At 71.6% G+C, this 57,335-nt stretch carries 50 protein-coding genes (1 of these 50 only partly in view); 27 read left to right on the top strand and 23 right to left on the bottom strand.

Annotated elements, in window-relative coordinates; all coding sequences use genetic code 11:
• From JIG36_RS28265 to JIG36_RS28230, 8 genes are all read left to right on the top strand, one after another.
• Window positions 1-470: the end of an ABC transporter ATP-binding protein gene (locus tag JIG36_RS28265; protein WP_203379443.1), read on the top strand. 1,324 nt of this gene lie to the left of the window's left edge; only the last 470 of its 1,794 coding nucleotides appear in the window; the start codon falls outside the window, past its left edge; its stop codon occupies window positions 468-470.
• Between the two features lie 61 nt (window positions 471-531).
• The gene (locus tag JIG36_RS28260) at window positions 532-2,496 is read left to right on the top strand and encodes an alpha-L-arabinofuranosidase family protein (RefSeq protein WP_203379442.1); all 1,965 of its coding nucleotides are present in this window, start codon (window positions 532-534) and stop codon (window positions 2,494-2,496) included.
• 75 nt (window positions 2,497-2,571) lie between these two features.
• Window positions 2,572-3,444, top strand: coding sequence for a helix-turn-helix domain-containing protein (locus JIG36_RS28255; RefSeq protein WP_203379441.1), 873 nt, complete (start codon window positions 2,572-2,574; stop codon window positions 3,442-3,444).
• A 106-nt stretch (window positions 3,445-3,550) separates the two neighbouring features.
• Window positions 3,551-4,312 (top strand): SDR family oxidoreductase, encoded by a 762-nt coding sequence (locus tag JIG36_RS28250; RefSeq protein ID WP_203379440.1) that lies wholly within the window; start codon window positions 3,551-3,553, stop codon window positions 4,310-4,312.
• 240 nt (window positions 4,313-4,552) lie between these two features.
• Window positions 4,553-5,911 carry a non-reducing end alpha-L-arabinofuranosidase family hydrolase gene (locus JIG36_RS28245; RefSeq protein WP_203379439.1) on the top strand — a complete coding sequence of 453 codons (1,359 nt, stop codon included), beginning with the start codon at window positions 4,553-4,555 and terminating at the stop codon, window positions 5,909-5,911.
• Between the two features lie 74 nt (window positions 5,912-5,985).
• Entirely contained in the window at window positions 5,986-6,585 is a 600-nt protein-coding gene (locus JIG36_RS28240) for a hypothetical protein (protein WP_203379438.1), read from the top strand.
• A 177-nt stretch (window positions 6,586-6,762) separates the two neighbouring features.
• Window positions 6,763-7,974 (top strand): pectate lyase, encoded by a 1,212-nt coding sequence (locus JIG36_RS28235; protein WP_203379437.1) that lies wholly within the window; start codon window positions 6,763-6,765, stop codon window positions 7,972-7,974.
• Between the two features lie 151 nt (window positions 7,975-8,125).
• Window positions 8,126-8,527: an ATP-binding protein gene (locus tag JIG36_RS28230; protein ID WP_203379436.1), complete on the top strand. Its 402-nt coding sequence runs from the start codon at window positions 8,126-8,128 to the stop codon at window positions 8,525-8,527.
• A 57-nt stretch (window positions 8,528-8,584) separates the two neighbouring features.
• On the opposite strand, the gene JIG36_RS28225 is transcribed toward JIG36_RS28230, so the two are convergent.
• The 6 genes from JIG36_RS28225 to JIG36_RS28200 are packed head-to-tail and all read right to left on the bottom strand — an operon-like array spanning window position 8,585 to window position 14,315.
• The gene (locus JIG36_RS28225; protein ID WP_203379435.1) at window positions 8,585-9,790 is read right to left on the bottom strand and encodes an ABC transporter permease; all 1,206 of its coding nucleotides are present in this window, start codon (window positions 9,788-9,790) and stop codon (window positions 8,585-8,587) included.
• Window positions 9,787-10,491 (bottom strand): ABC transporter ATP-binding protein, encoded by a 705-nt coding sequence (locus JIG36_RS28220; RefSeq protein ID WP_203379434.1) that lies wholly within the window; start codon window positions 10,489-10,491, stop codon window positions 9,787-9,789. Before JIG36_RS28220 ends, JIG36_RS28225 begins: the two co-directional genes overlap by 4 nt.
• Complete coding sequence (locus JIG36_RS28215; protein WP_203379433.1) at window positions 10,488-11,687, bottom strand: efflux RND transporter periplasmic adaptor subunit; 1,200 nt, start codon at window positions 11,685-11,687, stop codon at window positions 10,488-10,490. Before JIG36_RS28215 ends, JIG36_RS28220 begins: the two co-directional genes overlap by 4 nt.
• Before the next feature lie 2 nt (window positions 11,688-11,689).
• Window positions 11,690-12,523 carry a hypothetical protein gene (locus tag JIG36_RS28210; RefSeq protein ID WP_203379432.1) on the bottom strand — a complete coding sequence of 278 codons (834 nt, stop codon included), beginning with the start codon at window positions 12,521-12,523 and terminating at the stop codon, window positions 11,690-11,692.
• Window positions 12,524-12,582: 59 nt separating this feature from the next.
• Window positions 12,583-13,659: a sensor histidine kinase gene (locus JIG36_RS28205; protein WP_203379431.1), complete on the bottom strand. Its 1,077-nt coding sequence runs from the start codon at window positions 13,657-13,659 to the stop codon at window positions 12,583-12,585.
• Complete coding sequence (locus JIG36_RS28200) at window positions 13,656-14,315, bottom strand: response regulator transcription factor (protein ID WP_203379430.1); 660 nt, start codon at window positions 14,313-14,315, stop codon at window positions 13,656-13,658. Before JIG36_RS28200 ends, JIG36_RS28205 begins: the two co-directional genes overlap by 4 nt.
• A 125-nt stretch (window positions 14,316-14,440) precedes the next feature.
• Between JIG36_RS28200 and JIG36_RS28195 the strand changes: the two genes are divergently transcribed.
• Window positions 14,441-14,797, top strand: coding sequence for a hypothetical protein (locus JIG36_RS28195; protein ID WP_203379429.1), 357 nt, complete (start codon window positions 14,441-14,443; stop codon window positions 14,795-14,797).
• Here JIG36_RS28195 and JIG36_RS28190 read toward each other — a convergent pair.
• Complete coding sequence (locus JIG36_RS28190) at window positions 14,752-15,603, bottom strand: hypothetical protein (RefSeq protein WP_203379428.1); 852 nt, start codon at window positions 15,601-15,603, stop codon at window positions 14,752-14,754. The genes JIG36_RS28195 and JIG36_RS28190 overlap by 46 nt on opposite strands.
• A gap of 69 nt (window positions 15,604-15,672) precedes the next feature.
• Between JIG36_RS28190 and JIG36_RS28185 the strand changes: the two genes are divergently transcribed.
• Window positions 15,673-20,160, top strand: a complete 4,488-nt coding sequence (locus JIG36_RS28185) for an AAA family ATPase (protein ID WP_203379427.1) — start codon at window positions 15,673-15,675, stop codon at window positions 20,158-20,160.
• Window positions 20,138-21,958: an SCO2524 family protein gene (locus JIG36_RS28180; RefSeq protein ID WP_203379426.1), complete on the top strand. Its 1,821-nt coding sequence runs from the start codon at window positions 20,138-20,140 to the stop codon at window positions 21,956-21,958. The genes JIG36_RS28185 and JIG36_RS28180 overlap by 23 nt, the downstream gene beginning before the upstream one ends.
• A gap of 40 nt (window positions 21,959-21,998) precedes the next feature.
• Here JIG36_RS28180 and JIG36_RS28175 read toward each other — a convergent pair whose 3' ends face one another.
• Entirely contained in the window at window positions 21,999-22,733 is a 735-nt protein-coding gene (locus JIG36_RS28175; RefSeq protein ID WP_203379425.1) for an SDR family oxidoreductase, read from the bottom strand.
• Window positions 22,734-22,773: 40 nt separating this feature from the next.
• Between JIG36_RS28175 and JIG36_RS28170 the strand changes: the two genes are divergently transcribed.
• The 3 genes from JIG36_RS28170 (at window position 22,774) to JIG36_RS28160 (ending at window position 25,983) form a co-directional block, all read left to right on the top strand.
• Window positions 22,774-23,772 (top strand): AraC family transcriptional regulator, encoded by a 999-nt coding sequence (locus tag JIG36_RS28170; protein ID WP_203379424.1) that lies wholly within the window; start codon window positions 22,774-22,776, stop codon window positions 23,770-23,772.
• Between the two features lie 180 nt (window positions 23,773-23,952).
• On the top strand, window positions 23,953-24,423 hold the full coding sequence (locus JIG36_RS28165) for a hypothetical protein (protein WP_236048367.1): 471 nt from the start codon (window positions 23,953-23,955) through the stop codon (window positions 24,421-24,423).
• Window positions 24,424-24,537: 114 nt separating this feature from the next.
• Window positions 24,538-25,983 (top strand): tetratricopeptide repeat protein, encoded by a 1,446-nt coding sequence (locus JIG36_RS28160; RefSeq protein WP_203379422.1) that lies wholly within the window; start codon window positions 24,538-24,540, stop codon window positions 25,981-25,983.
• Here JIG36_RS28160 and JIG36_RS28155 read toward each other — a convergent pair.
• On the bottom strand, window positions 25,973-26,161 hold the full coding sequence (locus JIG36_RS28155; protein ID WP_203379421.1) for a hypothetical protein: 189 nt from the start codon (window positions 26,159-26,161) through the stop codon (window positions 25,973-25,975). The genes JIG36_RS28160 and JIG36_RS28155 overlap by 11 nt on opposite strands.
• Before the next feature lie 236 nt (window positions 26,162-26,397).
• Here JIG36_RS28155 and JIG36_RS28150 point away from each other — a divergent pair, with 236 nt between their 5' ends.
• Entirely contained in the window at window positions 26,398-27,891 is a 1,494-nt protein-coding gene (locus JIG36_RS28150) for an alpha/beta hydrolase (RefSeq protein ID WP_203379420.1), read from the top strand.
• A gap of 7 nt (window positions 27,892-27,898) precedes the next feature.
• Here JIG36_RS28150 and JIG36_RS28145 read toward each other — a convergent pair whose 3' ends face one another.
• The 4 genes from JIG36_RS28145 to JIG36_RS28130 form a co-directional block, all read right to left on the bottom strand.
• Window positions 27,899-28,810 (bottom strand): SdpI family protein, encoded by a 912-nt coding sequence (locus JIG36_RS28145; protein WP_203379419.1) that lies wholly within the window; start codon window positions 28,808-28,810, stop codon window positions 27,899-27,901.
• A complete protein-coding gene (locus JIG36_RS28140) occupies window positions 28,807-29,160 on the bottom strand; it encodes a GntR family transcriptional regulator (RefSeq protein WP_203379418.1) in 354 nt (117 codons plus the stop codon). The genes JIG36_RS28145 and JIG36_RS28140 overlap by 4 nt, the downstream gene beginning before the upstream one ends.
• A 32-nt stretch (window positions 29,161-29,192) precedes the next feature.
• Window positions 29,193-29,828, bottom strand: coding sequence for a hypothetical protein (locus tag JIG36_RS28135; RefSeq protein ID WP_203379417.1), 636 nt, complete (start codon window positions 29,826-29,828; stop codon window positions 29,193-29,195).
• Between the two features lie 174 nt (window positions 29,829-30,002).
• On the bottom strand, window positions 30,003-30,848 hold the full coding sequence (locus JIG36_RS28130; protein WP_203379416.1) for a LysR family transcriptional regulator: 846 nt from the start codon (window positions 30,846-30,848) through the stop codon (window positions 30,003-30,005).
• Window positions 30,849-30,930: 82 nt separating this feature from the next.
• On the opposite strand from JIG36_RS28130, the gene JIG36_RS28125 reads away from it, so the two are divergent.
• The gene (locus JIG36_RS28125; protein WP_203379415.1) at window positions 30,931-31,860 is read left to right on the top strand and encodes an EamA family transporter; all 930 of its coding nucleotides are present in this window, start codon (window positions 30,931-30,933) and stop codon (window positions 31,858-31,860) included.
• Here JIG36_RS28125 and JIG36_RS28120 read toward each other — a convergent pair.
• Both JIG36_RS28120 and JIG36_RS28115 read right to left on the bottom strand, forming a co-directional pair.
• On the bottom strand, window positions 31,790-33,892 hold the full coding sequence (locus tag JIG36_RS28120; RefSeq protein ID WP_203379414.1) for a sensor histidine kinase: 2,103 nt from the start codon (window positions 33,890-33,892) through the stop codon (window positions 31,790-31,792). The genes JIG36_RS28125 and JIG36_RS28120 overlap by 71 nt on opposite strands.
• A 70-nt stretch (window positions 33,893-33,962) precedes the next feature.
• Window positions 33,963-34,931, bottom strand: coding sequence for an AraC family transcriptional regulator (locus tag JIG36_RS28115; RefSeq protein WP_203379413.1), 969 nt, complete (start codon window positions 34,929-34,931; stop codon window positions 33,963-33,965).
• 240 nt (window positions 34,932-35,171) lie between these two features.
• Here JIG36_RS28115 and JIG36_RS28110 point away from each other — a divergent pair, with 240 nt between their 5' ends.
• Window positions 35,172-37,106, top strand: coding sequence for a sensor histidine kinase (locus JIG36_RS28110; RefSeq protein WP_203379412.1), 1,935 nt, complete (start codon window positions 35,172-35,174; stop codon window positions 37,104-37,106).
• A gap of 79 nt (window positions 37,107-37,185) precedes the next feature.
• Here the strand turns inward: JIG36_RS28110 and JIG36_RS28105 are convergent, their stop codons facing one another.
• On the bottom strand, window positions 37,186-38,394 hold the full coding sequence (locus JIG36_RS28105) for an alpha/beta hydrolase (RefSeq protein WP_203379411.1): 1,209 nt from the start codon (window positions 38,392-38,394) through the stop codon (window positions 37,186-37,188).
• 98 nt (window positions 38,395-38,492) lie between these two features.
• Here JIG36_RS28105 and JIG36_RS28100 point away from each other — a divergent pair, with 98 nt between their 5' ends.
• The gene (locus JIG36_RS28100; protein ID WP_203379410.1) at window positions 38,493-38,741 is read left to right on the top strand and encodes a hypothetical protein; all 249 of its coding nucleotides are present in this window, start codon (window positions 38,493-38,495) and stop codon (window positions 38,739-38,741) included.
• A gap of 6 nt (window positions 38,742-38,747) precedes the next feature.
• Here the strand turns inward: JIG36_RS28100 and JIG36_RS28095 are convergent, their stop codons facing one another.
• Together JIG36_RS28095 and JIG36_RS52285 are read right to left on the bottom strand one after the other, a co-directional pair.
• Window positions 38,748-39,857 carry a lactonase family protein gene (locus JIG36_RS28095; protein ID WP_203379409.1) on the bottom strand — a complete coding sequence of 370 codons (1,110 nt, stop codon included), beginning with the start codon at window positions 39,855-39,857 and terminating at the stop codon, window positions 38,748-38,750.
• Between the two features lie 39 nt (window positions 39,858-39,896).
• Window positions 39,897-40,796, bottom strand: a complete 900-nt coding sequence (locus JIG36_RS52285; RefSeq protein ID WP_203379408.1) for a carboxypeptidase-like regulatory domain-containing protein — start codon at window positions 40,794-40,796, stop codon at window positions 39,897-39,899.
• Between the two features lie 131 nt (window positions 40,797-40,927).
• On the opposite strand from JIG36_RS52285, the gene JIG36_RS28085 reads away from it, so the two are divergent.
• A complete protein-coding gene (locus tag JIG36_RS28085; RefSeq protein ID WP_203379407.1) occupies window positions 40,928-42,565 on the top strand; it encodes a PAS domain S-box protein in 1,638 nt (545 codons plus the stop codon).
• A gap of 49 nt (window positions 42,566-42,614) precedes the next feature.
• Window positions 42,615-43,787 (top strand): hypothetical protein, encoded by a 1,173-nt coding sequence (locus JIG36_RS28080; protein ID WP_203379406.1) that lies wholly within the window; start codon window positions 42,615-42,617, stop codon window positions 43,785-43,787.
• A gap of 51 nt (window positions 43,788-43,838) precedes the next feature.
• On the opposite strand, the gene JIG36_RS28075 is transcribed toward JIG36_RS28080, so the two are convergent.
• Together JIG36_RS28075 and JIG36_RS28070 are read right to left on the bottom strand one after the other, a co-directional pair.
• Window positions 43,839-44,915: a PQQ-dependent sugar dehydrogenase gene (locus tag JIG36_RS28075; protein ID WP_236048366.1), complete on the bottom strand. Its 1,077-nt coding sequence runs from the start codon at window positions 44,913-44,915 to the stop codon at window positions 43,839-43,841.
• A 158-nt stretch (window positions 44,916-45,073) separates the two neighbouring features.
• Entirely contained in the window at window positions 45,074-45,988 is a 915-nt protein-coding gene (locus JIG36_RS28070; RefSeq protein WP_203379404.1) for a LysR family transcriptional regulator, read from the bottom strand.
• Window positions 45,989-46,224: 236 nt separating this feature from the next.
• On the opposite strand from JIG36_RS28070, the gene JIG36_RS28065 reads away from it, so the two are divergent.
• From JIG36_RS28065 to JIG36_RS28050, 4 genes are all read left to right on the top strand, one after another.
• Window positions 46,225-46,674, top strand: coding sequence for a (2Fe-2S)-binding protein (locus JIG36_RS28065; RefSeq protein WP_203379530.1), 450 nt, complete (start codon window positions 46,225-46,227; stop codon window positions 46,672-46,674).
• Complete coding sequence (locus tag JIG36_RS28060; RefSeq protein ID WP_203379403.1) at window positions 46,674-47,651, top strand: FAD binding domain-containing protein; 978 nt, start codon at window positions 46,674-46,676, stop codon at window positions 47,649-47,651. The genes JIG36_RS28065 and JIG36_RS28060 overlap by 1 nt, the downstream gene beginning before the upstream one ends.
• A complete protein-coding gene (locus tag JIG36_RS28055) occupies window positions 47,648-49,834 on the top strand; it encodes a xanthine dehydrogenase family protein molybdopterin-binding subunit (RefSeq protein ID WP_203379402.1) in 2,187 nt (728 codons plus the stop codon). Before JIG36_RS28060 ends, JIG36_RS28055 begins: the two co-directional genes overlap by 4 nt.
• A gap of 93 nt (window positions 49,835-49,927) precedes the next feature.
• Window positions 49,928-50,308 (top strand): tyrosine-protein phosphatase, encoded by a 381-nt coding sequence (locus JIG36_RS28050; protein WP_203379401.1) that lies wholly within the window; start codon window positions 49,928-49,930, stop codon window positions 50,306-50,308.
• Here the strand turns inward: JIG36_RS28050 and JIG36_RS28045 are convergent.
• Window positions 50,292-51,386 (bottom strand): alpha/beta hydrolase family protein, encoded by a 1,095-nt coding sequence (locus JIG36_RS28045; protein ID WP_203379400.1) that lies wholly within the window; start codon window positions 51,384-51,386, stop codon window positions 50,292-50,294. The two genes, JIG36_RS28050 and JIG36_RS28045, sit on opposite strands and share 17 nt — an antisense overlap.
• Window positions 51,387-51,616: 230 nt before the next feature.
• Between JIG36_RS28045 and JIG36_RS28040 the strand changes: the two genes are divergently transcribed.
• Window positions 51,617-53,107, top strand: coding sequence for a hypothetical protein (locus JIG36_RS28040; protein WP_203379399.1), 1,491 nt, complete (start codon window positions 51,617-51,619; stop codon window positions 53,105-53,107).
• Window positions 53,108-53,248: 141 nt separating this feature from the next.
• A complete protein-coding gene (locus JIG36_RS28035; RefSeq protein WP_203379398.1) occupies window positions 53,249-53,608 on the top strand; it encodes a hypothetical protein in 360 nt (119 codons plus the stop codon).
• A gap of 41 nt (window positions 53,609-53,649) precedes the next feature.
• Here JIG36_RS28035 and JIG36_RS28030 read toward each other — a convergent pair whose 3' ends face one another.
• Together JIG36_RS28030 and JIG36_RS28025 are read right to left on the bottom strand one after the other, a co-directional pair.
• Window positions 53,650-56,436 (bottom strand): M48 family metalloprotease, encoded by a 2,787-nt coding sequence (locus JIG36_RS28030; RefSeq protein WP_203379397.1) that lies wholly within the window; start codon window positions 56,434-56,436, stop codon window positions 53,650-53,652.
• A 50-nt stretch (window positions 56,437-56,486) separates the two neighbouring features.
• The gene (locus JIG36_RS28025; RefSeq protein ID WP_203379396.1) at window positions 56,487-56,939 is read right to left on the bottom strand and encodes a hypothetical protein; all 453 of its coding nucleotides are present in this window, start codon (window positions 56,937-56,939) and stop codon (window positions 56,487-56,489) included.
• Between the two features lie 91 nt (window positions 56,940-57,030).
• On the opposite strand from JIG36_RS28025, the gene JIG36_RS54670 reads away from it, so the two are divergent.
• Complete coding sequence (locus JIG36_RS54670; RefSeq protein ID WP_203379395.1) at window positions 57,031-57,258, top strand: maleylpyruvate isomerase N-terminal domain-containing protein; 228 nt, start codon at window positions 57,031-57,033, stop codon at window positions 57,256-57,258.
• Window positions 57,259-57,335 lie beyond the last annotated feature (77 nt).

Raw genomic sequence — 57,335 nt, 5'->3', positions numbered from 1 at the left:
TGGCCGCGCTCGACGTGTCGTTGCAGGCGCAGATCATCGCCCTGCTGCGCGACCTGCAGTCCCGGCTCGGCCTGTCCTATCTGTTCATCGGGCACGACCTGGCGTCCGTACGCGATGTGTCGGCCCGCATGCTGGTGATGTATCTCGGCGAGATCGTCGAGAGCGGGCCGTCGGACGACGTGACGGCGGCGCCCCTGCACCCGTACGCGGCGAGCCTGCTCTCCTCCGTACCGGAACCTGATCCTCAGGTCGAGCGGGAGCGGGAACGCATCGTGCTGCGCGGCGAGGTGCCGACCCCGCTGAACCCGCCGCCCGGATGCCGGTTCCACACCCGCTGCCCGATCGGCCCGATCGCCCGCCCAAACCGCGCGATCTGCCGCACCGACAAGCCCCCGCTGCTCCAGGTCTCCCCCGGCCGGAGCGCGGCCTGCCATTTCCCCGGCGAGTTGAGCGCGATCGGAGGGAGGTAGAGCGACGATCCCCGGTCGTGACCCGCCCGGAGTCGCGGCCCGTCGACAAGTGGAGGAATCCATGCGCGTTTTGACCGGTACCGCCGTCGTGGCCGCCCTGCTGGCCACCTCGGTCCCCCAACCCGCCGCGGCCGCCGCCACCGTGCAGATCGCGGTGAGCCCGAACCGCTACGTCACCAACGACGGCGTGCCGGTGGGTGACATCCCGGCCGCGATGATCGGCTCCAACCAGCGCTGGCCCGACGACGGCAAGGGCGTCTGGAACAGCGCCGCCGGCCGCCCGGCCGACAACATCGTGTCGCTCAGCAAGAACGCCGGCCTCGACATGCTGCGCTATCCCGGCGGCACGGTGGCCAACCTGTTCGACTTCACCAAGGCGATCGGCCGGGCCGCCCAGCGCGGCTGCCAGACCTCGGGCGGCTTCGCCAACGGCCAGTTCTCCCCCACCGACAGCCGGTTCGGCCCCGACGAGAACGAGAAGATGGCCGACGCGATCGGCGGCCGGACCCAGATCATGGTCCCGACGATCAACCGGACCGCCGCCGACGCCGCCAACTACGTCGAATACATGAACTCGCCCGCCGACGGCGCGGCGACCAACCCCAACGGCGGCACCGACTGGGCCGAGGTCCGCGCGGCCAACGGGCACCCGGCGCCGTACGGGATCCACTACTGGGAATACGGCAACGAGCCCTACCACAACGACCAGATCTATTGGCGGTCCACCGATCCGGCCGTGCGCGTGCAGCAGTTCATCGAGGGCGGCTGGCAGCGGCAGACCGCGGCCAATGCGCCGTACGCCAACAACGACGGTCTTTTCAGCGGCTGCGACCTGGCCAACCGCAAGACCGCCAACGGGCAGCCGAACCAGAGTTACCGCGCACGGTTCGCGCCGATCGCCCTGCCCGGTGACGCGATCGGCAAACCGGGCGTCGGCGAGCCGATCCTCGAGCCGGTGCTGAAGGTCAACGGCGTGGTCTGGAAGCGGGTCAACGTCCTGACCAACCAGGCCGCGAACGCGCAGGTCTACCGCATCACCCGCGCCGACGGCGGCGTGCACTTCGGCGACGGCACGCACGGCGCGAAGCCGCCCGCCGGGGCCACCCTCTCGTTCGAATACGTCAGCGGCATCCACCAGGGCTTCCTGGCCTACCGCGACGCGATGAAGAAGGTCGACCCGTCGATCGAGGTCTGCTCCGGCTGGGGCCAGCCCCGGTTCATCGACGCCATGGGCACCCGCCCGTACGACTGCCTGGGCATCCACTCCTACAGCAGTCCCCCGGCCGACGGCACCCCCACCCGCTACAACAACCTGCAGTACGCCACGGTGAACCGCGACGCCGAGCTGCGCGACTTCCGCACCCGCCTGGCCGCCAAGTTCCCCGCCGCGGCGGCGCGACCCGAGCTGGTCGTGACCGAGTACGGCACCCTGATCTTCCCCGAGCCCGCCTATGAGGCCCGCCTGGCTCACGTGCTCTATCTGGGCGGGCAGTTCGCCGGGCAGATCGAGAACAACGTGCGCTTGTCCATCAACTCCAACACCGCCGATCTGCCCCTGGACAACGGCGGCTTCGACCCGGCCAACATGTTCGGCAGCGGGCCGCAGTTCCTCACCACCGGGCGGGCCGCGCTGTTCAGCCTGTACAAGTCGATGGTGGGCAGCCATGCGGTCAGCACCACGGTCACCGGCAACCCGTCGCTGACCTCCCCCAACGGCAACTACGGCGCGCTGCGGGTGGTCTCGGTCTGCGCCGGCAACCAGAACCGCCTGATGGTGCTCAACCGGGACCCGGCCAACCCGATCAGCGCCACCGTCACGCTGACCGGCCGTCAGGCCACCGGCTCGGCCACCGTGTCGACGCTGAACGCGGCGAGCGTCGAGTCGTACAACGCGCCGGAGCACCCCACGGACATCAGCATCCAGCGGTCCCAGGCGCCGACCAGCAACGGCACGTTGACGCACACGTTCCCCGCGCACAGCGCCACCCTGGTCGAGCTGACCGGCACCACCACCTGCGGCAGCTGAGAGGTGACCAGCGTCGCCCCGAACGTTCACGTTCGGGGCGACCGGCCTGGCGAAAACCGTGGTTACGGTAGATCGATGACGAGCCTCGGCGGTGGTCCGGGCCGGCCGATGCGCGACAGCGCCGGTCTGGGCTGGCGGCTGGCCGACGCCGCCAAGGTCGAGGACCCCCGGCAGCTCGACAGTTTCGCCGGCGCGCCCGCCACCCGCCTCACGATGGTGCTGGTGACCGCCGGCCGATACAGGATCGAGAGCCGCCACGGCCGCGGGTGGCGCCGGGCCGACTACGCGCCCGGTTCGGTCGGGCTGACCACCCCGGGCTGGAACAACGTTCTCCGGTGGCGGTCCAGCGGTCAGGAGCCGCTCGAGTCCCTGCATCTGCGGATCGGGCCGGCGGCGGTGCACGAGACGCTCGACGCGTTCGGGGTGCCGCACGACGACCTGGCCGGGCTCAACACCTTGACGGTCGACGACCCGTACGTGTCGGCGTCGCTGTCGGCCCTGGACCAGGCGCTCGACCAGAGAGCGCCCGGGTTGTACGCCGACGCCGTCGCCGAGTCGGTCGTCGTGCACCTCGTTCACCGCCGGCTGGCCGGCCCGGCCCAGCGCTCCCGCATCGTGCGGGACGCCGGCGCCCTGGGCGACCGCGACATGCGGCTGGTTCTCGACCACATGCAGGCCCACCTGGGCGACGACCTCGATCTGGAGACGCTGGCCGGCCTCGTCCACCTCAGCAAGCACCACTTCCTGCGGATGTTCACCCGGGCCAGCGGGCAGACCCCGCACCGCCGGCTGATCCAGATCCGGTTGCAGCACGCCGCCGCGCTGCTGCGCACCAGTCGGATGACCGTGCGGCAGGTCGCGATGGTGTGCGGTTACCGGAGCCCGAGCCAGTTCGCCGCGGCCTTCCAACGGCACTACGGTGTGTCGCCCTCGACCTATCGCCGCTGAGAACAGCAATTTTTGGTGATCTTGCCGCAATGGCGGGGCACGGCGGCTTCCGTACGGGGGCAACTCTCGGAGCGAAGCGACAACCGCTCGTACGGGAGGGAATCTCATGACAGGCAAGCTCACCGGCAAGGTCGCGATCGTCACCGGCGGAACGGCGAACCTGGGACGGCTCTTCGCCCAGGCCCTCGCCGACGACGGCGCGAACCTGGTCCTGCACTACAACAGCCCGCGCCGCGAGCAGGAGGCGCTCGAAGCGGTCAACGACATGAAGGCCCGCGGGGCCGAGGCGATCGCGGTGCAGGGCGACCTGACCGGCACCGCCACCGTGACCGGGCTCATCGACGCCACCCTGCAGCGGTTCGGGCAATGGGACATCCTGGTCAACACGTCCGGCATCATCGTGCGCAAGCCCCTGCAGGAAACCACCGAGCAGGAGTTCGACGCGTCGATCGCGATCAACACCAAGATCCCGTTCTTCCTCATGAAGGAGGCGGCCGGGCGGATGGCCGACAACGGGCGCATCATCAACATGGTCACCACCCAGGTCGCGGTCACCGCACCGACCTACTCCGCCTACGCGGGCAGCAAGGCGCCGGTCGAGCACTTCACGAAGGCCTTCGCCAAGGAGATCGGGCACCGCGGCATCACTGTCAACTGCATCGCCCCGGGGCCGCAGAAGACCAGCTTCCTCTACGGCGCGGAGACCGACGAGACGCTGGCGTGGCTGGCCGGCCAGACCATCAGCGGCGAGCTCGGCGACCCGGTCGACGTCGTGCCGGTGATGCGGTTCCTGGCGGCGCCGGAGACCCGGTGGGTGACCGCGCAGACGGTGTACGTCAACGGCGGCATGATCTCGCCGATCAACTGACCGCCCGCGCAGGATCTGGCGTACGAGGAACTGCTGCGTCCGGCCCGATAGGCGGCACCTGACCTTTTGACAGCGGGGCTCGGCCGGATCGTTCCGACCGAGCCCGCGTCCTGTTCCAGCTCGAGCGCGGTCGGCTGGAGCGCGCTCGTCCCTTGGCAATATGGGAGCGCTCCCGTACCGTGCTGTGAACGTTAACTGATTGATGTTCGTCAATGGTGGGCCAATGTCAGGAGGCCGGGTATGGCTAGGTTGGGCCTGGTATCGACCGGCGTCCTGGCATTGGTGTCGGCGGGCGCGTTCGTCGCGCTTCCCGCACGGGCCACCGCTGTCGGATGCTCCGTGAACTACGCCGTCTCGTCGCAGTGGCAGGGCGGGTTCGGCGCCAACGTGTCGATCACCAACCTCGGCGACCCGATGAGCGGCTGGACGCTGACGTGGTCGTACGGCGCCGGGCAGACGGTGACCCAGGCCTGGAACACGACGCTGACGCAGAACGGCGCGGCGGTGACCGCCCGGAACGTGAGCTACAACGGATCGCTGGCCACCAACGGCACGGTGTCGTTCGGCTTCAACGGGTCGTGGACGGGCACCAACCCGGCCCCGGCGAGCTTCGCCGTCAACGGCGTCACCTGCACCGGCGGCACCACACCGACAACTCCACCTACGACCCCGCCGACAACCACTCCGCCGGCCACGTGTGAACTGCCCACGTCGTACCGCTGGAGCTCAACGGGCCCCTTGGCGACCCCGAAACAGGGCTGGGTCGGGCTCAAGGACTTCACCAGCGTCATCCACAACGGCAAGCACCTGGTGTACGGATCCACGACCGACACCGGCCAGTCGTACGGCTCGATGGCCTTCGGCCCGTTCACCAACTGGTCCGACATGGCCTCGGCACCCCAGAACGCCATGTCGTCGTCCGCCGTCGCGCCCACGCTGTTCTACTTCGCTCCCAGGAGCATCTGGGTGCTGGCCGGCCAGTGGGGAGCGACCACGTTCTTCTACAAGACGTCGAGCGACCCCACCAACGCCAACGGCTGGTCGGCGAACCAGCCGCTGTTCAACGGCACCATCACCGATTCCTCGCCGCTGGACCAGACGCTGATCGCCGACGACACCACCATGTACCTGTTCTTCGCCGGCGACAACGGCAAGATCTACCGCGCGAGCATGCCGATCGGGAACTTCCCCGGCAACTTCGGCACGTCGTACACGACGATCATGAGCGACACCACGGCCAACCTCTTCGAGGGCGTTCAGGTCTACAAGGTCCAGGGCCGGAACCAGTACCTCATGCTGGTCGAGGCGATGGGCACCAACGGCCGCTACTTCCGGTCGTTCACCGCGACCAGCTTGGGCGGCACCTGGACCCCGCAAGCGGCGACCGAAAGCAACCCGTTCGCCGGCCAGGCCAACAGCGGCGCCACCTGGACCAACGACATCAGCCACGGCGACCTGGTGCGCGCCAACCCCGACCAGACGATGACCGTCGACCCGTGCGACCTCCAGCTGCTCTATCAGGGCCGCAGTCCCAGCTCGGACGGCACCCCCTACAACCTGCTCCCGTGGCGACCGGCCGTGCTCACCCGGCTGCGCTGACCCCGTACGGGGGAATTTGCCGGAAATTGCCCCCGATCCGCGTCATGGCATCCCGGCCGGCGCCTCTCATCACCATGGCAAGACTTCCGAAGTTCCTCCGTAACGCGGCGATGGTGAGCCTCGCCGTCTCCGCGCTCTCCCTTCCGGTCGCCGGCCCGGCCTCCGCGGCACCCGTGGCGCCGGCCGCCCCGCCCGCTCCCGTCGCGACCGTCAAGGCTCCCCTGCTGAGCCCCGCGGCCAAGATGCAGATGCGCCGCGACCGCAACGCCGTCTGCGTCAACGCCCACGTGCAGAACCTGGGCTGGCAGGGCTGGCGGTGCTCGACCAACCGCAAGGCCGCGATCGCCGGAACCGTCGGCCGCTCGCTGCGCCTCGAGGCCCTGGCGATCTCGACCATGCGTCTCGGCGGCGTGTGCGCCCAGGCCCACGTGCAGAACCAGGGCTGGCAGCGCACCAAGTGCACCGGCGCGGCCGGCAACGTGGCCATCGGCACCCAGGGCCGGTCGCTGCGCATGGAGGCGCTGCGGCTGAGCACCCGCACGCCGCTCTGCGCCCAGGCCCACGTGCAGAACACCGGCTGGCAGAAGTGGCAGTGCTCCCGCCGCGCCGGGCAGATCCAGGTCGGCACCGTCGGCCAGGCCCGGAGCATCGAGGCGCTGCGCGTCCTGGCCTGACCCCTGTCCCGAATCGCCGATGCCCCGCGGAGTCTCCGCGGGGCATCGGCGTCCGCAAATGCAAATCCTGCAACTCCTTGTCTTGATATCGATGGATGCCTATCGTCCGCAGGTAAGCGCTTTCCTGTCGTGGGAAGGGCGGCGCGACGCACTCCCGACGATGGAAGCGAGACAGGGATGAAACGATCAGTCGCCCTACGGTGGTCGGCCGGGGCCGCCACCGCGATCACGGCCGCCGCGATCATGCTGACGCTGCCGGCCACCCAGGCCCTGGCGGCCGACAACCTGAGCCTGGCCGGCGGCGCCGACGGTTCCAGCAAGGCCAGCGGCACCAGCTACGGCAACGTCAAGGACGGCAGCACCAGCACCTACTGGTCACCGGCGAGCGCGACCGGCTACGTCTCGGTCAAGTGGAGCAGCGCCACCACGGTGTCCTCGGCGATCATCCGGCAGGCCTCGGGCGGCGGCTCGATCAGCGCCTGGCGGCTGCTCAACGCCGACACCGGCGCCGTCCTGACCAGCGGCAGCGGCAGCCCGAGCACGATCTCGTTCAGCTCCACGTCGCTGAAGAAGCTGACCCTCGACATCACGAGTGCGTCGGCCGCGCCGCGAATCGCCGAGTTCGAGACGTACGCGAGTGGTGGCGGCTCGACCCCGACCACTCCGCCGACGACCACGCCGACCTCCCCGCCCCCGACCGGCGGCTCGGGCACGCCGACCGGCGCCTGGCCGTCCTCGGCGGGCTCGGTCAGCATCTCGAGCACGGTCAACGTCTCGGGCACCTTCGACGGCGGCATGAAGACGTACTGCTGCATCGGCGACGGCTCGCAGAGCGAGTCCCAGGACCCGATGTTCAAGATCGCCAACGGCGGCACCCTGCAGAACGTCATCCTCGGCTCCCCGGCCGGCGACGGCGTGCACTGCGAGGGCACCTGCACCATCCGCAACGTGTGGTGGAACGACATCGGCGAGGACGCCGCGACGTTCAAGGGCACCGGCGGCGGCACCAGCTACGTCATCGGCGGCGGAGCCCGCAACGGCAGCGACAAGACGTTCCAGCACAACGGCAACGGCACCGTCAGCATCTCCGGCTTCTACCTGAGCGGCTCCGGCAAGCTCTACCGCGGCTGCGGCAACTGCACCAACTCGTACACCCGGCATGTGAAGATCGACAACGTGCTGCTGAACGACATCGACATGGTCGCCGGCATCAACTCCAACTGGGGCGACACGGCCACCATCACCCGGGTCACCTTGAGCAACGCCTCGAGCGCCGTGGTCTGCGGCAAGTACCAGGGCGTCGCCAAGGGCAGTGAGCCCAAGTATCTGGGCGCCGGTTGGAACGACAGCAACTGCAAGGTCAGCCAGAGCGACATCACGTACCGCTAGCCCGTCCCCGGGTCACGGGAGCAGCACCCAGGCCCCCGTGACCCGGCGCTTGACCGTCACCGTCCGGGTGACATTGCGATATCCGGGCCTCCGCCTGCTTTCTCCGCCCCGTTACGGGTAAGGAATCACCACGAGCAGGGGGAGGCGTGCGATGAAGCTGCTCAGGACCCCCTTCGTCAATGGTGAGGCGGCCGGACCGATGCGGCAGGCCGCCGGTGACGTTCTACGCTCCGCCGGAGACGCTTCCGGGAACGTCGTCGACGATGCTCTTCTGGTGATCAGCGAACTCGTCCAGAACGTCAACCAGCACACCCGCTCCGACGGGGTGCTGAGCATCGACGTCGTCGGCAACGACGTCCTGATCCAGGTCACCGACCACGATCCGGCACCGCCACGACCCCAGGCACCGGACGGCCACCGAGCCGGCGGCCGGGGTCTGCTGCTGGTCGCGGCCGTCGCCACCGGCTGGGGCGTGCGACGCACCAGCCAGGGCAAGACCGTGTGGGCCCGTCTGCCCATCACCCTGCACGAGGACCTGCTGTCCTCGGCCTGACCGGGAACCGGCCGCCGGGTTAAGCCGGGCCACGCAGGGCGTCGACCGGCCGCCGGGTCAGGCCGGGCCGCGCAGGGCGTCGACCGGCTGCATGCGGGCGGCCCGCATCGCCGGGTAGAGGCCGGCCACCAGCCCGACCAGCGCGCCGACCAGGGGTGAGGTGGCGGCCAGCGTGCCGTCGACGACAGGGGTCCACTGCTGGGCCACGCTGATCGCGACCACCGCCAGGATGCCCGCGCTCGCGCCCACGATGCCGCCGAGCAGGCCGATGACGGTGGACTCGAGGAGAAACTGGACCGCGATGTGGTGGCGGCGGGCGCCCATCGCGCGGCGCAGGCCGATCTCGGCGGTGCGTTCCATGACCGTGACCAGGGTGACGTTGGCGATGCCGAGGGCGGCCACGATCAGCGAGACCAGGCCGAGGATCAGCAGCAGGCCGCTGACGTCGCCGGCGACGCCGTTGCGCAGCGTGGCCGGGTCGGGCGGCGCCTCCACCTCCAGGCCCGACGGGTCGTTCGGGGCGAGCGCGACCGGCGCCTGCCGGGCGATCAGCTGGGCGCCGCCCAGGTCGGTGGTGATCGCGACCGTGCTGATCGGGCCCAGGCCCAGGCCGTCGTCGGCCGCGGTCCACGGCAGGATCACCGCGGTGGCCGGCACCGGCTGGTCCGGACGGCCGGGCGGGCCGAGGATCCCGATCACCGTGTACGCCTTCCCGTCGACGAACACGGCGGGTTGGTTGTCGATGCGGGTCAGTCCCAGCTGCTCGGCGGCCAGCGGGCCGAGAACCGCCACCCGGTCGCGGCGGCAGACGTGCCCGGCGTCGAAGAACCGTCCGGCGGCGAGGGTGGACCGGGTCGCGGCCGGCACCGTGTCGGTCGAGCCGAGCACGGGCAGCAGCCGGTCCACGATGCGGGTCGGGTCGCGCACGGCGTTGGCCCGGACCGGAAGATCACGACCTTCGGGTGTACGGGACCAGGCCGCGACCGCCGTGACCCCGTTGAGCCGGGCGACGTTGTCGGGGGCGCTCCACGACACGGCCGGTGGGGCGTTCCTGCCGGTGGGCACCGGCACACGCACGGTGATCTCGGTGGCGGTGACCGCGTCGAACCGGCCGGCGATCTGGTTGCCCGCCGTGGCCGACACGCCCAACGTGGTGACCAGGGTGCCGATACCCACCACGACACCGGCGATCGTGAGGACCGTACGGGCCGGTCGGGCCCCGACCCCGCTGACCGCCTCGGTGATCAGGTCCCGCGCCTTCACGAGATCCGCCCGTCGGCGCGGGCCGCGGCGGGCGTGATCGAGATCCGACCGTCGGTGATGCGCACCTGGCGGTCGGCGCGCGCCGCCACCGTCGCGTCGTGCGTAATCACGAGCAGGGTGGCGCCGCCGGCCCGCAGGTCGTCGAACAGGTCGAGCACCGAGGCCGTGTTCGCGCTGTCCAGGTTGCCGGTCGGCTCGTCGCACAGCAGCAGGGCCGGGTCGCCGACCAGGGCACGGGCGATCGCCACCCGCTGCCGTTCGCCGCCGGAGAGCCGGCTGGGCAGGAACCGGTGCCGGTGCCCGAGGCCGACCCGGTCGAGCGCGGCCACCGCCCGGGTGCGGCGTTCGGCGAGCGGTACGCCGGTGTAGAGCCCGCCGAGCATCACGTTCTCCAGCACGCTGCGGTACATGAGCAGGTGAAAGGACTGGAACACGAACCCGATCCGGGAGCCGCGCAGCCCCGTACGGCGCCGGTCGCTCATCGTGGTCGTCTCGGCGCCCTCGAACCGGTAGCTGCCCGTGCTCGGCACGTCGAGCAGGCCGAGCACGTTGAGCAGCGTCGACTTGCCCGAGCCGGAGGGACCGACGATGGCCAGGTAGTCGCCCCGCCGTACGCGCAGATCCACCCCGGCCAGGGCGGTCACCGGCGGGTCGGCTGGGAAGACCCGGTGCACGGCGGCGAGTTCGAGGACGTCCGTCATGAGCCGCTCACGACGACCCGGTCCCCCTCCTCGAGGGCGGCACCGCCGACCGGGGTGACCTCGACGTCGCCGCCGGCGGCCAGTCCCGGTTCGACCGGCACGTCGCGGCGCGCGCCGGTCGCGTCGGCCACGGTCACACGGGCCTGGCCGTCGGAGGCGGTGAAGACCGCGGCCACCGGCACGGCGAGCACCTCTCCCCCGGTCCGGCCGACCTCGATCGACACCTGTACCGAGCGTCCGGTCAGAGCCGCCGCGCGGGCCCGGTCCTTCGGGGTCAGGACGATCGGCGTGCCCTCGTCCCCGGCGGACCGGATCGCCGTCACGGTGGCCGCCGACTCGCCACCGTTCTCGTCCCGCAGGGTCGCGGTGAGACCGGTCCGGAGCAGCTCGGCGTCCTCGGTGGCGACCGTCGCGTTCACCACCAGCGCCGGGTCGGCCACGGTGGCCACCGGGCCGGACGGTGAGGTGCCGGCCTGGGCGGTGACCGCGGTGACCCGTACGGGCAGTTGCGGCAGGAAGACGATCTCGCCGCTGGGGATGCTCACCCCGTACGTCTTCCGGTAGTCCGCCAGGTCGACCCGCGCGTCCTCGAGCGCCTGCCCCTCGGCGCCGGTCACCGCCCGTTCCAGCTCCCGGAGCCGGGTCCGTTGTTCGGTGGTCGGCTCGACGGCCGCATACCCGGCTTCCTTGTAGAGGGCCCGGACCGCATTCAGCACGCTGTCGTTCACCGCCCCCGAGGCCGCGAGCCGGCGTTTCGGCACCAGCCGCCGCAGCGCGGCCCGCACCTGGCGGACGTCGTCGCCCTCGCTGCCGCGGGTCAGCGTCCGGTACATCGGCACCTTCCCCTCGAGCACGAACACCGGCCGCCCGTTGATCTCCAGCAGGACGTCCCCCTCGCGCAGGGTGCGTCCGGAGGCGGACGACTTGGTGATCATTTGTGAGCCGTCGGCGGCCGCGACCGTGCCGGTAAGCGTGATCGGCCGCGCCCGGCCGTAGGTCACCGAGCCCTGGGTGACCACCTGGGAGGTGAGCGACCGCCGCTCGACCGGGACCGTGATCAGCGAGGCCTCGGGGGCCTGGCGGGCGGCCGCGGCGTCGGCGGGCGAACGGATCTGGCTCGCCGCGATCCAGCCCCCGGCGGCGGCGATCAGGGCGATCGACGTGGTGCCGGCCACCATGCGGAACGGGGTGAGCATGCTCAGCCTTCCCCGCCGCCCCGGGTGGCGACCGCGGCGTACCGGGTACGGGTGATCTCGGCGTACGCGCCCCGGCAGTCCAGATCGGCCAGCGCGGCCTCGACCTCGCGGGGCAGCTGCTTGCGGGCCTGCGCCACGGTGACGTCGCCGCCGTCCTGCAGCGGGTCGACGATCGAGTCGTACACGCCGTTCTCGACCCGGCCCGGCTCGGCCGAGGCGACCTTGTAGCCCTGGCCGGTCAGGCAGTCGGCGTACTGACGGGCGGCCTTCACGACCTCGGCGTCGGTCCGGTACTTCTCGTAGGCGCGCTTGGCCTGCTTGTTCTCGGCCGACGAGGGGTCGGTGGTGCCGAAGTGCTTCATGTAGGCGGCGGTGGCGCACCCGTCGTCCTGGGAGTCCTCGCCCAGGGCGGCGTCGTAGGCCTTCTGCCGGGCCGGGTCAAGCGCGGACCGGATCGCGTTGTTGGGGTTCGGGGCCGACTCCGGTTCCTTGACCATGGGGTCGTCCGGCCAGACGAGCTGGGCGAAGATCCCGAAGCCGTACTTCTTGCGGAACTCGCGCAGCTCGTCGTCGGTCTTGAGCAGGCTGGAGGTTCCCGAGAAGTCGCCGGCGGGCGCGTTGCCGGCCAGGGGCGGCGGGACCTCGTACTGGAAGCCCTTCGCCTTCATGCAGTCGGCGATCTCCTTCTCGGCGTTCTGCCGTTTGGTGGCGTCGTCCGTCGCCGTGCTGGTGCCGGCCTGGCCCGTGGTGGTGCTCTCCCCGGTCGAGGAGCCGCAGCCGGTGAGCAGCAGCCCGGTCGTGAGCACGGCGGCGGGAATCCACATGAGTCGTCGCATGCCGAGAACTATCGGAGAAGCGGGATTCGGCGACCGTAAGCCTCGTCCTTACAACTTCCTTATCCGATTTCGTACGGCATCATCACCGCGACCCGCAGCCCGTCGTGCCCGGTGGAGGTGGCCGCGATGGTGCCGTCGTGCGCGTGCACGATCGCGCGGGCGATGGTCAGGCCCAGCCCGACGCCGCCGCTGTGGTCGATCCGGACGCCGTTCAGGCGGTGGAACGGCTCGAACAGCCCCGCCACCGACTCGGCCGGCACGTCGTCGCCGGTGTTCGCCACGACCAGCGCCGGATCGTCGCCGACCCCGACGTGCACGGTGCCGCCGGGCCGGTTGTACTTGATCGCGTTCTGGACGAGGTTGGTGACGAGGCGTTCGAGCAGCACCTGCTCGCCGATCACGACCCGCGGCGCAAGCTGCGTGGTGACGGTCACCGAGGCTTCGGCCGCCGCGCTCCGGTGCTCGGACACCACCGCGGCCACGATCGTGTCCAGCCGCAGGGCGCTCTGCGATGCGAGCCCGCGTTCACTCTCGCTCAGCACGAGCAGGGCCTCGATCAGCCGTACGTTGCGCTCATTGGTCTCGAGAAGCTGCTCGGCCACCACGCGCAGCTTCTCCGGGCTGGGGTTGCGGGCCAGGCTGACCTCGATGAGCGTGCGCTGCACGGCCAGCGGGGTGCGCAGTTCGTGGGAGGCGTCGGCGGCGAACCGGCGTTGCGACTCGTAACCGACCGCGACCCGGCTGATCATGCCGTTGACCGCGCCGGCCAGCTCGGCCATCTCACCCCGGCGACGTGAACTCCGTACGCGATAGGCGAAGTTCTGCGGGCCGAGGGCGTCGAGCTGACCCGCGAGGTCACGGATCGGCCGGACCGCCCAGTTGAGCAGCGCAATCCCGGCCACGAGCACGACCGCCAGGTAGATGACCACGAAGGTGTCCCGGGTGTCCACCGGCTCATACATCCGGCGGCAGATCAGGGTGGTCGAGGTGCGGCCCGAGGGCAGGATGCAGCCGGCGTCGAGCAGGCTCCGCCACAGCGACGCCGCCTGTTCCGCGGCGCCCACGGTGAGCATTCCGGCGAGCAGCATCAGGACGCAGATCAGCCCGGCCCGCCACCGGGGAGAGCGCAGCGTCATGCGCCGAGCCGATATCCCGTACGGGGAATGGTGTGAATGACCGGCGGATCACCGAGCTTCTTGCGCAGCGTCATCACCGTGACCCGGACGGCGTTGGTGAACGGATCCGTGTGCTCGTCCCACACCTGTTCGAGCAGATCCTCGGCGCTGACCACCGCGCCTTCCGCCCGCAGAAGCACCCGCAGCACAGCGAATTCCTTCGGCGAAAGGCGCAACGTCAGCCCGTCCCGCGAGGCGGTGTGCCGCGATTCGTCGAGCACAATTCCGTCGCTTTCCAACACCGGATTCCGTACGGCGTTGGCCCGGCGCCCGAGTGCCTGCACCCGCGCGACCAGTTCGGCGAAGGCGAACGGCTTGACCAGATAGTCGTCCGCCCCCAACCCGAGCCCCTCAACCCGGTCCCGGATCCCGGCCGCCGCCGTGAGCAGCAGGACCCGGGTGTCGAGCCCGGCCGCGATGATCTCCCGGCACACCTCGTCCCCGGTGGCGCCCGGCATGTCCCGATCGAGCACGGCCACGTCATAGCGGTTGACGGTGACCCGTTCCAGGGCGGCGTCCCCGGCATAGACCACGTCGACGGCCATCGCGAAGTCCCGCAGCCCGTCGGCCACCGTGTCGGCCAGAATCCGCTCGTCGTCCGCCACCAGAACCCGCACCCCTGGAACCCCCTCATGCCATGGTCCGCAACTTTCGCAGCCGAGGCATAAGGAATCGATAAGGTCCCGCGGAGACAGGCGCTGGCGCTAGCCCTCGTTCGCCCGGTTCTGCCAATGTCGTCGGCGTGAACCGAGACTTCTACACGACGCTCGCGCAGGTGCTCCCGGTCCTGCTGCTGGCGATGATGTTCGATTCCGGTTATCTCAAGCGGCTGCGCGACCAGCCCCGGCGACTGCGCCACGACGTGATTTTCTGGAGCAAACCGCGCGTACGGGCGTACACCCTGCTCGTGGTCGTGGTGGCGGTGGGCAGCACCGCCCTCTCCCTGCTGGTGCTCGCCGGCGCCCTGCCCGACAGCGTGCCGTTGCGCACGGTGCTCAGCGCCGGCGCGTTGCTGGTGCTGGCCACGCTGCTCACCCGGATCGGCATCGACGTCTATCTGGCGACCACCAGCCCGTCCGAGGAACCGCCGGAGAGCTGATCGGTGATCGCCTGCCCGATGCGGGGCGAGGCCAGATAACGCGGCACGGTGTGGAAGTCGAACCGGTGGATGTGCGCGTCGTCCCAGTTCTCGTCCGGGTCGAAGCGCCGGGTGAACGGCCGTGGGATGGCCACGATGTCGCCCGGGTCGGCGATGTTGACCCACCGCACCACCCCGGGCGGCCGCGCGCCGCGCCCGTCACGCGGGGCCGGCCGCAGCCGATCGAAGACAATGTTCGCCAGGCCGAGCGGCGACCCCATCGTCGCCAGCAGGCCGACCCGTTGATCGGGGAGAGCGTGCAGCGCCTCGTACGCGACCACCGAGCCGAGCGAGTGGGCCAGCACCACATCCGGCCGGTGCCGCCGGATCGCTTCGACGACCAGCTCGGTCACCGCTGACCGTGGGCCGTCGGAGAAGTATCCGCGGACCTCGGTGAGGAACGTGAAGACCAGCGGTCGCACCACGGCGCGGCTCAGACCCGCGTGGTCGGCCATCCGGTCGGCCAGGGCCCGCGCCGGAATGCTCCAGCTCGCCTGCGGCACCGTCGCCGGCAGCGCGCCCAGCTGCCCGGCCCAGTCCGCCAACCAGTCGCGGCACTCGGGCGGCAGCGCGTCCAGCCCGTCGTCGCCGTCCTGCCGGGCCGGCACACGCAGCAGCGGCGCATAGTAGACGGCCGCGAGCTCCACGTCGGACCGATCACCGAGGCCGGCCTGCCAGACGCGGCAGATCTCCGCCTCGGCCTCCGCCGTGCTCAGTCGCGGCCGGTGGTTCCAGATTCCGTGGACGGCGAGCAGGCGCACGGTCATGCGGTCCATCCTCACACGACCACCCTGACGGCGGATGGCACGCCGACGGCCGGCCTGCACAATGGCTGCATGCGTCGGCGGGCTCTGAGCATCGCGGTGAGCACCTTCGCCGGCTCCCGGTTCGCTGACCTTCCGTTCGCCGGCGCGCGCCGGGAGTCCCTGGTGTCCGCCCTGGCTTCGGCCGGCTACGACATGGTCGGCGGCGGGGGTCCGCTGGGTGACCGGGTGGCCGCCGCGATCGCCGGTCTCGGCCCCGGTGACGTCCTGATCGTGCACGTGCTCAGCCACGGGCAGGAGCGCGCCGGAACGGTGCTGGTGGTCGACGCCGACGGCACCGCCGGCGCCCGCACCAGCCTCTCGTCGTGGCTGACCGAGGCGACCGGGGCCGACGAGCTCGAGGATCCTTATGCGGCCGGCCTTCCCGAGACGGGCGGCCCCTGGGTCCTCTTCCTGGTCGACGTCTGCGGCGCCGGGCTCGCGGCCCGGCAGCCGTGGCAGGCCGAGATCGCCGACGAGCGGCGCCGGGCCTGGGTGATCGCCGGTGCGCTGCCGCACCGCCCCGGCTTCGACGGCCGGTTCACCCGGGCCGCCGCGACGGTGTTGGCCGATCTGGGCGCGCTCGACATCCACACGTCACTGCCGTTCGTGCCGCTGCCGACCGTGGCGCAGGCGATCAGCCGGGAGGTGCACCGGCTGGGCGACGGCGGGTTCGAGCAGATCGTCGCGGCCACCCGCACCGACATCTCGGCCACGATCAGCTGGCCGCCGTTCTTTCCCAACCCGGCCTATCGGCGGGCGGTGACCGACGGCGTGCCGACCGGGCTACGCGATTTCGCCGTACGGCTGGCCGAGGTGTTCGACGCCCGGCACTTCATGTCGCGTGCCTCGGGCCGGGCCACCGGCGACGGTTCGACCGACGGCGGGCTGTTCCGCGGGCGGGGCGCCCAGCTCCGTACGCTCTCGGCCTGGCTCGCCGACGGCTCGGCGACCGGCCTGCAGTTCGTCACCGGCGCGCCCGGCTCGGGCAAGTCGGCGGTGCTCGGCATGGTGGTGTGCGCGGCGCATCCGGCGCTGAGCGCGGCCACCCGCGGCCTGTGGTGGGGCCGCCGCGACGACCTGCCACCGGTGATCGCGGATCTGGTCGCCGTGCACGCCCGCGAGCTGAGCGTGTCAGCACTGCTCGGGCAGGCCGCCGAGCAGCTGGCGCTGCCCGCGGAGACCGGCCCGTGGACCGGCGCGCGGTTCGCCACCGCCGTGCGCGACCTGCCGGCCCCGCCGGTGCTGGTGGTCGACGCGGTGGACGAGGCGCTGAACCCGGCGGCGCTGGCCGCGCTGTTGCTCGACCTGGTCGACGCCCGCCGGGAGGACGGCGGCCCCGCCTGCCGGATCCTGATCGGCTCGCGCAGCGGCGTGCTCTGGCCGGCGCTGGACCGGCTGCGCGACCGGGCGCTCGCGTCGGCGGCCGTGGTCGACCTCGACGACGAACCGCCGGCGTTGCTGGCCGAGGCCCTGCACGGCTATGCCCGTGACCTGCTGCGGGTGCACGCCGCCTACGACTCGCCGGCCGGGGCCGAGCTGGCCGACGCGATCGCCGACGTCGTCGCCGAGCGGCTGGCCACCGCGCCCGAGAAGCCCGACGGGCAACGCTGGGGCGCCTTCCTGGTCGCGCACATCTTCGTGAACCATCTGGCCCGGCAGCCGGTGCCGGGCGACGTCTCCGAGGCCCGGCGGCGGGGCGGCGAGGTGCCGCTCGATCTGCCTTCGGTGCTGCGGATCGACCTCGCATCGGCCGACGACCCGTGGCGGTACCCGGTGCTGGCCGCGCTGGCGCACAGCTTCGGCAACGGCCTGCCGCGGCGACTGGTGCGGTGCGTGGCCGCGGTGCTGGCGCCGTCGTCACTGGGCCCGCCGTCCGATGCCGATGTGGCGGCAGCGCTCGACGGTGCCCGGTTCTATCTGCGCCGCGACGTCGACACCGACGCGACCACCCTCTACCGGCTGTTCCACCAGAGCCTCATCGACCATCTGCGTGCGGGAGCGCCGGCCGGGGCCTGGCGCACGGTGCTGGCCGCCCTGCTGAACGACTCGGGGCGGCCCGTGCGGTGGGCCGGTCTCGCCCCGCCCTACCTGGAACGGCACGCCGGCGACCACGCCGCCGCGGCCGGCCGGCTGGCCGAGCTGCTCGTCGACGCCGACCACCTGGTGCACGCCGACCCGGCCGCGCTGATCCGCCACCTGCACGAGGTGGGCGACGCGGACGTCTACCGGTCGTCGTACCAGCGGCTCCTCGACTTTCCCGGCGAGCCGGGCGCGCGCCGGGACATCCTGCTGGTCAACGCCGTCCGCTACGGCGACGGAGATCTGGCCGCCCGGCTGGCCGCGCCCCGCGACACCGCCGAGGCGCCGCCCGGCCGCCGGCCGGTCTGGGCGACCGGGGGCGGCCTCAACCCGCATCTCCGGCACGTGCTGGTCGGGCACACGGGAGCGGTGCGGGCGGTGGCCTGCGCGACGCTGGCCGACGGGACCGCCGTGGCGTACACCGGAGGTTCGGACGGCGCCGCGCGGATGTGGCGTCTGACCGACGGATCTCTGGTGATCACGATGGACGCCGGGAGCGGGCCGATCGCCGCGCTGACGGCGGCACGGCTGGCCGACGGCGCCGACGTGCTGATCACGGCCGCCACCGAGGGCTGCGTGGTCTGGGACGCGGGAACCGGGACCGTGCTCCGGCATTTCCCGTCGAACGGGGCGGTGCTGACCGCGGTGGCGCACGTCCGGACGGATGACGGAACAGACTTCGTGGTGACCGGCGCGCTCGACGGGACGGTCTCGGCGCACAACCTGGCCGACGAAAGCCGCTGGGCCACCCCGTCAACCGGCTACGGGCCGGTCGTGGCCCTGGACGGCGACGCGCGAGGAGTCTTCGCCGCGGTCAACGACGCGGTCAACATCTACGACGTGGCGACCGGCGAAGTCGAACGGTGTTTCGCCGCCGGGGAGCGGCTGCGGGCACTGTCGTCGATCACCGATCCCACCGGAGGCCGCCTGGTCGCGGCGGCCGGCATCTCCGGTGTGGTCGAGGTGTGGTCGGACGGGGAGATCGCGGGCCCGCGTCCGCTCACCGGCCACACCGGCGCGGTGCTCGCGCTCGTGGCGGTCGATGAATGGACGATCGCCTCGGGCGGGCGCGACGGAACCGTACGCCTCTGGAACATGGCTCCCCACCAGCCACGGAACACCGAGGTCAGGACCGGGGGCGACGCGATCGTCGCCCTGGGCTCCACGTGGCTCGCCGACGGCAGCCGGGTGGTGATCAGTGCCACCGACAACGGCCGGGCCCACATCATCGAACTGTCCACCGGGCAGATCCGGGCCATCCTCGGCGGGCACACCGGGGAGGTGCGTGCGGTCGCCGCCCTGGCCGCCGTGGCCGTGACGGCCGGTTCCGACGGCACCGCGCGGGTGTGGGACCTGAACTACCAAGGCCGCCGCGACCGTCCGGCCCACCGCAGCCGGGTCGGCCTCGTGGCGTTCTCACCGGACGGCAGGACGGTGGTGTCGGCCGACGAGGAGCGCGAGATCCGGCTGTGGGACGCGCGGGACGGCCGGCCGACGGTCCTCGACTCGGCGGAGACGGCCGTCCAGCGGATCGTCTGCGGCCGGGACGAGAACGGCACCGACCTGGCCGTCGTGGTCGGCGACGACGGCGGGCTGGCCGCCTACGACCTCACCGGCGGGACCGGTCGCCGCTGGAGTTCTCCCGGCCGCAGCCCGATCGCCGACGTCGCCGTGACCTACCCCCTGGATGAGCCGCCCCTGCTCGTGGTGACCCGACGCGATCGTACGGCCGAACTGTGGTCGCTGCGCGACGGCGAGCTGCGGCACCGCATCAGCGGCTACCTGCACCCGGATTCTCCGGTGCGCACGGCTCGGCGGCCGGACGGCGTCGATGTGATCGTCCTCTGGCGCCGGGACGGCTGGCTGCGCGCGTGGGCGCTGCCCGGCGACGGCAAGCCGCCGGTGCCGGACGGCGCGGACGCGTGGTTCGAGGGCGCGGCGGTCCGCACCGGCGACAGCACGATCGCCACCGTCGTCGAGGCGCGCTATCCCTCTCGGACTCCGTCCCTGGCCTACCTGGCCGGGGGCGATCTGCACCGCAGCGAGCTCTCCGCACTGCGGACCGGGCGGCTGGTCACGGTGACCGGCTCGGGCGACGGGTCACCGGTCGCCGTGCTGGACGACGGCGGCCTGGCCGTGTGGAACCTGGCCACCGGCGGGCTGCGGCACCGATACCCCGGGCCGGCCCCGACGCACCGGGCGACCGGGCGCGGGCCCGACGGTGGTGCGCTGCTGATCGCCACGCGCGAGCGGACCCTGCTGACGCTGGATCTCGACCGCGGACGGAGGCGGGCGATGGAGCTTCCCGACGTGATCGGGCCGCTGGCCCTCGCGCCGGACGGGTCGGTCGCCGCCGGGATCGGCAGCGACGTCATAGTGCTCGGGCCGGACGGCCCGCCGGAAGGGAGTGCAACGGATGCTGACCCGAGCCGACAGTGAGGTCCTTGCCGTGTGGACGGCGATCAGCCGGTCCGCCGTGGACGGCCGGGAGATGTACTGGGGCGGGCGGGAAGCATCCGACTCACTCACCGATGCACACCAGCTGCTCTGCATCCTGCGACCGGCGACCGAGGCGTCGATGTTCATCCTCGACCGGCCGGATCAGACACGGCGGGACGTGGCGCGATCGCTGGCCGCGCTGGGCGACGAGATCATGATTCCGATCGCCCTGGTCGGCTACATCCGGTCCTATCTGGAGCGCTACACCGGCGCCGACGGCCGGCCGGTCTTCTCGGCGCCGTCCCACCTCCGCGGCAAGGACGTGGACGATCAGTTGCGCTCGGCCGACGTCGTCCCTTCGTACGCCGCCTCGATCTCGCTCTGCCTGGCAGCGATCGGCTTCCTTCGGGTGCTGGGGTTCAGCGTCCGGCGCGCCGACCGTCAGCAGGAGATCCGGGAGGTCGAATCGCTGGCCTCGACCCGGCTGACGGCCGCGATGATCGGGCTGCTGCGCAGCTTCGCCGTGCGGGCCCTGGAGCCCGGCACCCGCGAGGCGGAACGCCTCATGGCGATGCTCAATCGGGAGAAGGGCGTTCCGTCCCGGCAGGTCGTCAGCGAGTTCCGGACGAGCCTGCGCCAGATCGTCAGCCGGCTGCGCGACGACGTGACCATCGGCTCGGGTGAGACCACCGGCGTGGACCGCGACAATGTCCTCTTCGAGTGCGGATGGAGCTGGGGCATCGTCCAGAACGCCCCGCTCGTCGACACTTCGGCGGAGGTCGCACAACCGCGCAACGGGCTGGCGGAGGAACGGCCGCACCTCTACCACACGGCCACCGTGGTCCGCGCCGTCGCCGACCTGGTATCCGAACGAACTCGCGTGCTGGGCCTGCTCAGCGCCGAGCAACTGCGGCTGTCGCAGTCTGTGCAGCTGCGCTGGGAGATCGCCCGGGCGTACTGGACGACGGTCGCGACCCTGGGCTCCGGCCGCTGGCCGATCGAGGATCTCCCCTGGCAGATGGTCGACGGCGAAGAGTCGGACCTGCTCTCGGTAGTGCTGGCCCATATCGTCACAGGCAGCGGGCTTCTCTCCGGAAGCGAACTGACCCGACTGGCCCAGCTACTGGCCGACCTCGCCGGCCGTGGACGGGTCACCAGCCGCGCGACCGCGGACGACCAGGCCGTATCGCGCCACGAGCCGGGCGAGCTGTTCCGGCTCTACGCCGACGACGGGATCGACGCGGCGTGGCTCGCGGCGGACTACAGCCCACTGCTGCTGTCCGCCTCGATCGCCATGTCGGCGCGGCTGGGCGAGTCCAGCAGCGTCAGCGGCGAACAGCGACGCGAGATGGGCGATCTCATCCAGCGGGTGTGGCGTCACCTGGCCGCCCGCCGCATCACCGACGGCCTGCACACGGGCCTCTGGGACCAGCCGGCGGGCGCGTTCGGTCACGTGAACAGGTTGTACGAGGGGGCCTCCTGGAGCTTCACCTACGCGGTGGTGCACGCCCTGGTCGAGGCGATGCAGACGGCCGCCGAAACGCCCCGCCCGTCGGCCGGGTTGCAGAACCAGGCGCTGGAGATGATCGAGGAGGCGGAGGTCCTGCTGGGCCACGCGTGGACCTACGCGAACCGGGGCCAGACGATCGAACAGGAAGTCGCCAGGATAGCCCGCAGTCTGGCCGAAGCGTCCACCTTGGCGGACCGGCGGCCGGCCACCGCGATCGCCCTGGCAACCGACGCCCTCTCGCTACTGCACCGGCTGGAGGTCGCGAGGACGGTTGACGAGCAGTTCTGACCGGTCGCGCTCGTGCCGGCCGACGGCGGAGGTCACCAGGTCACCAGGGCACGAGGCCGCCGGCGTCGAAGAAGGTGCCGTTCGGGCCGTCGGGCGGCATGGTGGCCGCCTGCACCACGACCTTGGCGCCCTCGGACGGGGGCTGGGTTCCGGTGTGGCCGTTCATGTCGGTGGCGTTGAAGCCCGGGCACACCGAGTTGACGACGATCGGCGTGTCCCTGAGCTCGGCCGCGAACCAGCCGGTGAGCGTGTTCAGGAAGGTCTTCGAGGAGGAGTAGGCGTAGGCCATCCCGTACGGGGCCAGCGGGTCGCCGGGAGCAACGCGCAAGCCGGCCGATCCCATCGAACTGCTCACGTTGACGATGCGTCCGGCCGGTGCTTTCCGTACGAGCGGCAGGAACTCCTGGATGACGCGCAGCGCCCCGAAGTAGTTGACCTCCATCGTGCGCCGGATCGTGTCCGGGCTCACCGTGCTGGGCGGTCCCTCCTCTCCCCCGATCGCGATTCCCGCGTTGTTGACCAGAACGTCGACGGCGCCGGTCGTGTCGCCGATGTGGGCGGCGGCGGCCCGTACGCTGTCGTCGTCCGTGACGTCGAGCGGAACGAACCGCACATCGCCCTCCGGGGACAGCTCGGCCGCCGCGGTTTCGCCACGGTCGCGGTCGCGGCACCCCAGCCAGACGGTGTAGCCCTGCTGCGCGAGCTGCCGCGCGGTCTCATAGCCGATGCCCTTGTTGGCCCCCGTGATCAGGGCGGTGGGCTTGGTAGCGCTCATGAGATCCATCGTTGCGCCGGACCCGGATACGATCCATAACGTGGAGTCCGATCTTCTGTACGCATCGTCCAGCGCAGCCGAGCTCGACCGCGCCTCGCTGGGCTTCAGCGATCCGATCGCCGGTGTCATCGGTCTCCTGCGACCGGTCACCGTCGTCGATCCGGGGCTGCGCGCGACGCGGTCGTGGGCCGTACGGTTCGACGCGTTCCCGCACGTGAAGATCGGTGGCCTGGTGCAGGGCGAGTGCTGGCTGGCCCTGGACGGGCACGAACCCGTCAAGCTGCGCGAGGGCGACTTCTTCATGCTGGTCGACCCACCGTCGTACGTGCTGGCCGACGACCTGGCGACGGAAGCGCGGCCCGCGTGCGAGCTGTGGGCCTCGGCGATGGACGGCGTGGTGCGCATCGGGCCCGAAGCCGACGAGATCGCGTACGTGTGCGGTGGGCATTTCCGCTTCGACGAGTCGAACGCCTCCCTGCTCGTCGACATCCTGCCGACCCTGGTGCACGTCGCGGCCGACGATCCGCGCATTCACGGGCTTTCCCAGGTGACCAGCCTGCTCAACGCCGAGGTGCAGAGCAACGCCGCCGGGCGCTCGCTCGTGCTCGACCACCTCGTGCAGATCCTGTTCGTCCAGGTGCTGCGCGCGCACGCCGAGCGCACCGACCGCCCCACCGGCTGGCTCGGGGCCCTCGCCGACGACGGCATCGGCGCCGCGCTGCGGGCCATGCACACCGACGTGGCCCGCCGATGGACGCTGCAGGAACTGGCCGGCATCAGCCACATGTCCCGCTCGTCGTTCGCCGCGGCGTTCCGCGAGCAGATCGGGACCACCCCGCTGGACTATCTGATCCAGTGGCGGATGAGCCTGGCCCGCGACGCCCTGCGCCGCAACACCCGGTCGATCTCGGAACTGGCCTTCGCCGTCGGCTACGAGTCGGAGAGCGCCTTCGGCACCGCTTTCCGCCGCGTGAACGGCGCCTCGCCCCGGCAGTTCCGCGACGCCGCGCGTCAGCCGTCGTCGAGCCAGAAGCTGTAGCGCAGGCGCAACGCCCGCTCGGTGCCGGCCACCGCGGCGCCGACCGCCGGCGGGGAGCACCGACCTGGCCGCCTGCCGGCCGTCGCGGCAGAGGTGCGCCCGCGTGCCTTCGGGGCAGAGTCAACACCGGACCCGGTGGTACGGTCGCCGCATCGATGATCAGCGATGGGGGAGCTGACTGTGAAACTGAAGAAACTGGCCGCGTCGATCACGGCCGTCGCCACCGGCGTTCTCGGACTGACCCTGCTGACCGCGGGCCCGGCCGCCGCCGCGACCGGCAACTGGCGCCCGTACGGCAACACCAACCCGATCACTTCCAGCCCGTCCACGTGGCTCTGCGCCTCGACCAAGACGGTCACGACCGACATCCTGGCCCAGGTCTGCGTCATCCGGACGCCCTATCCCGACACCTCGAACGTGCAGGGCGCCGTGATCGTGCGCAACAACCGCTCCAGCCTGTTCTCGGTGCAGGCCGCGGTCGACCTGTCCAACCAGGGTGGTCCGTTCATCGACCGCTGGACCTGCCGGTCCTCGGGGGTCGCGGCGCACTCCTGGTCGGTGTGCTTCGGCGCGACCATCCCCAACGCGTTCCGCACCCAGGCCCGGGGCGGCGCCAACGGCGTCGACCTGGGGGTGACGCTGGGACTCTGACCAGCCGGCATTGAACCAGCTCGCTCCGCCGGGGTCCATCGAACGAATCGACCTGTCGCGCAGTGGCATCGATTGACTACTGTGCGAACACGGTCGATGACTTCGGGGGATGTCATGAGTGAGCCGATGCCGGTCTGGACGCCACAGCCACCGCCATTTCAGCCGCCGCCGGCTCCACGGAGGACCGCCGACCGTCTGGCGGTCGCCGTGGCCAACGCCTCGCTGCTGAGCATCGGCTACCTGATGCTGCGGCGCGGCGGCCTCGCCTTTCTCAGCCTGCTCGTCACCGTCGCGCTGCTCGTGTTCGCCGTGCCGCGCGTGCACACCACGACGATCGAGGTCGTCGTGGTGTGCTGGTGGCTGGTGATGATCGTGCACGGTTACCTGCTGGCGGGCGGGGCCGTCGACACCCGGGCCAAGGTCAGGCAGCGGATCGTGGCGGTCTGTTTCGCCCTGCCCGTGCTGCTGGGTCTCGGCCTGTTGCGGGCCGACGCCAACAAGATCGGGCAGACCGTCACCGACGCACGGCAGAGCGGCGATTGCACGTACGCGATGGAGAATCTGGACAAGGTCTGGTTCGGTCTCCGCATCGCCAACGCTCCCCTGGCCGTGCGCGGCGACGCGACCGTGCAGGCGTGCCGGCAGTTGCGAGACGCGGGCGCCACCCTCACCACCGCGCTGGCCGGCAGCCCGACAGAACTCAACCGTGGCTTCGCGGCCCTCGGCACCGTGCTGACCGAGCGGCCGGGCCACGAGAAGATGGTCGACTCCACTCTCGACGGATTCCTCGCCGCGCTGCCGGGCCCCGAGCCGTGCGGCACGCTGAAGATCACCGACTGGCTGACCAAGCGACCGGCGAGCGGCAACACCCTCGACCGCTCGGCCGGTGTCGTCCCCGAGCTGGAACCCGCGGCGCTCACCGGTTGCGCCGACTCCTACCTGGCCGGCAATCGCTGGCAGGATGCGCGCACGACCTATCAGCTGCTGCTGAAGCGCTACCCGGACGATCCGGGCCGGGCCCAGGCGCAGGCCGGCATCGAGAAGGCGGACACCGCCATCGAGCTGGCCGAGGTCCGCAAGCGGCTGCAGGGCGGCAGCGGGGGTCAGCCGGCGTACTGCGGCAATCCCGCGAAGTACCGGCTGGCCCGGCCGGTCAGCAAGGGCACCAACAAGGCGCTGTTCTTCGGCAACAGCACGCAGGTCGGCAAGTTGCCGAGTTCGTGGAAGGCCACCGATGTCACCGGCGCGGTGCTGGTCGTCTGCGTCGGCCCCGACACCCGCGGGGCGGCCGTCGACACCTGTTCCTACCGCAGCCGGTTCGGCCTGGGCCGGCGCTATTCGGTGACCTTCCACAAGGTGGCGGTGCGGGTGCGGGCGTACGAGATCCGCACCGGCCGGCTGGTGTCGAACCGGGCCCTGCAGTTCGGCGGTTCCAGCTGCCCCTCCACGATCACCTACCGGTCGACGCTGGGCGCCGACCTGGGGCCGCCGCGGCACATGGACGTCAAGGTCAGCAACAGCGACGTCCGCCGGCAGTTCCAGACGGTCGTCACGCGCTGACCAGGCCGCCGCTCCCCGGCGGCGGATAGAGGGCGTACATCCGCTTGATGACGTCGATCTGGGCCGGGTTGTGCAGCTCGAGAATGCCCTGGAAGACGACCGCCCATACGCCCACGTCCTCGCCCGCCGCGGCCCGGTCGGCCAGCTCGCGCGTGCTCCAACCGGTCTTCGTCAGCATCCGGTAAGTCGACACCATGCCCCGAGGGCACAGTCCAATTCCGCGCCCCTGTGACATTCATCTCGCAATGAGTTCCGGGACTCCATTCCGCCCGGACGGCGCCCCGAGCCCTCGCAAAAGAGGCCGGCCATCTCTAAACATCGCCCACCGGCGCCGCGGGCTGTCGGTTGACCCTGCCCTTGGGGCACCCGGTCCGATGAAGACAGCCGATGAATCAACAGACATGGAGGCCGGCAGTGATTCGGAAACGCAGTGCCGCTCTGGTCGGTGCTCTCGGGCTGGCCGGTGTGCTGGTGGCGGTGGTGCCGGCGATAGCCGAGGAACCGGGCGAGAAGCCGAAGGCGGCCATGACCTTCGAGGCGTGCCCGTCCGACGTCGCGATCCCGCCGATCATGGCCGGGCTCGTGCAGTGCGCGAAGCTCCCGGTTCCGCTGGACTACGCCGATCCCGACGGCCCGCAGATCGAGCTGATGGTCTCGCGGCTGGCCAGCACCAGGCCGGAGAAGCGGCGCGGTGTGCTGATGTTCAACCCGGGCGGGCCGGGCGGCACCGGGCTGGACCAGCCCGCGTTCCTGGCCTCCAAGGGGCTGCCGAACAGCGTCCTGGACGCCTACGACCTGATCGGCATGGACACCCGCGGCGTCGGTCACTCCACCCGGATGAGCTGCGGCTTCCTCGCCACCGACCCCTACTACGGCAACATTCCGCCGTACGCGGGTGACGACGCGTCGGTGTCGGCACAGGCGAAGATCGCCGAGGGGATCGCCGACCGGTGCGCTACGACCGACGCGCGGCTGCGGCACCTGACGACCGCGAACACCGCCCGTGACCTGGACCGGATCCGGGCCGCGCTCGGCGAGACGAAGGCCGGCTTCTACGGGGCCTCCTACGGCTCGGCCCTGGGTGCGGCGTACGTGTCGATGTTCCCGGACACCACCGACCGGGTCGTGCTCGACAGCAACGTCGGCGACACCTACCTCGACTACGAGGGCATGCGCCGATATGGGCAGGGCATGGAGGAGACGTTCGTCGACTTCGCCCGGTGGGTGGCCGCGCGGCACAGCTCGTACGGTCTCGGCCGTACGGCGCAGGAGGTTCGCCGCACCTACCTGGAGACCGGCGCCCGGCTCGACCAGACTCCGGCCGCCGACGGCACCACCGGGGCCATCTTCCGGGCGTACGTCTTCGTGGGGCTCTACAGCGAGACGTCGTACGGCGGTGTGGCCCGCAAGTGGCAGGAGTGGCTGACCCCCGGTGAGCCGCCGGCGCCCGCACCGGAGTCGGCCCCCGCGCCGAATCCGGGCGACAACAACCTGACCGTGTTCCTGGCCGTCACCTGCAACGACTCCGACTGGCCGGAGGATGTCGAGACCTACCGCCGCGGCGTCGCCGAGGACCGGAAGCGCTACCCGCTCTACGGCCCCGCCGCCGCCAACATCCTGCCCTGCGCCTATTGGAAGCACGAGCCCGCCGAGCCGCCGGTGGCGATCAACGACGACGGCCCGCGCAACGTGCTGATCCTGCAGAACCGGCACGACCCGGTCACCCCGTACGCGGGTGGCAAGCTCCTGCGCGAGAAGTTCGACCAGCGTTCCCGGCTGGTGACCGCCGAGGAGAGCGGGCACGGCGTCTACGTCCTGAGCGGTAACGCGTGCGCGCTCAACCTCACCACGTCGTACCTGGTCGACGGCGTGATGCCGGCCCGGGACACAACCTGCCGCCGCGGTTGACCGACCGCTACGCGGACCGGGCGAGTAGCGCGGAGAGCAGCGCGCCCGGCGTACGGGGATCGTCCAGGGTGACGGCGAAACGACGCCCGTTGCTCTGGTGGACGACCAGGCCGGGCCCGCGGCGCAGCACCAGCGCGGCCCGGCCCGGGGTGACGCGGTAGCCCCAGCCGCCCCATTCGAGCGGCTCGATCTCGGTCGCCTCGACCCCGGTGATCTCGGCCAGGGGGATGGTCTTGAACGGCAGGTTGAGCAGGCCGGCCGTCAGCCGCAGGCCGCGCCGGTCGGCGGTGACCCGCACACGGCCGAAGACCAGCGCGGCCGCCAGCGGCACGACGACGACCGGCCAGATCGGGGCCTGACCGACGGCGGCCACGACCACGACCACAATCGCGGCCACCGCCATCGAGGCCAGCAGCGCCGGGGCGCGCAGGGTGGTGCTCCAGGCGGCGCGCTCGGTCGGCGCCAGGTCGAGCGGGGCGACGGTCTCGGGTGGCGGCTGCACCCCGGCCGGCGACGGCCCGGCCGCCAGCGCGACGACGGCACCCCAGGCCAGCCCGGCCACGAAGTAGAGCAGGCGCCAGCCCAGTCGCGGATCGGCCGGGTTGTCCAGGGTCGCGGTGGCGGTGCACACCCAGATGCCGGCCGTGCTGCCGGCCACCGCCCCGGCCAGGCCCAGCCAGAAGCGCTGCCCGGCTCGCCCGGCGGCCACGATGCCGGCGACGCCGGCCACCACACCGGTGATGAGCATCGCCGCGCCGAAGCCGCTCGACGAGCTGAAGCCGTCGGCCGGTCCGGTGCCGCTCCAGTGCGTGGCCATCCGGCCGGGCAGCCGGTCGGACCAGCTCGCCCACGTGGCCGCGGTGACCGCGGCCGGAAGCCAGGTCAGGACGATCGCGGCCAGAGTCCTCGGTCGGTTCATGGCTGTGCCTCCCTCACTATCGCAAGCATTTCCGCGTCGGCCAGACCCTGCCGGCGCGCCTCGCCGACGAACTGGCGGGCCAGCTCGACCAGCCGCAGACGGGCCGCGTCGGCGTCGGCCCGGATCACCGCGCCCCGGCCGCGCCGCAGCTCGATCAGTTCCTCGTCGCGCAGCTTGGCGTAGGCCCGCAGCACCGTGTGCAGGTTGACGTCGAGCACGTCGGCCAGCTCGCGGGCGGCCGGCAGACGCTCACCCGGCGCGAGATCGCCCCGCAGGATGCCCCCTCGCACCTGCGCGGCGATCTGATCGGCCAGAGGTTCGGCCGCCGCGACGTCCACCCGGAACAACATGTTTGCATTCTACTATAACAATCAAGCGCGGGTCAGAAGCGACCCCCGAGACGGGCGACGAGCAGGTTGGGGTCCTTCTGCGTGGTGTAGGCGGCGCTCGGCACGTACGCATGGCCGCCGTGAACCAGGACGGACGTGGGGTTGGACAGACCGTCGGCCGGGGTCAGCACCGTGGTGGTCGGCCGGCCACCGCCGGCCAGCACCACCTTGTTCTCAGTGACGAGACTGGCCAGGACCTGCTCGCCGTGACCGGTGAAGTCGAAGTCGTCGATGCCGGCCAGCCCCGAGGCGACGGTCGTGAAGACCCCCGACCTGCGGCCGCTCAGCGGCGCACGCAGCAGGGTGCCCCGATCGAGGTTCGAGACGTACAGGTGACCGTCGCGGACCTTGGCCCCGTTGACGCCGAAGAAGCCGGTCGACGCCAGGGCCGCGTCGGTGCTGAAGACCTCGACGCGGCCCCGGGCGGTCACGGCGTAGACGGCGCCCTGGGCCGAGTCGGTCACATAGAGGGTTCCGGTCCGGCTGTCCCGGGCGAGCCCGTTGGGCAGCCCGTCGGCCGGCAGGTCGGCCAGCTTGCGCGGCGTCCGCCCCTCGGTGAACGTCCACACACCGGTCTCCTTCGCCGATCCGGTCGCATAGAGCACATAGAAGGTGCGGCCGTCGCGCACCAGCCCGGTGGTCAGCGGAAAACCGAGCAGCGGAGTCCTGGCGGCCGGGTCAGCCGGCGCGGGCAGGGTGGTCAGAACACGAACCTTCCCGTACGGGTCGATGTGCGCGACCTGCCGCGCTCCGGCGAAGGTGACGTCGACGCCGCAGGGTCGTCCTTCTTCCGAGCGGGACTGCTACAACAGGTCGAGCACCAGGGCCAGCGGCGCCCAGGAGGAGCGGCCGCGCCGGTTCACCGCGTACGCCCGCAGGTGCACCTCCGGCTCGGTGAGGGGCAGCAGGGCGATCCCGTCACGGACGGACATCGCGGCCGGCAACAGAGCCACGCCCAGCCCGGCCACGATCAGGTCCTGGACCAGCTCGAGGCTGTCGCACCGGTGCACCACGCGCGGTTCGCAGCCGTTCATCGCGGCCAGCGTGCGCACCACCTCCTCGTCGGCGGTGTGGCGCGAGTTGACGATCCAGTCGGTCCCCCACGCGTCCGAACGTGTCGTCCCGGTGGGCACGGCGAGCGACCACGGCACGGTCCACAGCGGCCGGGTCTCATAGCGGCTCTCGAACGCGGCCGGCGCGAGGTTGTAGTCGTAGACCAGGGCCAGGTCCACGGCGTCCTTGTCGAGCAGGGCGAAGGCCTCGTACGGCTCGTGCTCGTTGATCAGCAGGCGCACACCCTGATGCCGTACGGAAAGAAGCGCCTGCACCGGAAGCAGCGAGCGACGGATCGCGGTGGCGAAACCGGCGACGCGCAGCGAGCCCGTGGGTTCGGCGCCGGGGTCGAGGTCGAGCCGGGCCGCCTCGACCGCGGCCAGGATGGTGACGCTGTGCTCGGCGAGCCGCCGCCCGGCCGGGGTGAGCCGCACGCGGCGGCCGTCCGGCTCGATCAGCGCGGCGCCCACGTCGCGGGCCAGGATCGCGAGCTGCTGCGAGACGGTCGAGGTGGTGAGGCCCATCTCCTCGGCGACCTCGCGCATCGACCCGAGCCGGGCCAGCTCGACGAGTAACCGCAGCCTGCGCGTCTCCACCCGGTGATTGTTCGGCAATCCCGAACGTTGTGTCCAGCATCGGCACGTGGACGCCGACAATCCGGCGGCGTTGACTGGTCGCATGCCCACCACCACCGCCGTGCGCAGCGGCACCTCGATGGCCGTCGCGGCGATGCTCACGGTCCAGCTCAGCGTCGCCGGCGCGGTCGGGCTCATCGACCGGATCGGCGCTGAGGGCGCGGCCTGGCTGCGGCTGTGCGCCGCCGGGCTGCTGCTGATCGTGCTGGTCCGGCCGCGGCTGCGCAGCTTCGGCGCGGCCAACCTGCGGGCCGCCGCGCTGCTCGGGCTGGCCACGGCCGGGGCGACCGTGCTGTTCATGTCCGCGGTCGGCCGGTTGCCGCTCGGCACGGCCAGCGCGATCGAGTTCCTCGGCCCGCTCGGGGTCGCGGTGCTGCGCGGGCGACGCCGTACGGCCTGGTGGCCGGTGCTGGCCGGCGTCGGCGTGGTGCTGCTGACCGCGCCCTGGCGAGGATCGGTCGACCTGCTCGGCGTGGGATACGCGCTGGGTGCGGCGGTCTGCTGGGGCGCCTACATCGTGCTCACCCAGAAGGTCGGCGACCAGCTGCACGGCCTGCAGGGGCTGGCCGTCTCGATGCCGGTGGCGGCGCTCGCCGCGACCTTCGTCGTCGGCCCGGGCCGGATCAGCGCGATCTCCGGGGCCGACGTCCTGCTCGGCGCCGGCCTGGGTGTGCTGCTGCTGGTCGCGTACGGCCTGGAGATGCTCGCCCTGCGCCGGTTGACCACGGCCGCGTTCGGCACCCTGATGGCGCTGGAGCCGGCGATCGCGCTGCTGATCGGTGCGGCCGCCCTGCACCAGTTCCCCGACGCGGCCGGAGCGGCCGGCATGGTGCTGGTGGTGGCGGCCGGGGTGGGCGCGACCCGGGCCGGTGCCCGTCCGGAGCCCTCGCGTCAGAGGGAGGTCAGTCGCGAAGGTGTGCCGCGTCGGCCGCCGACACGTCCATGCCGTGCGCCTTCAGGGCGGCCCGGCTGAATCCCGGACTGGCCGGCCGGGGCGGGCTGTCCGGGGCGGGCGGGACGTCGACCACGAAGTTCGCGCCACGTGGCTCGTTCGGCTGGTAGCGGATGCCGAGCCCGCTGGCCTGGGCGAGCTGGCGCACCAGATAGAGGCCGAGCCCGGTACCCGACGTGGTGGTGGCGACCCCGCTGTCGGCGCGGGCGAACCGGTCGAACAGGTGCGGCACGAACGACTCCGGCACCCCCTCGCCGTGGTCGGCGACCCGGATCTCGACATGGTCGCGGCGGTTGGCCACGGTCACCACGATCGGCGGCTCGCCGTACTTGACGGCATTGGCCAGCAGGTTGCCCAGGATGAGCTCGAGCAGTTTGCGATCGACCATCCCGCAGATCTGGTCCGGGGCGACCACCGTGACCGGTGTGGCGTCACCGGCCTGGTGGTGGCCGACCGCCGACCGCACCAGGGCGGCCAGATCGAGGCTGGCAGGCCGGGCCCGCATGGCGCCCGCGTCCAGGCGGGCCAGCGTCAGAACGTCGTTGACCAGTTCGCTGGCCCGGTGACCGGCGGCGGTGATCCGCGTGACGTCGTCGTGCTTGTCCTCCGGGGCCGAGACGTCCCAGTCCTCCAGGAGCAGCTCGCCGAGCCCGACAATCTTGGTCAGGGGCTGCTGGACGTCGTGGCTGAGCATGGCGATGAAGTCGGCCAGGTTGGCGTTGGCCTGCTGCAGCTGGTGGGCGCGCTGCCCGAGCTCGCGTTCCAGAGCGTGGCGCTCGGTCATGTCGACGATCTGGGTGGCGAAGAAGGTCGGCTCGTTGTCGTGGTCGCGCAGCAGGGCACTGGTGGTCGAGGCCTCGATGACGTGGCCGTCGGCGTGCACGTACCGCTTCTCCAGGCGGAAGCCGTCGACCCGCCGCTGCAGGCAGGCACGGCCGTTGGACCGGACCGCCTCGATGTCGTCGGGGTGCGTGATGTCGTTGTAGTGGCGGCCGATCAGATCGTCCTCGGTGCGCCCGAACAACTGGCACGCGGCCGGGTTGACGCGCACGAACCGGCCCTGGGTGTCGGTCAGGGTCATGCCGATCGCGGCGTCGTCGAAGACCTTGCGGAACCGTTGTTCGCTGGTGGCCAGGTCCTGACGGCTGCGCCGGGCGCGGACGATGGCCGCGACGACCAGCAACCCCACCGCAGCCGCCCCGAGAAGAGCGGCCCGGCCGGCGATCTCGTTGTCGGCCTGCGCGGCGAACAGCACGTTCTCGCTGACAGTCGCGGACAACCGCCACGGCGTGCCCTTGATGGGGGCGGAGGCGTAACGCCACCATTGCCCGCCGGCCTGATAGCGGCCGTGCTCCTGCTGCTGCACGGCCGCCGCCAAGGGCCGGTTCTCGCCGGCCAGAGTCGGGATCTCGGCGTCCAGCCGGCGGTTGGCGGCGACGATGCTGCCGGTCGAGTCGACCAGTTGGATCTGCGCCCCGGACAGGGACAGGGCGCTGCTCAGATAGGCCGAGAGCGGGCTGTCGCGAACGGCCACCGCGCCGGAGAAGACACGTCGGCCGGACATCGAGTCGAACGGCACCGCGAACGCGACGACCGGCTCGCCGCGCACCGCCGACCGCACGACCGGAGACACGGCCGGCCGGCCCTCCCGCAGGGCGGTGCGCAGATGGGCGTACCGGGAGCTGAGGTCGGTTCCGATCACTGCCGGGTCGGACGGTGTCACCTGCAGCGCGCGTCCACGCGAATCGAGCAGGACCGCGGCCGGATAGCCGAATCCGGCCACGGCCTGGGCGAACTGGGCCCGCCCGACGGTAGCGCCGGTCAGCGACGCGCGCGCCTGCACGCCCTCGCGCGCGATGAGGTCGGCGGTGTAGGTCGTGACGAAGTCCCGCATCAGGGCGACGCGCAACTCGTACCGCTGGGCCGTGGCCTGACGACTGTCGTGCTGCTGCCACAACAGGCCGCTGGCCGCGGCCGCCGCCACCAGCAGCCACACCAGCAACGGCAATACCGCGGATCGCCAGTAGCTCAGCGCGCTGCGCGCAAACCGCATACTCCCCCATCGGCACCGCTCGGCACCGGCTGAGCGCGCGCGGGTCATTCCCGGTCGTATTCAGTCGTGTTCAGGAGCGCAGTGTCTCGCTCGGGCGCCGGCCGAAGGCGCTGCGGTAGCGCACCGAGAACCGGCCCAGGTGGGTGAAGCCCCACCGGTGGGCGATGGTGGCGACCGTGGCGACGGACGGATCGGCGGCCTGCAGGGCGTGGTGCGCCTGCTCGAGCCGCACCCGGAACAGGTAGGCCATCGGGGTGGTGTCCAGGTGACGCCGGAAGCCGGCCTGCAGGGCGCGCACCCCGACCCCGGCCGCGGCGGCGATGTCCTCCAGCGTGATCGGGTCGGCGGCGTGCGCGTCCACATAGGCGACCGCGCGGCGGACGGCGGCGGGGGTGCTCGGCTCGGGACCGGGGACGTAGTTCATGGTCATGGTGGCGTTGGGGAACACCGTCACCGCCGTGGCCGCCGCGGTCTCGATCAGGCTGGTCAGCATCAGCGAGTGGATGCCGGTCTCCCCCGGCGCGGCGAGGATCCGGATCAGGTAGACGATGGTGTCCGCCCAGCGCCGGCCCGCCGCCGCCGAGATCGGTGTCACCGCGTCGAAGCGGAAGCTGTCCGGGCTGACCCCGAGCCGGCCGACGGTGCGGAGCACGGCCTCCATCGGGATCTGGCACACATACTGATCGCTGCGGTCCAGCACCAGATCGAGCGCGGCGCCGGGCGGATAGAGGATGACCTCGCCGGCGGTGGCCTGGCCGGACACGTGCCCGTCGCTCACGGAGTATCGGCCGGAGAGCACGGACGAGGTCAGCAGCGTCGGGAACGGCTCGGTCTGGAAACTCATCCGGGCCAGGTACCGGGGCCGGTCGATGACCAGATCGCCGGCCGAGATCACGCGGGACCGGAACTCGAAGTCGTGGCCGCTGCCGGTCAGTCGCGGCACGTGGTTGACGTAGCGCCGGCTGATCAGGTCGCGCACTTCGTCGAAGTCCCGGGATTCGGTGGAGCCGCGGACGATCGGAACCTCGTACGCGGACATGCAAGCCCCCTTCCGCGCGGCGTCTCCTCCCGCGCGCCGCTTCTCCTCCCGCGCGACCTTACGACGGACGGGCCGCATTGCGAAGTCGGGTAATCCGACCGGTCGATGCCGGCGGATGTCACCGGAAAGAGGCCGCCCGTTTCAACCCGAACGGGTCGCCGGCCGTACTTCCACAGTAGATGCCGAAAGTTTCTGCCTTGCTCCGGAAGTTTTGCCCGCCATCTGCCCGAATGAGGTCACATGCGAAGAAAACCGAGGTCCATTCGCTCGAAGATCGTTCTTGCTCTGCTGGTTCCGGTCGTCGCGCTGACCGGGCTGTGGGTGATCGACGTCAGGGCCTCGCTGGCCGAGGCGACCGCGCTGCGCGACACCTACAACACGCGGGACAACGTGAGCCTGCCCTGCGACCGGATGGTGGCCGCCCTGCAGTCCGAGCGCACCCGGTCGGTGGAGTTCCTGGCCACGCCCGACGGTGACGCCGGCGTCCTGCGCACCGTGCGGGCGGCCACCGACGCCGCGATCGAGCAGTTCCGCCAGCTCTCGCGCCGCTTCCAGGGAAGCGACATCTCGGCCGAGATCACGCGGGCCCGCTTCGCGGACATGGCGGCCGGCCTCTCCTCCCTGACCCGGGTGCGGGCCGGAGTCGACGCCCGGGACGCCACCTCGATCTCGGTGCTCAGCGGTTACACCAGCATCATCCAGACCGCGTTCAGCGTGTCGAACGCGGCCGCCGCCTCCAGCGACCCGCTGGTGGAACGGGTCATGCGCACGACGATCGCCATGCGCCGGGCCGGGGAGCTGCTCCACCAGGAGGACGCCCTGCTGACCGGCGTCACCACGGCCGGGCGCTTCGGCAGCGGCGAATACGCGCAGCTCATCCAGATCATCGGCGCGTTGCGTTTCCAGATCCCCATCGCCGGCACGGCCCTGCCGGGCCCCGATCAGGCACTGTTCAAGAACATGCTCAGCGGTGACGCGTTCACGGCTCTGCGGGCCGCCGAGGACCAGATCATGGATCAGGGCCGGGCCGGTGAGCCGGTGGGAATGAGCCGGGCGACCTGGCGGGCGACGTCGAACCTGGCCGTGAGTCAGTTGTTCGCCTTCATGGCGGACGGCTACGACCACGCCGTCGCGTTCGCCAAGGACGCCCGCGACGGCATCCTGATCCGCTTCGGCGTGTCCGGCCTGCTCGGTCTGATCGCGATCGTGGTGTCGCTGATCATGGCCGTGCGTATCGGCGGCTCGGTCGTCCGGCGGCTGTCGCTGCTCCGGTCCGCGGCGACCAGCCTGGGATCGGTGTCGAAGTGGGAGACGGGCCACGGCGTGGCCGACGCGGCGACGCGCCTGCGCCTCGGCGACGACGAGATCGCGGAGGTGGGCGCCGCCCTGACCGACGTGCACCGCAGCGCGGTGGAGGCGGCCGCCGCGGAAGCGGCCATGCGGTACGACATGAACAAGGTCCTGGTCAACATCGCCCGCCGCAACCAGTCGCTGCTGGACCGCCAGATCGAGGCGCTCGGGCCGGCCGAAGGCGCCGACGCCCGCGCCTACCGCCTGGCCGTCCGGATGCGCCGGCACGCCGAGCACCTGGTGATCCTGGCCGGCTCGGCCCGGAGCCGGCGCGGGCTCGGCGCCGACTCGCTGACCGCCCTGCTCAGCCGGGTGGCGGGCGAGATGGAACAGGCCGAACGCATCGCGATCGAACCGGCGGTGGACGCCGAGGTGCCCGAACACGCCGTCGGTGACCTCGGCCATGTGATCGGTGAGCTGCTGGCGAACGCGGTCACGTTCTCGGCGCCGGACACCTCGGTCCACGTGTCGACCCGGCCCGGTCCGGACGGGATCGTGGTCGAGATCGAGGACCACGGGATCGGGATGTCCGCCACCGCGCTCGAGCAGACGAACCGCCGGCTGGCCGTCCCCCAGGACTTCGACCCGGCCGACAGCGCCCGCCTCGGCCTGTTCGTGGTCGCGACCCTGGCCGCCCAGCACGGCATCCTGGTCACCCTTGGTCCCGCTGATCAGGGAGGCACCCGCGCGACGGTCACCCTCCCCGAGGCGGTGGCGGGCGCAGGCGGCGAGGCGGCACCGCAGACCGCCCCGCCGAAACGCTCGAATCAGTCCCGGCTCGTCGGAATGCTCGCCCGGGCCGGCCACCGATCGGAGCACGTCTGAGCAGAGGACGACGCCGGCCGAACCCGGACAGCCCCCTGGGGTGGCCTCCGGTCGGCGGCCACCCCACGGAAGTGATCGGTCAGCGGTGGGAACGGAGCCAGCCGCGGATGTCGGTGACGACCTGCCGGTCGGGCTCGCCGAACTCCGACCGGAACTTCGGGGTGATGTTCATCGTGTGGGCCATGCCCGGGTAGATGACCACCTTGTGGTCCTTGTTGCCGGCGGCCCCGACGGCGGCGTCGGCCGCCAGCGCGACCCGGGCCGGGGTCTGCAGGTCGTTCTCGCCGTTGAGCAGCAGAGTCGGGCCGGTGAACCGGGGCAGGGCCTCGGTCACGGTCGGGAAGCGGGCGATGTCGGTGACGTAGTCCTTCAGCGTCTCCAGGCCCGGCGTGTCCGGGTAGTTGTCGATGCCGCTGGCCTTGCGCAGCACCGTGCCCGCCTCGGCGTCGATGGCGATCTGCCCGTCGTGGTCGGTGTCGGTGCTCGCCTTGATCCGGGCGCCGTCGAGCAGCACCGACCGGAACTGGTCGGCGAGCTCCTTCGGCTGCCCGATCAGGCCGTCGGTCGCCTCCCGGGCGGTCAGTTCGCCGTCGCCGTCGACGTCGAACTCGTCGTGCATCTGCAGCACCAGACGGCCGTAGATCTGAAGGGTCAGCAGCGTTTTGATGTCGTCGCCGACGACACCCATCGCGATCACGCCGGCCGGCTTCGGGATGCCGTACTTCGCCGGGTCGGAGGCCAGGTTGGCGGCCACGTTCGTGCCTTCGCTGTGGCCGAGCAGGAAGATCTTCGACGGGTCGACCCGCGGCGAGGCGGCCCCGAAGCGGATCACCGACGCGGCGTCGCGCTGGATCAGGTCGTACGGGCGCTTGGGGTTGAGTTGTGCCGGGTCGGTGCTCTCCACCGGTCCGATGCCGGTCACCCCGCGCTTGTTGAACCGCAGCGTCGCGAAACCCTCGCGGCTCGCGGCCTGGGCGAGCGGGATGAACGTGGCGCCCTTGCCCTCGGGCAGCGTCTGGTTCATGTCGTTGTGCCCGCTGCCGTGCAGAAACACCACCAACGGCAGACGACCCCGTACGTGGGTGGGATACGTCAGCTCGGCGTCGGTCACCCAGCCCCGGCCGAAGTCGATCCGCACCTGTTCCCGGGTGATGCCCTGCCAGCCGGACGCCGCCGCCGTGACGACATGCTCCGGGACGGCCGCGTTGGCCGTTCCCACCGCGCCGGCCAGCAGTGCAGCCGCCGTGATCCCGACCGTCAGCCTTCGGAAACTCCTGTTCGCTGTCATGGTTACGACGCTATTTTCCGCGCTCATCAAGATCGATCCCGTCAGCGGTACTCCTGCCGGTACAGCAGGCTGTACCAGCGCCCGGCTAGGGTCGGCGCGTGACGGCGGTCACCGGCTACGCCGCCACCTGCGGGATCGACTTCGTCTGCCTGTTCGCCGACGAGGAGGGCCTCTACCGCCGCCACGGCTTCACGACGGTGGACAACCCGCTGACCTGGGTGAAGATCAACGACCACCACACGATCGGCCTGGCCCGGGCGGTGACGCCGCACGAGATTATGGTGCGCCCGGTGAGCGGCGCGGCCTGGCCGACCGGCGAGATCGACCTGCTCGGCCACGTCTACTGAGGGCTGCTATCCGAAGCGGATCTGCGTGACCGCGGGCACCGCGATCGAACCCGCCGCCGGCCCGGGCACGCCCGTCTCCGCGTCGAGCGGGAACCACGCCAGGGTGCCGGAGCGTTCGTTCGCCACGTACAACCACGTGCCGGTGGCGTCGATCGCCAGGTGCCGCGGCCACACGCCACCGCACGGCGGTGTCGCGACCAGGGTCAGGTGGGCCCCGCCCGCACTGACGGCGAACACCGCGACGGTGTCGGTGCCCCGGTTGCTGACGTAGACGAAACGGCCGTCGGCCGACACGGCGATCTCACCTGGATAGTTGGTGACGCCGGGGCTCAGCACGGTCGAGGTGACCTGGCCGGCGGTCAGGACGCCGTCCGCGTAGGCGCACACGGTCACCGTGGAATTCAGTTCGCCGGCCACATAGGCGTACGCGCCGTCCGGGTGGAAGGCCAGATGCCGGGGGCCGGTGCCGGTCGGCAGGGTCAGGCGCCCGGTCTCGGCCAGCGTCGCGGCGGCCGGATCCAGCCGGTACGTGAACACCGTGTCCACACCCAGGTCGACCGCGAGAACGTGGTCGCCGTCCGGGTCGACGACGACCTGATGGGCGTTCGACGTGCGGCCACCGGTGGACTGCCGCCTGGTGTCGGTGGCCGCACCGACCGTCCCGTCCCCGGCGATCCGGTGGGTGACGACGGCGCCGCCGCCGTACAGCGAGGTGAACAGGAACTGCCCGTTCGGGTGGACGGCCACGTGGGCCGGTCCCGAGCCGGTCGGCTGGGTGTTGAGCAGAGCGGTGTCACTGGTCAGGGCGTTCACGGTGCCGTCGGGTGACACCTCGCTGACCGCGTATAGGTGGCCGGAGCCGGGCGCGATGTCGAGCCACGAGGGCTGGCGGACGGCGGTGGTCCAGAAGTCGATCGCCGGCCGCCCGGTCTGCGGATCGACGCGGCCCCGGGCGATCCCCAGCCCGCCCGAGGCGGTGTAGGTGCCGAGGTGGAAGCGCTGTTCCGGTAGCTCGGTGGCGTCAGCCGTGGCGTTGCGCAACACCGCGGTGCCGGCGGCAACGCCGACCACGGCGGCGCCGCCGAGTCGCAGAAGTCCGCGTCGGGAAGTAGGCATGTCGATCAACATAACCCCGCCGGCCGCACTCGGCCATCGCTAGGCGTCGATGCGCAGGCGTCGGCGGCGGATCATGACCAGCGTGAGTGCGCCCAGGCCCGCGGCGATCAGCAGGCCGCCCAGGAACTTGAACGGCAGCGAACCGCCGCCCTCGTCGCTGACGGCGGCGAGGGCGGGAGGGGTCGTGGGCTCGACCGTGCCCTCGACCGCTGCGAGAGGGCTTGCCGTCACGGCGGATGACGACGGTGTGCGGGTGGGCGTGGCGACCGCGGTCAGGGTGACCAGCGCGTTCACGGCCCCACCGGCGGCGCCGGTCAGGGTCTTCCGCGCGGTGCGGTAGCCGTCCATGGTCGCGACCACCGTGATCGAGCCCGCGGCGATCGGCCGGTCGGCGGTCGACCGGAGCGAGAACCGGCCGCTGCGATCGCTGGTCTTCCGGTATTCGTGCCCGGCGCTGTCCTGGACGGTCAGGGCGGCGCCCCGGATCGCCTTGCCGCCGGAGTCGCGGACGCGGCCGGAGACCCGGGCCACGTCGGTCGCCGGCCGGCCCGCGCCGTGGACATAGACCGTCTTGTGGTCGAAGTAGTTCTGGCCGCCGAGGCGTACGGCGACCGAGATGTTCAGGCCGCTCGTCTCACCGGGCCCGGCCTCGGGCGCGACCAGCCGGGCCTCGAGGTTCCGGCTCTTGCCCGGGCCGAGGCGGGGCTCGGCCCGGCATCCGGTTTCACAGCGCAGGCCGCCCCCGACCACCACGATCGCGGTTTCGGTTGCGCTCCCGGTGTTCGTGACGCGGAACCGCACGCGCACGGTGTCGCCGGGCTTCACGTTCTCCGCCGACACGCTCTGGATGCGGACGGGCGCCGGTGCGGCCGCCACCGGTGCCGCGGGGACCCCGAGGATCGACGCGATCACTACGGCGGCACATAAGCGGGCCTTCACTGGCCACCACCTTTCGACGAAGCCGCCGGACACTATGCCCGGTCGCAGGTGGACCGCGCGACCCGCCCTCTTCCGACGCCGACGCCGGCCGTGACTTGGACACACAGCGACGCCGCTGGTACTAGTGGGGCGTGTTGAGGGCCATCGAATGGGCTGTGCTGGGAATCGGCAGCGTCGCCGCCATCGTCTACGGGGTGCGCCGGCACCGGCCGGCCCGGTGCGGGCCCTGGTTGCTGCTCGCGAGTGCCATCGTGGCGAGCGCCGCCGGCGACGTGCTGACCGCGCTGGACCGGCCCGGCGCGGCCGAGGTCTGCTTCTACGTCATGTTCGTGCCGGTCGCCTGGGGCCTGCTGCAGCTGACCCGGGTCGGTGCGATTCTCGTCGACCGGGCCCGGCTCATCGACCTGCTCGCGCTCGCGTGCTCGGCGCTGCTGCTGGTGTGGGTGTTCGTCCTCGGTGACGCGGCGCGGATCGGCGACATCTCCGGGGCGTACGTCATCGGGGCTCTTCTGCTTCTCGCGGTTGTCGCCCGGGTGCTGGTCGTCGCGGGCCGGAACCTCTCGGCCGCGCTGCTGGTCGTCGGGGCGGTCGGTGTGCTGGTCAGCGACATCGTCCAGCCGCTGTGGCCGGGCCGGCTGAGCGAAACCGGGTTCGTCGTGCTCTACCTGGCCTGGGGCGCCGCCGCGCTGCACCCGTCGATGGTGCGGCTCACCGAGCCCGCGGCGCCGCGGCCGAGCCCGTGGCGGGTGCACTGGGTGGTGCTGCTGGGCGTCTCCGTCGCCACCCCGCCGGTGGTACTGCTGATCGAGGCCGTGCGGGGCGGGGTCGGCGACGGTGTGGTGATCGCCGTGGCCGGTGCCATCACCCTCCTGCTGACGATCACGCGGCTGACCGACTCGGTGACCCTGAACGGTCAGGCCCTCACGCGTGAACGCGGCCTGCGCGAGGCGAGTGCGGCATTGGTCGCCGCCTCGGACACCGCGGCCGTGGACGAGGCCGTCCGAGCCGCGATCCCCCAGCTCATGCCGCCGGAGGCGATCCGCCGCACCGACTTCTCCCTCGACGACCGCCGGCTCACCCGCGAGGCGGGGCCCGGCCACGAGGGCGGCCCGCCGCCCCGCAGCTGGTGGATCGGAGACGCGGACCGTGACTACGCCACTCTGGTCTGTCCGCTGCGGCTGGAGCCGCTCGACGTCGCCCGGCCCAGCGGCGGCGCCCTGATCCTGGAGGGCCGCCGGGACACCCTGACCGCCACCCGCGACACCCTCGAGGTGCTGGCCGCTCAGGCGGCGCTCGCGCTGGAGCGCATCTCGCTGGTGGAGGCGGTCGGCCGCCGTGACAGCGACCTCTATCTGCGCGCGGTGATCCGGAACAGCGCGGACATCATGGTGGTGATCGACGAGGACCAGCGCCTGCGGTACGCCAGTCCGGCGCTGAACGAGTTGCTGGGCACCACCGACCTTCCGCCGCTGGCCACCCTCGGCGACCTGGTCCACCCGGACGACCGCGACCAGCTCAGCCGGGCCTTCGGCGGCTCCGGCGACGGGGTGGTGTTCTGCTCGCTGGTGCGGGCCGACGGCAGCCCGGTGCTGATCGAGGCCACGTACCGCGACCTGCGCGAGGACCGCCTGGTCCAGGGCTTCGTCGTGACGATGCGAAATTTCCCCCAGCGCCATGAGGCGAACGAGCGGCGGCATCATGGCGACAACCGGGACGAGCTGCCGGCCCGGGTGAACCGCCGCAGCGCCCAGCACAAGTTCCGCTACTGAGACCAGGGTCTGTCCGCGAGGCGCATCGCGACGGCACTACTATCCGCGCATGATCATGGACCTGGTGGCCGCTCTGGCGCTGACGCCGACCGTGGCCGGGGTGCCCGCGGCCCTCGCACCGACCGTGCCGGCGCCGTCGGATGTGCGGGTGGCCTGGACGTCCGCCGCGCACACGGACGTGGCGATCACCTGGGACGAGACCGGCGCGACGCGCAACCGGCTGACACTCGTCCGCGCCGGCGACGGCGTCGCCGAAAGCGTGGAGCCGAAGGTGGTCGAGGCCGACCAGCCCGATCGTGCGCTGCTCTGGCCGGGCCTGAGCGACACCAGCTACCGGGTGCGCGTGGTGGCGATCGACGCCGACGGCGCCGAGATCAGCGAACCGGCGTTCTCGCCGGTGTTCGACACCGACCGGGACCCGGCGGCACACATCGTCGGTGTGGTGCCGCGTGAGGACGGGTCGATCCTGATGACGTGGCGGCCCGGCCCGTACACCGACCCCAACCCGGGCGACCCGCTGGACACCCCGGGCCCGTTCCGCTACGTCCCGGTCGCCTCGGTGTTCGAGTTCAACGAGTACGACGAGCTGGCCGCGCCGACCACCGCGACGTCCTTCGTCGTTCCGGCGCGCCCGGCTCCGGTCAACGTCGGCCTGCGCTCCGCGCCGAACGGCTGGTACGGCTACACGGGCGTCAGCGCTCCGGTGCAGGGCAACCGGCTGACCGTGACGATCCCGCGGAAGGCCACGATCGGCGGCACGGTGACCGTGACCGGCCGGGCGGTCAAGCTCAACCGGCTCTGCGACCCGGGCCCGTGCCCGACCGTGGAGGAGAACGACGCGGGCCGCGAGCTGCGACTGCAGGAGCGCACCGCAACCGCGGCCGGGTGGCGGACCGTCGCGACGACCAAGGCCCGCAAAGACGGCACGTACACGCTCGAGGCACCGTTCGCCGGCACTCGCACCTATCGTGTGGTCGCGCCGGCGGTCGCCTTGGCACCGGGCCGGGTGGCCCAGGTGTTCGCCGCGACGGCCGAAACCACGGCGACCGGGGTGACCGGCCCGGTCGGCACCGGGGACGGCGGCGGTTCCGGTGGGGGCCTGCCGATCACCGGCGCGCCGGTGGTGGCTCTCGCGGTGGGCGGCGGCCTGCTGGTCGCGGCCGGCGCGGCGCTGGCGCTGACCGGCCGGCGCCGGAATCGCCCGGCCCGCACGTCAGGCTGAGAGCCGGGCGCTTCCAGCGCCGGCCGTCCCGTCCGGTCTCGCGGGAAGACGTCAGCCCCGGCCCGCCGGCGCGAATCGGATGATGCGATCGTCACCCTCGCGGGGCCCGCCCCGGCCCTGGCGGTTGGACGTGGTGAGCCAGAGCGCACCGTCGGGGGCGACCTCGACCGTCCGCAGCCGCCCGTAGACCCCTTGCAGGTGCTGGGCCGGCTCGCCGAGGCGTCCGTCGAGAAGCGGAATGGTGATCAGGCGCTGGCCGGTCAGGCCGGCCACATAGAGGGTGGTGCCCGAGACGGCGATGCCGGAGGGGCCGGCCTCGGCGGTGGGAAAGGTGACCAGCGGGTTGGTGAAGCGGCCGTTCCCGGTGTCGCCGATGCCCTCGACGTCCGGCCAGCCGTAGTTGTGGCCCGGCTCGATGAGGTTGATCTCGTCGGCGGTGTCCTCGCCGAACTCGGAGGCGTACATGCGGCCCTCGGCGTCCCAGGCGATGCCCTCCAGGTTGCGATGCCCGTAACTCCAGACCGCCGACCCTGGGAACGGGTTGCCCGGTGCCGGCTGACCGTCCGGGGTGATGCGCAGGATCTTGCCGTTGAGGTTGGCCGGGTCCTGGGCGGCCGCGTCGTCGTGTCCGTTGCCGACGGTCGCATAGAGCATGCCGTCCGGGCCGAACTTGAGACGGCCGCCGCTGTGGTTGTCCCCGTGCTCGAACTCCAGGATGACCTGCACGGGGTCGTCGGAGTCGAGGGGGAACCGTCCGATGCGGATCGCGCCGGCGACGGTGTAGTAGACGTACACCAGGTTGTCGCGGTCGAACTGCGGGGAGATGGCCAGACCGAGCAGGCCACCGTCTCCGCGCGGGAAGTAGACGTCGGGAACCGTGCGGACCGGCACCGGCTCCTGGCCGGCCCGGATGCGCAGGACGCGACCGGTCTGACGCTCGGTGATCAGGGTGTCCCCGCCGGGGAGGAAGGCCATCCCCCACGGCACGTCGATGCCGGTGGCGATCTCCTCGGCCGCACCGAAGCCGGAACTGGCCGACGATGCGCTCGCGGATACGACAGGTGCTGCGATCGGCGCGGCATCGGCCGTGCAACCGGCCAGCAACAAAGTGGTGAATACCGCGATCATTCGCGGACGTATGAACAATCCCATGGAAATCCTCCCGAGCGTCGCCCGACGGGCTTTGCATTCAGGTGATCAGAGGCATGGGAAAAGCTTCCGAAAGACGTCACCGCACCATGCATTCAGCACATTGCCGGTATTACCGATGCGCATTTCGGAAACGGTCACGGCCGCCGGGTGGTCATCTCTTTGGCCGCCTGCCGGATCATGTCGCGCAGCCAGCGGTGCGCCGGATCGGTCTCGAGGCGGGCGTGCCAGATCATCCCGTACGGGAAAGCGTCGAACTCCTCCGGCGCCTCGACCATCCGCAGTTGCGGGTCGGCCCTGGTCTGCACCTCCGCCATGCGCCGCGGAATCGTCGCGACCAGGGGCGTTCCCGGCAGGGCGGCCAGGGCCGAGGTGAAGTACGAGACCCGGACGGCGGCCGTCCGGTTGTAGCCGAAGTTCTGCAACCACCGTTCGATGACGGGTTGCTCATCGCCGACCACCGTGATCACCACGTGGCCGGCCGCGACATAGTCGACCAGGGAATATCGTTCCCCGACCGGGTTGTCGCGGTCGACCACGCACACCAGGTCGTCGGTGAACAGCTGCTCCCACCGCAACGGTCCGGGTGGCCGGAGCACCGACATCGCGATGTCGGCCCGGCCCCGTTCGAGATCGTTGTAGCTGTGGTGATCCCGCTGGTTGAGCCGGATCTCCAGGCCGGGCGCGGCGTGGAACAGCCGGGGCAGCAGGAAGGGGCCGAGGGTCGCGGTGGTGTAGTCGGTGCCGATCAGGCGCAGCACGCCGGTGGCGGTCGACGGGTCGAATCCGCGCCCGGCCACGAAATTCTCCAGCCTCGGCAGGATCTGGGCCAGTTCACTTTGCATTTCCCGGGCCCGCGGCGTCAGCTGATAATCGTTGCCCGCCCGGACCAGCAGTTCGTCACCGAATCGCAACCGGAGCCGCTGCAGGGTCCGGCTCATCGACGACTGGCTCAGGTCGAATCGGAGCGCGGCGCGGGTGATGTGCCGCTCCTCGAGCAGCACCGAAAGCGCACGCAGGTCTTCCAAAGACCCTAGTTCGACATCCGACATCCGCACATTATGCATCGGTCCGCTCGGTATGCCCGACCTGCATAGTGAGCATGCGCCCACCTTGTTGGCGACCGCTTCTCCCGGCGGCAACCATGCCCGTTGTGACTCAGAGCGAGGGAATGTCCCGGCGCGAGCTGCTCAGCCGTTCCGGGGTGGTGGCGACAGCGGTCGCGACGGTGCCGTTGATCGGCGCGGACGCATTGGCCGAGGAAGCGCCGGGCGAGGTCGGGGTGCGGATGACCGTGAACGGAACGGTGACGCCCCTGACCGTCGACCCGCGGGAGACGTTGCTGGACGTGCTCCGCGAGCGGTTACGGCTGACCGGCACCAAGAAGGGCTGCGACCGCGGACAGTGCGGGGCCTGCACCGTGCACGTCGACGGCGAACGGGTGGTCTCCTGCCTCACCCTCGTGGCCACCCTGGGCGGCGCCCGGGTCACCACCATCGAGGGCCTGGCCGACGGCGACCGGCTGCATCCGCTGCAGCAGGCGTTCATCGATCACGACGGCTTCCAGTGCGGGTTCTGCACACCCGGCCAGATCATGTCGGCGGCCGCGGTCATCGAGGACGGGCGGGCCCGAACCGACGACCAGATCCGCGAGCAGATGTCCGGCAACATCTGCCGGTGCAGCGCCTACCCGGGCATCGTCGCGGCGGTCCAGCAGGCGCGGAAGGAGATGCGCTGATGCGTGAGTTCCAGTTCGCCCGTCCGGGCAGCGTCGCCGAAGCGGTGCGCGAGGCCGATCCCGGCACCGCCTTCCTGGCCGGCGGGACGACACTCGTGGACCTGATGAAGCTCGAGGTGATGACCCCGGGCCGGGTCCTGGACATCAATCGCCTTCCCCTGCGGGCCATCGAGGCGACCGGTGAGGGCCTGGAGATCGGTTCCCTCGTACGGATGAGGGACGTGGCCACGCACACGCTGGTCCGCCGCGACTACCCGGTGGTGGCGCAGGCCCTCGAAGCGAGCGCCTCCGGTCAGCTGCGCACCATGGCCAGCATCGGCGGGAACCTGTTGCAACGTACGCGCTGTGGCTACTTCCGCGACGTCAGCGTGCCCTGCAACAAGCGCCGGCCGGGCAGCGGATGCCCCGCCGTCGGCGGTGAGAACCGGATGCACGCCGTGCTCGGCACCAGCGACTCCTGCGTGGCCACCCACCCCAGCGACCTCGCCGTCGCCCTGGTCGCCCTGGACGCCACCGTGCGCCTGCGGAGCCGGACCGGGGAACGCACGATCAGCCTGCGCGACCTCTACCTGTTGCCCGGCGACACGCCCCATCGCGAACACGATCTGCAGCCCGGCGAACTGATCACCGCCGTCGTCCTCCCCCGCCTCCCCTGGGCCTCGCACTCGATCTATGTGAAGGTCCGCGACCGGCAGTCGTACGAGTTCGCGCTCGCGTCGGCGGCGGTGGCGGTGCGGCGGGAACGGGACACCATTGTGGAGGCCCGCGTGGCCGTGGGCGGCATGGGCACGCGGCCCTGGCGGCTGGCGGCGGTCGAAGCGGCCCTGGCCGGCCGGCCCGCGACCGAGGCGTCCTACGAGGCGGCGTCCGCACGGGCCCTCGACGGCGTACGGCCGTTGCGGCACAACGCTTTCAAACCCGAACTGATGCGGCGGACGCTGGTCCGCGCCCTTCTGGAGCTGGAGCGGACCCGATGAGCGTCTCCCCGATCGGACGCGAGACCGCCCGCGTCGACGGACCGCTGAAGGTGACCGGGCGCGCCCCGTACGCCGCCGACTACCACCCCGACGGCCTGGTCTACGGGCATCTGATCCTGGCCACGGTCGGCCGGGGCACCGTACGGGAAATGGATGTCTCCCTCGCCGAGGCCGCGCCGGGCGTCCTGGCCGTCTACACCCCGTTCCGGTCGATCCGGATCATCAACGACTTCGCGGGCCGGGGCGCCGAGAACTACACCGTGCTGCAGGACACCACGGTGCGCTTCCGCGGCCAGATCATCGGCCTGGTCGTGGCCGACACCCTCGAACGGGCCCGGGACGCCGCCGCGCTGGTGACCGCCGAATACACGAGCACAACGCCACGGACTTCGCTGGCCGACTCGGGCCCCGGCACGTCGCCGGGCGCCGAGCAGGTGCTGGCCCCCGGAGTGGGCTCGATCGACGAAGCCCTGGCGTCGGCCCCGGTCACCATCACCACCACCGTCTCCCAGCACGCCCAGCACCACGTCGCCATGGAGCCGCACGCCACCACCGCCGTGTGGCAGGACGACCAGCTCACCCTCTACTGCGGCTCGCAGGGACCGCAGCGTCACGCGTCGGCGATCGCGGCGAGCCTCGGCGTCGAGCCGGCCAAGGTACGGGTGATCGCCCGCTACACCGGCGGCGGGTTCGGCAGCCGCGTCCCGGCGTGGAACGAGGCGAAGCTGTGCGCGGCCGCCGCCCGTGCCCTAGGACGGCCGCTGAAGGTGGTGCTGACCCGCGAGCAACTGTTCACCACCGTCGGGCACCGGTCGGCCGTACGGCAGACCGTGCGGCTGGGCGCCGAATCCGACGGCCGCCTGATCGCGCTCAGCCACGAGAGCGACGCCGAGATGCCCGCGGTCGCCGGATGGCCGCTGATGCCGGCCGAGGGCACGTCGGCGGTCCTCTACCGCACCCCGAACATCCGGATCGACCAGCGCCTGGTCACGCTGGACACCCCGTCGACCTGGGCGATGCGGGGCCCCGGAGAGGCGCCCGGCGCGTTCGCGGTCGAGACGGCGTTCGACGAGCTGGCCACGCGGACCGGCATCGACCCGGTGGAGCTGCGGCTGCGCAACTACGCCGTACGGGAACCTCTCGGTGGACGCCGCTTCTCCAGCAAGTATCTCGACCAGTGCTACCGGGTCGGGGCCATGCGCTTCGGCTGGGACCGCCGCCCCCGGCGACCCCGGTCGCGGACCGACGGCGACTGGCTGATCGGCATGGGCATGGCCACCGCGATCTACCAAGGGGGCCGCGGGTCGAGCTCGGCCCGGGTGCAGTTCCGCGACGACGGCCGGGTGACCGTTGCCTCGGGCACCTCCGACATCGGCACCGGAGCCTGGACCATGCTGGCAGTGGCCGGGGCGGACGCGCTGGGGTTGCCGGTCGCCGCGATGGTGCCGGAACTCGGCGATTCGGCACTGCCGCCCGGCGGTTCGGCGGCCGTCGGTTCCGGCGCCACGGCCAGCACCGTCCCCGCGGTGCAGGCCGCATGCCGGTCGGCGGTCACCGCGCTCATCCGGGCCGCCGTGGAGAACCCGCGCTCACCGTTCCACGGGCTCGACCCGGCCGATGTCCGCTACCGGCAGGGGCGGGTCAGCTCGGGCCGCCGGTCGATGGGGTTCCGCGACCTGCTCCGCGCGATGGGCGTGCCGGACGTCCAGGCGGTGGAGAACACGGAGGGCATCGACCGGGACGGCCCGTACGCGTTCCAGTCCTTCGGCGCGCACTTCTGCGAGGTGCGGGTGCACCGGCTCACCGGCGACATCCGGGTCAGCCGGTTCACGTCGGTCTTCGACGTGGGAACGGTGATCAACGCCCGGACGGCGCGCAGCCAGCTCATCGGCGGGATCATCTGGGGCATCGGGGGCGCCCTGCTGGAGAGCGACCCGATCGAACCGGACGGCCGGTACGCGGCGGCGAACATGGCCGACTACCTGGTCCCGGTCAACGCCGACGTCCCCGCCATCGACGTGCACTGGCTCGACCACCCGGACCCTCAGGTCAGCGAGGTCGGCGCCCGCGGTCTCGGCGAACTCGGCAACGTCGGATCGGCCGCGGCGGTCGGCAACGCCGTCTTCAACGCGACCGGCATCCGGGTCCGCGATCTGCCGATCACCCTCGACAAGCTGCTCTGAGCAATCCATTTACGAATCGAGCGCTAGCATCCGGCCCCGTGGAGAGCACACGAGACCTCGTCTGGCCCGGTTGTCACAACGTACGGGATCTGGGTGGCCTGCCGACCCGCGAAAGCCGGCCGCTGCGTGTCCGCGCTGACCGCGATCGCCGACGCCGGGCCGGGCGGGGTGCTCGTCCACTGCGGCATCGGCCGCGACCGCACCGGCCTGATCGCCCTGCTCGTGCTGGCCCTGGCCGGCGTGACCACGGACGCGATCGTCGAGGACTACGCGCTCAGCGGCGACCGCCTGCGCACCCACTTCGGCCGGGACGACGACCCGGTCGTCGAGCGGCTGGCCGAGCACGGCACGACGATCCACGAGGTGCTGAGTGACCTTCTCACCACAGTGGACATCGAGGACACTCTGCGTGTGGCCGGACTGAAGCCCGACCGCCTGACCGCGATCCGGGCCCGGATCAGTATGTCCGGGTGACCTCCGGGAAAGCCGGGGACGGCCCGTCCAGCAGCGCCCGGTCGCGGCGGCGCAGGTGCACGTCGAGGAAGGCGGCCACGTACTCGCGGGTGATCAGCAGTTGCCGGTCGGCCGGGATGGCCCCGGGGTCCAGGCCGAGCTGGGCGCCGAGCACCGGCCGGTCGGTGAACGACATGTGCCCGCTGCCGGCGACGGCCAGCCACCGCTTCCACCCGGTCAGGCCGGGCCAGTCCCGCACCCAGCTGGCGTCGGCCGGCCGGTCCGCGCCCACCAGCAGCAGCGGCCGGGCCGCGGCGACCGGGACGAACAGGGTGCCGTCCAGGTCGGCGGCCGCGTCCACCCGCCGGTCGGTGGTCAGCAGGTGCGCGGCGCTCGCCCCGCCGATCGAGTGACCCACCACCGCGATCCGGTGGCGGTCGAGGTATCGGGCGCCGCGCCAGGCGGGCCGGTCGCCGGTCAACCGGTCCAGCAGGAACGACACGTCGGCGGCCCGGCCCTCCACCACCCGCGGCAGCACTCCGCTCAGCTCGCAGGCCAGGCACTCGGCCACCCGGCCGTCGGGGAACTCGACACCCCGGGCCTCGTACGGATGGTCCACGCCCGCCACCACGTAACCGCGGGCGGCCAGATCCTCGGCCAGCCCGGTGAGCGACTCCCGGCTCAGGCTGAACCCGGGCGACAGCACCACCAGCGGCCAGCCCCGTCCGGCCGGCGCCCGGACCGGCACGTCGCGCCGGGCGTTGGTGGCCACGGTGGTCAGCACGTCCGGCGGCAGGGGCAGGCCCTCGGCGGCGACGATCCGCGACGAGACGGCGGCCGTGGTGTAGGGAGCGGCCGGGCCGGTGCCGGGCCGGGCGGGGTACCACAGCGACACCATCAGTTCGCGCCGGACCTCCGGTCGCCACGGGTCGGCCCGGGTCGGGTCGGTCAGGTGCAGCCAGGTCGTGCCGACCGCGTACGGGCCGGTGGGGCGCGGCAGGCTCAGGGCCGGGGCCGCGGTCGCGGCGGCGCCGATCGGCAGCGTCGCCACCAGGAGGGACAGGGTGGCCAGGGTTCTACGCAGGAAGCGTCGGATCATGCGCCTCAAGGTAGGAGCGGGCCGGCCGGGCCCGGAACTGCCGAAAGTGAACCGCCGCCCCCACCAAAGTCACCTGGTCGTCGCCACCCGCCACTGTGTCCCTGAACGTCAGCGTCACCGCCGGCTGCACTCTCTCCCGGCGTTGCCGCACCGGTTATCCACAGGGGCAGATTGCGCTCCGAGCAGGCGGTACGCTCCCCTCGTCCGCCCCCACGGAGGAGAAGCCCCTGATGCGCAGGCTCGCCGGCGTCGCCCTGATCGTGCTGATCGCCGCCCTCGTGCCCGCGGCCGCGGCCCAGGCCGCCCCCGTGTGGAAACTGACGATGGCCGATGTCAGCGTCGAGCCCGGCGGCGCCGCCAAGGCGATGCGGGTGGAATATTCGGTGCTGCCCTATTCCGAGGCGACCCGGGGCGAGCTCGTGGTCGACGTCGCCGCGGTGAGCGAGATCGCCACGGTCGCGCCGTGGACCGACCCCCGATGCGTCACCACGCCCGCCACGATCACCTGCCCCGGCAGTGCCAGCAACGTCTCGCTCTCGGTGATAGCCAAGCCCGGCGCCCGGCTGGGCGCGACCGCGCGACTGACCGTCCGCGCGGTCGTTGACGGCCGCACGCGGGCCACCGCCACCGGCACGATCACCATCGCCGAGCAGGTCTCGCTGGCCTCGGTCGAGACCCAGGGCGACGTCTCGCTCGCGACCGGGGCGTCCACCGGCCTGACCGCCGGCGTCCGCAACACCGGCGACAACCCGGTGACCGGCGTGGTCCTCGAGCTGAGCACGGTCCGCGGGTTCGCCGCCGCGCCACACAGCAACTGCGCCCCCACCGAGTTCGGCGCCGCCTGCCGGTTCGACCTCGAACTGGCCCCGGGCCAGACCTACCGCCTGGCCACACCATGGCAGCTCACCGCGACCGACATGGTGTGGGCGCCGAGCCAGTGGTACGCCACCTTCACGTGGTACACCGCGCAGGACTACGCCGATCTGGGCCGCCCGTCGCCGGCCGGGTCCGGTCCCGAGCTAGAACTCGCCCCCGTGGCCTCGGCGCTGGCCGACCCGCAGACCGAGACCGACCCCAACAACAACGCGGACGGCTTCTCGATCACCGTCACCGGCGTCAACCAGTCCAACTTCACGGCGATCGGCGCCACCAGCAGCGGCAAGGTCGGCCAGACCATTCCCGTACGCCTCGGGATGCGCAACAACGGCCCGGCGCGCATCGAGGGCTACGCGTCGGAGCTGGGCTCCTACCTGCAGATCACGGTGACGCCGCCCGCGGGCACCACGGTGGTCAAGCATTCCCGCCTGTGCGAGCCGTTCAACGTCGAACGCCCGACCCCCGGGGCGCCGTTCCCGCCCGGCGCCCACGAGGGCGACGGCAACTTCTACTGCTTCACCGAACCGTTCGAGGGCGTGCCCTACGCGCCCGGCAAGACCGTCAACTTCGACTTCACGCTGCGCGTCGACAAGCGCGGCACCCTGCGCGGCAGCATCAAGACCGAGCGTCTCGGCCCACCCCCGGCCGGCGACCCCGACCCGTCCGACGACAGCGCCGCCATCGTGATCACCGCAGCCGCCCCAGCCACCGGAGGCGGCGGCACTGGCGGCGGCACCGGCGGCGGCCTGCCGATCACCGGAACCGACACGACCACGGCGGCCCTGATCGGCTTGGCCCTGCTGCTCGCCGGCACCATCGCCCGGGTGGCCGCCCGCCAACGCTGAACACCGCGGCGGCGGCCCGCCGCTGGATTTCTGGCGGGGCTTGCCCCCGTCGGCAGTAGTGGCTGATGCGGGCTTGCCCTCGGGGCGTCCTTCTTCCTGCGCCGACGGTTACTGCGGGCTCCGTCAGGGAATCTGAAGGAGATGAGTACCTATCCTGATCCGGCCTTGCACGGCGACGTCTACCCCTCTGAAGAGGAGATCGATCCGGCCGGCACCGACGGCCCGGTCGGGGCGTACGCCAGCCGGCCCGGCCCGCTGCCATCCTCCGCGCCTGGATCGCCGCCCATCCCCGGACCGGCCGGCCGGGTCGCCACCGCCGCCAATTCGATTGTCAGCCGCCGCTCGGACGGATCGATCGAGGTGGTCACCGACCTCGACGGTGACGGCGTCGCCGACGTGGTGCAGCTCGACCTCGATGGTGACGGGGTGCCCGAGCTCACCTACCTCGACACAGACCGCGACGGGCAGCTCGACACCGTGCTGCGCACCCCGAAACACTGACAGCACGGTGCTGCACCGGCCCATGCGCGCCTTCTGGCCCGTCACCCCCGGCGAAGGTCTGCGAGTGCGGCATCCGTCACCGTGGCCAGCAATTCGTCCAGGGCTCTGATGGCTTCGGCGGGCGGCTGGCCGACGGTGAGCACGGAACCGCTGGCACAGATCTCCGTGGCCCCCGCTGCGACGCAGCGGAGACGCGCGAGCCAGATCACCGGCCCCTCGCTGGTGCTGAGCTCGGTGATGATCTCCCGGTGGTACAGAGTTGCGGGACGGAGGTCGAGTGTCCGTACTCGGCGGTGGGCCACCCGATCCGCGTCCTGGTCGGCGGGGAAGGTGAAGGACGGACAACGGCGTGATACGGCATCGGCATCCGCCCAGTTGTCCGCCAGCACCTGGGCGTTCGGATAGGCCACCAGGGACATGTCGAGCGTGTGATCGTCCGGTCCGTGCAGTGTCCGGCTCTGGGCGGGGTCCTTCGGCACCGCCGACCATTTTCTGTCATTCCGAGCCATCACCTCGCGGCATTCCCGCGGCGACGGCTTCACGGCCCCGTCGCCGGGCTCGAACTTCCCGGCCTTCCAGCCGGGCAGGGCGGCCGTTGCGGCATCGAGCGCCCGTCGCGCCTGTGCCTCCGTCACCGTACGCGGGAGATCGCGCGGACCAGGCACCGGTTCAGGGACAACGGGTTTCGGTGTGGAATCGGTCAGCACCGCATGCGCGTAATCCACCCGCTCCTGGTCGTCGGCGCGTCCCGTCACAGCGGCCGCCGTTCCGGACAGCACGACCACGACGGCAGCCGCGGCGGTCAGCGATCCAGCCAGACCCGCCACGGGCCGATAGAGAACTGGGGTCCGGTGCCTGCCGACCCTGACCCGCGCCACCCGCCGAAGCCCCACCACCGCGCCGAGGACAGCCGGCGTCAGGACCAGCGTGAGCACCACCAGGATCTCCGAAGAATTGATCAGGTAGTGCTGCAGATTCCACAGCCACACGTCCCGGGGAAGACGACCGATCAAGATGTCGCGCAGCAGGTAGACGATCCCTTGGCTCAGCGTCGTAGCCCAGCCGGCCAGAACGATCCAGGCGACCGGTGGGCGGTCATCGTTCGGCGGGCGCAGGACCAGGGCGACCACGATGACCACCCACCCGGCGAGCGCAGCACACCACCAGCGGCCATGCATCAGGTGCTCCAGCTGGGCCTCGTCGAGGTCGCGCCTGAAAAGCAGATAGAGCGTCGGCACGGCGGCCGCAGTACCGGCCGCGAGCACCGGCACCGTCAGCCGCAGCAATGCGCGCGGCGGCTTACCGCCGGCCAGCGCCAGGGCTGCCACCACGCCGAGGAGCACCAGCGCCGGATAGCAACGACTTGTGAGCCCGCCCTTGACCAGGCTGATCCGGAGGACCGGCCCGAGATACTCCGCCAGGTGGGGCGCCAGCCGGGGCAGTGCCGCCATCTGCGCCAGCTCCATCGCCCGTGCCGCGGCGTAGGCGACTGACGCGGCTGCGGCGACGCCGACCAGCGCCCGGCTGAGCCGCTGGTCCCCCGCGGTCAGCTCCGTGACGAGCCAGACCGCGCCGACAACCCCGAGCGCGATGACCGCCAGCTGCCACTGCGCCTGGAGGAATTCGCTGCGCACCAGATTGGTGGGCAGACCCGGGACGTTTGCCAGTGCACCGGTGGTGGCGCCGGCGAGGACGGCGAGGACGAACGGCAACTGGCGCCGCCCGGCCCGGGCCTCTGTCTCCCAGAGCGTCATCAGGAGCACGCCCATCGCGATTCCGACCACCCCGCAGAGCGGGATCTGCGTGATCGCGGTCCAGCCCACAAGGTTGCTGACGAACACGTACGCCGGGGACAGCAGGGCCACGCCGACATGCGCCACGGCCGCCACCAGCAGGAGGTTGCCCTCAGCCGGAACGGGCTCGTGGTTCGCGACCCGCTGCCGGCGATCCCGCTCGGGATGTGCCCGGAAATGCCGGACGAGGGCGGTCGGGATTCGCCGGGGACCGGTCTGTTCGGGGACCTTGTCGAGCATGGCCGTGACGCGTTCCGGGCCGCCCATCCCGTCGACCGCCACTCGATCGGCGAGATGTTCACGCAGCCGCAGCACGGCCGCCCGGTTCGCCGCGAGCACGAGCAGCAGGACCACCAGGGTCGCCGTGCCCCACCAGTACGGAACGCGGGCCGAGCCCACCAGGAGGGGAAGCACACCGAGAACAACCACAGCCGCGCTGGCCCACAACGACCACGATGCCCAGCAGGCTGTGGTCACGTCGCGCGCGCGGACATGAGCGAGCTCGTGGCGGACCACCGGCTCGAAGTCGGGGTGTTCGCCGAGCGCCAGCGCAGGCGGCACGACAACGACGGGCCGGGTGAACGGCAGGCCGAAGGTGAAAGCCTCGGAAACTCCAGAACCGACGCCGGCCACCCATAGGTCGGGCCGTTGCCGGTCCGAACCCTGCTCGGTGCGGCAAAGGGCTTGGAAAGTGGTCGCGGCGAGCGCGAATCGCTCATCGAGATGCCAGTAGGCCCCCCGTAGGCGCCACCGCACCCACAGATACTCTGACACGATGAGCAGGCAGGTCAGCAACCATGTGGCGGCAACACCGGCCACGACCGCTGTCACGGTCGCCTCGCGGTAGGACGATATGCAGTCGCTGAACGCTCCCAACGGAACGTTCACGGAATAAGGAAGATCGCCATCGATGACTCCGTGCAGGCCGAGCCTGTCCTCACACACCCGGGTGACGGAGTCGTCGACAAATCCATAACCGACACCGGCCGCCCAGCCCGCGGCCGAGCCGGAGGCGGTCATCAGCAACGCCGTCACCGAGTAGAGCCCCCACGGCCGGCGGACGAAGTCGGAGGCCGTCGAGGAGATCAGGGGGCGCTCTCCAGGATCGGGCCGAACACTGAGTCAGCCAGAACCCTCGCCTTGCGCTCGGACATTCCCAGGTCCTGCGCATTGCGCATGCAGACGGCATGCAACGCGGCCCGCTGGCCGGCGTCGATGACGACCGTGGCCTGAGGCTTCTGCCTGCGGCGCCACCACCGTCGTTTGCCCATGCCGGCGTACGCCGCATTGCCCAGGACGTTACCCAGAGCACCGGTTACGATCTCGAACACGAGCGCTGTGTTCAAGAAGGTCGGCAGGCCGATCCGCGCGGTACCACCCGGCGTGCCGTCGGCGATATCGTTGCGAAGGTTTCCGTCGCGCCAGACCGCAGCCGCTTCCTCGAAAAGGACCATCTCCTCCGGGGCGATCGCCGCGACCCCCCGCCGCGCAAGCTCCACGACTTCCAAAGCCTCTGGCCCGGCCACTTCGTGATCCACTCAGCACCCCTTCCGACTTCCGCTCTCCGGTTTCACGGACGGCTGGGCCCAAAGGTTGCCGCCTGTCGAGTTGCCGACAGGGCGTTACTCGATGGGTGAGTGGCGTGGTGGCCGGAGGTGCTCATCGACATGGGCCGGTGATGGGACGGTTGCCGCAGTTGCTGGGCGCCGTGCCGCCCTGCTCGAGCCGCTCACCGATGCGGAATGGCACACGCCGTCGCTGTGCACGGCATGGCGGGTCCGTGACGTCGCCGCGCATGCCGACCTGGCTCCACAGAGCAATGCGGACCCTCCCGCTCGCAGCGAGCTCCGTCCATAGGAACGGCGCGCCACTGACCCACGCGCACGGACGGTGGCGGCGATGAGCAGCCCGATCAGGGCTGACCAGCCCAGCAC

The sequence above is a fragment of the Paractinoplanes ovalisporus genome, from assembly GCF_016834655.1.
Taxonomy (GTDB): Bacteria; Actinomycetota; Actinomycetes; order Mycobacteriales; family Micromonosporaceae; genus Actinoplanes; species Actinoplanes ovalisporus.
This window is presented reverse-complemented; position numbering and strand designations above follow the sequence as displayed.

Coding starts and splice junctions, on each gene's coding strand:
- JIG36_RS28260 (WP_203379442.1), top strand. CDS start 532: ATGCGCGTTTTGACCGGTACCGCCGTCGTGGCCGCCCTGCTGGCCACC.
- JIG36_RS28255 (WP_203379441.1), top strand. CDS start 2,572: ATGACGAGCCTCGGCGGTGGTCCGGGCCGGCCGATGCGCGACAGCGCC.
- JIG36_RS28250 (WP_203379440.1), top strand. CDS start 3,551: ATGACAGGCAAGCTCACCGGCAAGGTCGCGATCGTCACCGGCGGAACG.
- JIG36_RS28245 (WP_203379439.1), top strand. CDS start 4,553: ATGGCTAGGTTGGGCCTGGTATCGACCGGCGTCCTGGCATTGGTGTCG.
- JIG36_RS28240 (WP_203379438.1), top strand. CDS start 5,986: ATGGCAAGACTTCCGAAGTTCCTCCGTAACGCGGCGATGGTGAGCCTC.
- JIG36_RS28235 (WP_203379437.1), top strand. CDS start 6,763: ATGAAACGATCAGTCGCCCTACGGTGGTCGGCCGGGGCCGCCACCGCG.
- JIG36_RS28230 (WP_203379436.1), top strand. CDS start 8,126: ATGAAGCTGCTCAGGACCCCCTTCGTCAATGGTGAGGCGGCCGGACCG.
- JIG36_RS28220 (WP_203379434.1), bottom strand. CDS start 10,491: ATGACGGACGTCCTCGAACTCGCCGCCGTGCACCGGGTCTTCCCAGCC.
- JIG36_RS28215 (WP_203379433.1), bottom strand. CDS start 11,687: ATGCTCACCCCGTTCCGCATGGTGGCCGGCACCACGTCGATCGCCCTG.
- JIG36_RS28210 (WP_203379432.1), bottom strand. CDS start 12,523: ATGCGACGACTCATGTGGATTCCCGCCGCCGTGCTCACGACCGGGCTG.
- JIG36_RS28205 (WP_203379431.1), bottom strand. CDS start 13,659: ATGACGCTGCGCTCTCCCCGGTGGCGGGCCGGGCTGATCTGCGTCCTG.
- JIG36_RS28190 (WP_203379428.1), bottom strand. CDS start 15,603: ATGACCGTGCGCCTGCTCGCCGTCCACGGAATCTGGAACCACCGGCCG.
- JIG36_RS28185 (WP_203379427.1), top strand. CDS start 15,673: ATGCGTCGGCGGGCTCTGAGCATCGCGGTGAGCACCTTCGCCGGCTCC.
- JIG36_RS28180 (WP_203379426.1), top strand. CDS start 20,138: ATGCTGACCCGAGCCGACAGTGAGGTCCTTGCCGTGTGGACGGCGATC.
- JIG36_RS28175 (WP_203379425.1), bottom strand. CDS start 22,733: ATGAGCGCTACCAAGCCCACCGCCCTGATCACGGGGGCCAACAAGGGC.
- JIG36_RS28160 (WP_203379422.1), top strand. CDS start 24,538: ATGAGTGAGCCGATGCCGGTCTGGACGCCACAGCCACCGCCATTTCAG.
- JIG36_RS28155 (WP_203379421.1), bottom strand. CDS start 26,161: ATGCTGACGAAGACCGGTTGGAGCACGCGCGAGCTGGCCGACCGGGCC.
- JIG36_RS28145 (WP_203379419.1), bottom strand. CDS start 28,810: ATGAACCGACCGAGGACTCTGGCCGCGATCGTCCTGACCTGGCTTCCG.
- JIG36_RS28140 (WP_203379418.1), bottom strand. CDS start 29,160: ATGTTGTTCCGGGTGGACGTCGCGGCGGCCGAACCTCTGGCCGATCAG.
- JIG36_RS28125 (WP_203379415.1), top strand. CDS start 30,931: ATGCCCACCACCACCGCCGTGCGCAGCGGCACCTCGATGGCCGTCGCG.
- JIG36_RS28120 (WP_203379414.1), bottom strand. CDS start 33,892: ATGCGGTTTGCGCGCAGCGCGCTGAGCTACTGGCGATCCGCGGTATTG.
- JIG36_RS28115 (WP_203379413.1), bottom strand. CDS start 34,931: ATGTCCGCGTACGAGGTTCCGATCGTCCGCGGCTCCACCGAATCCCGG.
- JIG36_RS28110 (WP_203379412.1), top strand. CDS start 35,172: ATGCGAAGAAAACCGAGGTCCATTCGCTCGAAGATCGTTCTTGCTCTG.
- JIG36_RS28105 (WP_203379411.1), bottom strand. CDS start 38,394: ATGACAGCGAACAGGAGTTTCCGAAGGCTGACGGTCGGGATCACGGCG.
- JIG36_RS28095 (WP_203379409.1), bottom strand. CDS start 39,857: ATGCCTACTTCCCGACGCGGACTTCTGCGACTCGGCGGCGCCGCCGTG.
- JIG36_RS28080 (WP_203379406.1), top strand. CDS start 42,615: ATGATCATGGACCTGGTGGCCGCTCTGGCGCTGACGCCGACCGTGGCC.
- JIG36_RS28075 (WP_236048366.1), bottom strand. CDS start 44,915: ATGATCGCGGTATTCACCACTTTGTTGCTGGCCGGTTGCACGGCCGAT.
- JIG36_RS28070 (WP_203379404.1), bottom strand. CDS start 45,988: ATGTCGGATGTCGAACTAGGGTCTTTGGAAGACCTGCGTGCGCTTTCG.
- JIG36_RS28065 (WP_203379530.1), top strand. CDS start 46,225: ATGACCGTGAACGGAACGGTGACGCCCCTGACCGTCGACCCGCGGGAG.
- JIG36_RS28060 (WP_203379403.1), top strand. CDS start 46,674: ATGCGTGAGTTCCAGTTCGCCCGTCCGGGCAGCGTCGCCGAAGCGGTG.
- JIG36_RS28055 (WP_203379402.1), top strand. CDS start 47,648: ATGAGCGTCTCCCCGATCGGACGCGAGACCGCCCGCGTCGACGGACCG.
- JIG36_RS28045 (WP_203379400.1), bottom strand. CDS start 51,386: ATGATCCGACGCTTCCTGCGTAGAACCCTGGCCACCCTGTCCCTCCTG.
- JIG36_RS28040 (WP_203379399.1), top strand. CDS start 51,617: ATGCGCAGGCTCGCCGGCGTCGCCCTGATCGTGCTGATCGCCGCCCTC.
- JIG36_RS28035 (WP_203379398.1), top strand. CDS start 53,249: ATGAGTACCTATCCTGATCCGGCCTTGCACGGCGACGTCTACCCCTCT.
- JIG36_RS54670 (WP_203379395.1), top strand. CDS start 57,031: ATGGGTGAGTGGCGTGGTGGCCGGAGGTGCTCATCGACATGGGCCGGT.